Genomic DNA, 55,567 nt, shown 5'->3' on the forward strand with positions numbered 1-55,567 from the left:
CACGCGGCAGAGGTCGCAGATGAGATGCGCGAAGGGCCGTCAATAGGCGTGCGCGGAGCATTCGAAGGCATCGATATGCAAGCCCTCAATGTCTATAAGGAGGGCGTCGTCCAGAAGATGTACAAAGGGCTGACCGGCCTAGTCTCTAGCCGCGGCGTTGACACCATTGCAGGGTGGGGACGCCTAGTCGACAAGCACACTGTCGAGGTCAACGGCACTCATTACCGAGGGAAGAACATTGTCCTGGCCTCCGGCTCATACTCGAAAACACTCGGTCTGGACATCACCGGGCGGGTTATTACATCGGATCAGGCGCTCAGCATGAATGAAGTGCCCGGTTCCGTCATCATTCTCGGCGGCGGTGTGATCGGCGTCGAGTTCGCCTCGATCTGGGCATCGTACGGCGCTGAGGTGACGATTATCGAGGCGCTTCCGCACCTCGCTCCGAATGAAGACGAAGCCGTTTCAAAGATGCTGGAACGTTCCTTCCGCAAGCGGGGCATCAAATTCGTCACCAAAACCATGTTCGACCGTGTGGAGCAGACGGAGGCGGGAGTAACCGTCTTTACACAGAACGGCAAGGGCTACGTCGCCGACTACCTGCTCGTTGCCACCGGTCGGGGTCCTGCCACCGCCAATCTCGGATACGAAGAACAAGGTATTGCCATGGATCGCGGCTTCGTCCTCACCGACGAACGGCTACGTACCAACGTGCCCGGAATCTACGCCGTCGGCGACATCGTGCCCGGGCTGCAGCTCGCGCACCGCGGCTTCTTGCAGGGGATCTTCGTCGCCGAAGAAATCGCCGGGCTTAATCCACGGCCCATTAGCGAGAACTACATCCCGCGGGTGACCTTCTGCAACCCCGAGATCGCATCGGTGGGTTTGAATCAGGCCAAGGCTGAAGAAGTCTACGGCAAGGACAATGTCGAAACCGTCGAGTTCAACCTCGCGGGCAACGGCAAGTCGCAGATGCTCGGCACGCAGGGCTTCGTCAAACTCGTGCGTGAGAAGAACGGACCGATCCTCGGTTTCCACGCCATTGGTGCCCGTATGGGCGAACAAATCGGCGAGGGCGAGCTCATGGTGGCATGGGAAGCCAGCCCCGAAGACTTCGATGGCCTGATCCATGCACATCCCTCCCAGAACGAATCCATCGGCGAGGCCGTATTGGCTCTAGCCGGAAAACCGCTCCACACCCACAACTGAGAAGAGGAATGATGTCCGAACCAATTAGAATGCCCGCACTCGGCGAGTCCGTCACGAGCGGAACCGTCACAACGTGGCTGAAGAACGTGGGAGATGCCGTTTCTCTCGACGAACCGGTCCTGGAAGTGTCGACTGATAAGGTTGATTCCGAGGTTCCGGCGCCCGTCGAAGGCATCCTGGAGCAAATCCTCGTCCAAGAGGATGAGGAAGTGGAAGTCGGGACCGTTCTCGGCTATATCGGCGACGGATCCGGTGCCGCGTCGGCCGAGGGTGCGCCGGAGGCCGCAACGCCGACGCAGGTGCCTGCGGCGCCCGCACCTGCGGTCCCCGCGCCCGTGGCAGAAGCTCCCGTGGCAGAAGCTCCCTCGGCACCGGTAGCAGGTGCGGCCACCGGATCAGCAGTCACAATGCCGGCACTTGGAGAATCGGTAACGGAGGGCACCGTCACCACTTGGCTCAAGCAGGTCGGCGACGCGGTTGAGGTGGATGAGCCACTTCTTGAGGTGTCGACGGATAAGGTCGATAGCGAGGTTCCCTCGCCCGCTTCCGGCGTTCTCCAGCAGATTCTCGTGCAGGAAGACGAATCAGTCGCCGTCGGAACCGTGCTGGCATACGTCGGAGAAGGCGTGATTACTTCCGCCGTCGAAACCACCGCCGCACCGGCCCCCGCTCCGCAGACCCCGCCCGTGGCGTCCGCTCCCGCAGCCGCCGCTCCCGCCCCGGCTCCTGTTCCCGTAGCGGAACCAGTTGCTCAACGCGAAGCCGCCGCTCCCGTGGCAGTGGATTCCGAGCCTTCAGGGTATGTGACACCCATTGTCCGTAAACTCGCCCGGGAATTAGGCGTTGATCTATCCGCCGTGACCGGCACCGGTGTCGGAGGCAGAATCCGCCGCCAGGATGTCGAAGACGCCGCAAAGGCCGCGCAGGAAGCAGCTGCGGCAGCGGCCGCCGCTGCCGCTCCGGCTCCTGCGGCTAGTGCAGTTCCTTCCTCCGCCACACCCGCGCAGGAGGACGCGGTCGGCCTGCGTGGAACCACGCAAAAGATGCCTCACCTGCGCCAGGTCATCGCCAAGCGCATGGTGGAGTCACTGCAAGTGTCCGCTCAACTGACCACCGTCGTTGAGGCCGATGTGACGCGGATTGTCGCCTTGCGCGGAGCGAAAAAGGACGAGTTTTTGGCTAAAGAGGGCACGAAGTTGACCTTCCTCCCCTTCTTTGTCAAGGCTGCCACTGACACGTTGAAGTCGCATCCAAAGCTCAACGCCACCATCGATGGTAAGCAGGTCACCTACTTCGATCACGAGCATATCGGGATTGCTGTGGACGCTCCCAAGGGGCTGACCGTTCCGGTGATCAAGAACGCCGGCGATCTCAATATCGCTGGCATCGCAAAGGCGATCAACGATCTCGCGGCACGCACCCGCAATAGCACCATCAAGCCGGACGAGCTCTCCGGGTCGACCTTCACCATCACGAACACTGGTTCTACCGGCGCACTGTTCGATACACCGATTATCAACCAGCCGGAAGTCGCGATCTTGGGCATCGGCGGGATTGTGAAGCGCCCTGCCGCCGTGCGTGACGCCGATGGAAATGAAGTGATCGGACTGCGTTCAATGGTGTATCTGGCTCTGAGCTACGATCACCGGCTCGTTGACGGCGCGGATGCCGGGCGGTACCTCAAGGATCTCAAGGCACGCCTAGAAGCCGGTGACTTCGAAGCTGACTTGGGAATCTGACAGGCCGACTCGGGATCTGTGATCGATTGATCGGGGTACCTGAGACTGTTTCGCGGCTCGGCGTATGAGTCGGTCGACGCGTGTGGGGCGCATCCTGAGGGTGCGCCCCGCTTTCAATCTGGTAGCACCGCCAGGCCCGCCGGTGCACCCTACTCTTCATCCGATGGCACCGCCGCAAGGAGGCACGACAGTGCTTGCGGGTAGCTCGGCCCGCCTGCAGCCCAGCTTGCCTAACCGCCCGCAGACCTGGCAGCTCCACGACCTTGTCAGCCCTGCATATCCCTGTCAGGCCCGCAGCTAGCCGCGCCGGTAGCCCGTCTACACGTCAAATGCCCGTCCAGTGATACCCACCCGCAAGCACAGCAGCCCGCAGTGCACGAGATGATTTCGTGACCAGCCCGCTCACTGCCAGTTTGCAACCGTGACCGGCACGCCACCGTTCCGCGCGCCGATGACTCAGCCCCGAGAGGGATCACCATCGCGTGGCTGATCGGGTCATTGCTGACTCAGGTTGTTCATACACTCCGCAGTGCTCTCGATTCTCCAGGGTGCGGGAGCGAGCTCCCAACGAGTACAGCGCTGTGCCAGCGGTCCTATCACCTCCCCTGTGCTAAGCCTGAGTTCTTGCTGAACGGTGTATACCTCCCACGTGTGCGGAGCTACCACGTTCACCCCCAACACTTCGGTGTTCAGCACTGCCACACTTCCCCGCATTTCCCTCAGTAAAGCCGTATCGGCGGCGCGCGCGGGACTTCCATCCGATGTCAGCTCCGCCAAAGCAGCGGCGTCATCAGCCATCAGTGCCTGATCGCGTCGGCTCTGCAGGTCCTGCACAACTGCGGTGGCCTCACGCGCATTGGGTACCGCGGAGTTCTCCAGTACAGACAACGATTCGTTTGCCGACGTCGACGACGGCGTCGGTGGTGGCGGTGGCGACGATCCCCATAGCACCTGCGCCAGGACGATGCCGACAAACAGACCCGCGATTCCTGCATACCACTGCCTCATGGCAACAGTTCACCACCCGCTTTCACCGTCTGCAGCGGTTATCCACAGGGCCGCGGCCGACCTAACCCTGCGTACCTCTGTGCAACCGTCACCAGTGGCATCCGACCATAATCGGATCGGCTTGCGGCAAGAATCTGCCGCACAAGGATCATCCGCCGCCCCAGACGACATCGGGTGGCACAGAGTCAAGCAATAGTCCACCGCGCATGTATCATCGCCGCGCCTTGAACTCGGCGGCGCATAATCCTGGTTGCGGCACAGTCCCAGGCGTAGGGTGGCACGAGGTAGTAGGCCAAGATGGGCGCCCATCGCCTCTACTCGGCTCGGCGCAGGGCTCGGGTCACCGACGTTGCCGCCCGGCTGGAGCTTTGTCCGGATGCCACTCCTGTTTCTATCCCGGGATAATGTCAACTAGAATTTCTTGCGTTCGCAGGTGAAAGGACAGACATGGCGAAGGACTCAGGCCGCACGAAGCCGAAGAAGAAGCACTGGTGGAACTACCTTGGTGACGCCTACCGGATTACGAAGCGTTCCTACTCATGGACACCGTGGGCGCTACTCGCCGGATTCGCCATCGGTCTGGCGGTAGGTATTGTCCCGAGCATTCTGACCGGCCGTTGGCTGAGCTGGATGCTGATCGGGATCATGCTCGCACTACTCCTACCGATGATCACCCTCACCCGGCTGGTGCGCCGCGCCAGCTACGCCCAGATTGACGGCATGCCGGGTGCCGCTTCCGCCGTGCTGGACAACATCAAGCGTGGCTGGGATATTTCCACAGAACCGGTTCGAGTCAACGCCCGCACGCAGGATATGGTCTTCCGGGCCATCGGCCGCCCCGGCATCGTGCTGATTGCGGAAGGGCCCAAAGGGCGAGTCGGAAAGCTCATCGACGAGGAACGGCGTGCCATCCACCGCGTCGCACCGAATGCTCCCATTCACACCATTTTCATCGGGCATGACGACGGTCAGACAGAACTGATCAGTCTTGAAAAGTCCATGCGACGCCTTCCGAAGACGATTTCAAACGCGGAAGTCGCCGCCCTTGCTCGCCGCCTGGAAGCGATCAAGACGAATACGCTGCCAATTCCGAAGGGAATCGATCCCATGAAGGCACGCCCCGACCGCCGCGCCTTGCGCGGCAAGTAGCACTGCCGCAGCCCGGCGCTGATTCATGAGACGTGCACGTCATCGACCGGGCCGGTGAGGTAGAACGGGTGAAGTAACAGGGGCAGCTGTCCAGCATGACCACGGCTGCCCAGCGCGCTGACAGAAAGAAACGGGATGTTCACACGTGCGGAAGAAGCCATCGCCTACACCAAGGAACGGGGCGTAAAGTTCATCGATATCAGGTTCTGTGACCTGCCCGGTATCATGCAGCATTTCACCATTCCGGTCGACACCTTCAAAGACGACGTCTTCACCGACGGCCTGATGTTCGACGGGTCGTCCATTCGTGGATTTCAAGCCATCCACGAATCCGATATGAAGCTTATTCCGGATGTCTCCTCCGCCTTCATTGACCCCTTCCGCACCGAGAAGACTCTGGTGATGAACTTCTCGATCGTTGACCCGTTCACCGATGAGTCCTACCGCCGCGACCCGCGCAACATTGCTCGGCATGCCGAGGAATACCTCAAGTCGACCGGTATCGCCGACACCGTGTTCTTCGGCGCGGAGGCCGAGTTTTACCTCTTTGACGATATCCGTTTTGAGTCGACTGTGCACTCATCCTCGTACCGCTTGGATTCGGAAGCGGGTTGGTGGAACACAAACCGCGAGGAAGAGGGAGGCAATCTCGGTTACAAGACGCGCCTGAAGGGCGGGTACTTCCCCGTCTCCCCGAATGACCATTTCTGCGACTTGCGCGACGCTATCAGCATCAACTTAGCGAAGGTCGGATTGCAGGTCGAGCGCGCCCACCATGAGGTCGGAACCGGCGGTCAGCAGGAGATCAATTACACCTTCGATACTCTGCTTGCTGCCGCCGACGACGTCATGAAATTCAAGTACGTTGTGAAGAATACGGCGTGGCAGGCAGGCAAAACGGCGACCTTCATGCCGAAACCGCTATTCGGCGATAACGGCTCCGGAATGCACTGTCATCAGTCCCTCTGGAAGGACGGCAAGCCCCTATTCGCCGACGAGCGTGGCTACGGTGGACTCTCAGACTTGGCCCGCTGGTATATCGGCGGCCTGCTCGAACACGCACCATCGCTCCTGGCAATCACCAACCCATCAGTGAACTCATTCCACCGGCTCGTCCCCGGCTTCGAAGCACCAGTGAACCTCGTCTACTCCGCACGTAATCGCTCCGCCTGCATTCGTATCCCCGTCACGGGCACGTCGCCCAAGAGCAAGCGCATCGAGTACCGTGTTCCGGACCCTGCTGCTAATCCATACCTTGCTTTTGCAGCGCAACTCATGGCAGGCCTCGATGGCATCCGTCATCGGACCGAACCGGCCGATCCCATCGACAAAGACCTTTACGAGCTTCCACCCGAGGAGCATGCCCAGATCGCCCAACTCCCCGAGTCTTTCGAGGATGCCTTGCGCGCTCTTGATGCAGACCACGACTATCTCTTGGAAGGCGACGTGTTCACCGAGGATCTCATCCAAACCTGGATTGATTACAAGATGGCCAATGAGATCGCTCCACTGCGCCAACGCCCGCACCCGTACGAGTTCGCACTGTACTACGACATCTGAGTACCTTAGCCGCAGCGAGCAGCACCTTCGCGATACGTCCCAACGGCGCGAAGGTGCAAGCGCAACAGTCGCGGCTGCAATGCTCATAATGCGCACAGATATTCCGGACTACGGGAAAGCGCGGTAGATTGTTGCGGTCCAAGCATGGATGAGAATGACCGACTGGTGGCCACCTGCTCAGGAGAGGACGGCACATGCTCAGAAGGCGAATCGCCGCTACCGCACTTATCGGTGCCTGCGCGCTGGCGCTGACCGCCTGCCGGTCCGCCGACGAGGTCATCTCCGAGTACAACGCCAAACAGGGCCTGTCCGGGTATTCGGACAGTTACGACGTCTCCTCCGTGGGCACAGATCCCGACGTCGTTGCACTGGTACCGGAATCGGTTGCTGCGGATGGCAAGCTCACCATTGGTTCTAATCTGTACTGGGCACCGGCGGAATTCCAGATCAACGGGCAGCCCACCGGCTACGAGATCGACATGATGAAGGCCGTCGCCGCTCGGATGGGCCTTGAGCTCGACGTGAAGAATGCTGAATTCGACTCGATCATGCCGGGGATTCCAACGAAGTACGAGGTGGGCGCATCCTCTTTTACCATCACCGCAGAACGCGAAGTGAACTTCAATATGATCCAGTTCTATACGGTTGGAGTCTCCTGGGCGGTGCAGACCGGAAATCCCACCGACTTTGACTCCGCCGATATCTGTGGGCGCACAATCGGTGTGCAGACGGGTACAACGGAAGACGAAGAAGTAGCGGCGCTTGCGGAGAAGTGCGTGGTGAAGCCCAATATCCAGCGTTACGACAGCCAGGACGCCGTCACGCAGGCACTGGTCGGTGGCAAGATCGAGGCGATGTCCGCAGACTCGTCTGTGGTGGATTACGCCTTACAACGCACCAACGGTGCTCTCGAATTGCAGGGAGACATCACCGGGACGGCACCACAGGGCGTCGTCGTCGCGAAGGACGATCCTGAGATGACAGCGGCCGTGCAGGCCGCACTCCAGTCGCTTATGGATGACGGAACGCTTGACGAGATCTTTGCCACCTGGGGTATTACCGAGAACGTGGCGACCGAAGCGATAGTGAATCCGGTGAAATGATGGCCGATGTGAACAAGGCATACGAGGTGGAGCACGAGCCCGCGCACTCCGGTGCTGTCGGCGAGCAGCCGACGGCGACGACGAACCTCCAGCTCATCCGTGCGATTCCCGTTCCCCACTACGGCCGTTGGATCGCCGTCGGCATGCTTGCGATCCTCGCCGCCATGGCTATTCACGGGCTGGTGACGAACAAGAACTTCAACTGGGACCTGGTTCTTCCCATGCTATTCACCCGCGAAATAGCCAATGCGATCAAGTGGACGCTTCTTCTGACCGTGGCCGCAATGGCTATCGGAATCGTCCTCGCCATCATCCTCGCCATTATGCGGCGTTCGGACAACCCCGTGATGCGAGCGGTGGCGACGTTCTACATCTGGTTCTTCCGCGGAACTCCGATTTACACCCAACTGATATTCTGGGGCCTGATCGGCGTGCTCTATCCACGTCTCTCGCTCGGCATCCCCTTCGGACCCGAGTTCTTCAGCTTCCGCACCTACGATGTTTTCACCGCCGCCGTCGCCGCGATTCTTGGGCTCGGGCTGAACGAGGCCGCATATCTCTCGGAGATCATGCGCTCCGGGCTCGCATCCGTGGACAAAGGGCAAGAAGAGGCAGCTCAAGCGCTCGGGATGAAGCCAAGCACTATTCTCTACCGCATTGTGCTGCCCCAGGCGATGCGCGTTATTGTGCCACCCACGGGTAATGAGACCATCTCCATGCTGAAAACGACATCGCTGGTAACCGCGGTCCCCTTCACCTTGGAGTTGACAAAGGTCGCCACGGACTACGGCTCGCAGACGCTGCTTCCGATTCCCTTCCTGGTGGTTGCCGGCCTGTGGTATCTCGTTATCACCTCGATTCTCATGTTCTTCCAGTCGAAAATTGAGGCCTACTACGGACGTGGGAACAGCGACACGAGCATTCGCGTCTCGCGACGCCACAAGAACCGGCAACGCAGCGCACGGCAAGCCGCCATAAACGCCGCCCAGACAACACCGGCGCAGAACTCCGCCGAATGGACCCCGTAGAGCAGGAGCTGATATGGCGATGGTTGAGGTGCGCGATGTGCACAAGTTCTACGGAGACCTGCACGTTCTACGCGGCGTTACGTTAAGCGTGCATCGAGGTGAGGTCTGCACGATTCTCGGCCCCTCCGGTTCGGGTAAGTCAACGCTGCTGCGCTGCGTGAATGTTCTGGAGGAAATCCAGGCAGGCTCGATCACCGTGGACGGCACGCTCATGGGCTACCGGCAGGACGCGCGCGGACGACTTCACGAACTGCGACCGAAGGAGCTCGCCCGCCAACGTGCCCATATCGGCATGGTTTTTCAACGCTTCAACCTCTTCCCGCATATGACCGCCATACAGAACGTCATGGCTGCACCAATGCGTGTCAACGGCCTGCCACGCGACCTCGCCTTTGACAAGGCCCTCGCACTGCTCGACCTGGTTGGCCTCGCGCAGCGGGCCGATCACTACCCGGCACAACTCTCCGGCGGACAGCAGCAACGCGTCGCCATTGCACGCGCCATGGCAATGGAACCCGACCTCATGCTATTCGACGAACCCACCTCGGCACTCGACCCGGAATTGGTCGGCGAAGTGCTCGCCGTTATGCAGGACCTGGCCACGTCCGGGATGACGATGATGGTGGTCACGCACGAGATGGGTTTTGCCCGCGAAGTCTCCGACACCATGGTTTTCATGGATGAGGGAACCATTGTGGAATCCGGTCGGCCCGACGCCGTCTTCGACGCCCCTCATCATCCGCGCACACGCGAATTCCTCGCCAAGGTGCTCGATCACTAGGGCCCGATCAATCACACCGTCTCGCCCATCCACGACAGCGCTCGGTACCCGGCGTCAAGGCTGCCCTCCGCCACACACATGCCGGTATTGTCAAGGTGCCCGTCAATGTAGTGCTTCCAGGTCAGGCCCGCCACCCGCATACCGCACCACCAGGAGAGCATGGAACCGTGTGAGAAAATGGCCACGCTGTCCGCCTTCGTGGCCTCGATTTCCCGCACGACGGCATCGAAGCGCATCAGGGCCTGCCGTCCAGTAATTGATCCTCCCATCGGTTCATCCATTGAATGAGTGAACCAGCGCTCAATGGTGGAGAGGTAGCCGCGGTACGCCGTTTCGTCGCTGCCGCCCTCCCAGCTCCCGGCTTCGATCTCGCGCAAACCATCGCGTTCTACCGGTACGAGGCCACGGCTGCGCGCCAAGGGCGCAGCGGTCTGATGCGTCCGAATCAGGCTCGAGACCCAGATCGCATCAACGGATTCCCCTGACAGACGCTCAACGATCCCAACGGCCTGCTCTCGGCCGCGTTCCGTCAAATGTGCACCCGGGTAGTCCGTATCAATCGTGTGGCTGGCATTCATCTCCGTCTGCCCATGCCGGATCAGGTAAAGGCGCATTGTTCTCCTTTGATCGCACCATCTGCCGCTTAGTCTGCCATAAAACTCAGACGGAGGGCATACTCGGATTGCCGTAAAAGACTCGCTCCACCACCGCTCGGCATCGCCTTGCCAGGCGCAAATAGCTCTCCTCCACCTCATGACGTGAGGCTGCGTCCCATCCGAGCAGGGCCGTGACTACCGCCAACTCATCGGAATCGTGCGGCAGAGCACTTATCTTCGTCGTGAAGGCCCTACCCGTCCCCAGAAAATTTACGTCGCGCAGCTGGGAGGCGAAGCTCCACGCCTCGCGCAGCATTTCCTCGTCCGCGTCAGAGAGTATGCCCACCCGTGCCGCGCCGGCGAGCGCTCCCAAGGTCGAGGTGCACCGAAGTGCCTCGTGCTCGCCCGCGTATCGGAGTTGCAACAACTGCGCGGTCCATTCAACATCCGACAATCCACCGCGTCCCAGTTTGAGGTGATGCTGCGGATCGACACCGCGTGGAATGCGTTCCATCTCCACACGCGCCTTCATCAGTCGGATCTCGCGTATCTGGGCTTGGCTGATACCACCCACAGGGTAACGATACGCATTGATCAGGCCCAAGAAGCGCTCCCCCAGTTCATGATCGCCAGCGCCGTAGCGGGCCCGCAAAAGAGCTTGAATCTCCCAAGTCTGGGCCCATCGTTGGTAATACTCCGCGTAGGCTTCCCAGCTGCGCGACAACGCGCCGTTGCGTCCTTCCGGGCGAAGATCGGTATCAACTGCAAGCGGGGGCTCGCTCCCGGTCTCCGCGAGTAGACGACGTGTCTGCACGGCGACCTCCACGGCAAGGCGTTGCGCACGCTGCGGGTCTACGTTCGCAAACGGCTCATGCACGAAAAGAACATCGGCATCGGAGATGTAGCCCATCTCCTCGCCGCCCATACGGCCCATGGCGACAACCAGGTAGCGCGAAAGCGCCTCCGGTTCGTTCAAGCGTTCCTGCGCGGCCTGAATTCCGGCACGAAGTCCTGCCTCCAACGCGATGTCGGCCGCATGGGAGATCGCTTCTCGACATCCGGGCGGATCGATGACCCGCAGGGTCTGCGCCAGACCGACACGCAGTAATTCACGACGCCGCAGATACCTCCCGGCTTGCGCAATGGCCGTGGGATCACTGCGCCGTGAAAGCATGGAGGCAAGCTCGGCATTGAGCTCATCACGACTGCGCGGATGAAGGTCCGCCACATGTTCCAACCAGCCAATGGACTCCGCGAGGTTGGGGATCTGCGTGGCAACATAGCGCGATGATGACAGCACGTAGCACAGGCGTTGCGCCGCTGCGCCTCCATCGCGCAAGGTGCGCATATACCACGAAGTACGTCCCATTTTCTCCGACAACAACCGGAATGCCAGCAGTCCCGCGTCGGGTTCTGGCCCCTCGGTGAACCAGCCGAGCATCACGGGTAGTAGTTGGCGTTGAATCGCCGCATACCGTGACACCCCGGAAGTCAGGGCATCAATATGTCGCAGTGCACCATGCGGATCCCGATACCCGATAGCGGCAAGACGCGCCTCGGCTGCCTCGGTGTGCAGAGAAATATCGTCAGGTGAAAGTTTGGCAGCCTCCGGCAGGAGCGGCCGGTAGTAGATTTCTTGATGGAGAGATCGCACTTCTCTTCGGGTGTGTTGCCATGCCGTCTCCAGGTCCTCGCCTGTTGCAATGCCCCCGCAACGCATCGCTCGGGCAACCCTGCGCAGATCCGCCACACCGGCCGGAAGCAGATGAGACCGGCGCAGATGCTGCAGTTGGATCCGGTGCTCCAGAACGCGCAGCAGGCGGTAGTCGGCGTCAAGTTTGGCGGCATCACTGCGAGAGACGTAGCCTCCATCACGCAGCGCCGTCAAGGCGGCGAGGGTGGAACGTACTCGCAGCGTCTCGTCCGTACGCCCATGCACGAGTTGGAGCAGCTGAACGGTGAATTCGACATCGCGCAGTCCGCCCTTCCCCAGTTTGAGTTGGCGACCCTCCTCCCGCGCCGGTACGTGTTCTTCTACCCGTTTGCGCATGGCGCGCGAATCCTCAACGAAGTTCTCTCGTCCGGCAGCGCTCCATACCAGGTGCCAGATGCTTTCGATGTAGGCCGCCCCCAATTCGTGGTCACCGGCTATTGGTCGCGCTTTCAGCAACGCCTGAAACTCCCACCCTTTAGCCCAGCGCCGGTAATAGGCCGCGTGGGAATCGAGGGTGCGTACAAGTGGCCCGTCCTTGCCCTCCGGCCGTAAAGCGGCATCAAGCATCCACAGCGCAGGTTCGCCGGCGGGAGCAGCTACCGCTCTACCGACGAAAGAGGCAAGCCTTGTGCCGACTGCAATGACCTCTTCCTCGCTTGTTGTCTCGTCGAGCGCACGAACCACGTACACGACATCGACATCCGATATGTAGTTCAGTTCCCGGGCACCCGTTTTACCCAGCGCAATAATGGCCAGCCCAACATGTTCGGCTCCGGGAGTCTCGGCCCGGGCCAGTGCAAGGGCCGCCTCCAGCGTGCCACCGACGATATCGGCGATCGACTCCCCCACCGGTACGACGGCTGCGAGTGGGTCGGCGCACGTCAGATCGGCGGCGGCAACGGCAACGATTCGCGAGAAATAATGGGCACGGAGAGCGCTAATGCCGGCGGCGCCTCGCATCCGAGCGCAAGGAAATTCGTCCTGTTCATCAGCATCAACCGCGCGTAGGGCCCGCGCACGCTCGACGGCGAGTCCGGGAGAAGGAATCGCTTGTCCACCGATGTCGTCCTCCATTCCGGCGGCACGCGCGGTGCCGTCGTCGGTGTCCAGCGATGCCAGAACAGCGGGATGCGCAATCAGAAAGTCTCCCAAGGCGCTGGACATCCCCAACACGGCAAGGAGTCGCTTCCTCCGTGCTGGGTCGCTCACGATCTCCCGCAGCAACACGCGGCCACCGGAATCGGCCGGAGCCGCGGAGCCGTCCTTGTCGCAGGCCTCCGCCAAACGGATGAGCGCCAGCAGGCAGGCATCCGGGTCAGCGACGGCTGCGAAGTCACCAAGAATCTGCCCTAAGCCGTCACCAGAGGAATCCTGTACGGAGGCGAGCAATCCTGCTGACGCGGGATCATCCAACAGCCGAGCGGCCCGGGCGGGATCTGTAAAACCCGCTCGGCGCAGGCGCGTCGCAAGACTTTCCTGGCGCATCGGAGCTCATCTCTTACCGGACGCCGTCAGTACGTCGCAAGGAAACGACGGCGTTCAATCGGTGTGACTTGGTGGCGGTACTCGCGCCACTCGTGCTGCTTATCGCGAATGAAGTAGTCGAAGGCGTCCTCTCCGAGTGTCTCCGCAACCAGTTCTGACGATCGCAGCAAAGACACCGCGTTGTTCAATGATTCCGGCAATGACTCAATGCCGGAGGCCTGGCGCTCCATGTCGCTCATTAGAAACACATCGGAGTCCTCGGGCTCGGGGAGCTCGTAGTCACCCTCGATACCGGCCAGTCCCGCACGAAGCAGCACCGCGAAGGCCAGGTATGGGTTCGCGGCCGAATCAACTGCCCGGTATTCCAAACGCGCGGCCGTCTGTTTCTCCGGCTTGTATGCCGGCAGACGAATCAATGCCGACTGGTTATTCGGCCCCCAACACACGTAGGAGGGCGCCTCACCGCCACCCCACAGCCTTTTGTAGGAGTTCACGTGCTGATTCGTGACCGCTGTTATTTCCCGCGCATGCCGCAGCAGGCCGGCAAGGAACTGCTGCCCCGTCATCGAGAGGCCATAGCGCCCACCCGGATCATAAAAGACGTTACGCTCCCCCTCGAACAGGGACAGATGCGTGTGCATGCCGTTGCCTGGCTGATCGATAAGCGGTTTGGGCATGAAGGAGGCCTGAACGTGCTGGGCGAGGGCAACCTCTTCGATCACCACTTTGAAGGTCATGAGGTTATCCGCCATCGTCAGGGCGTCGGAGTAACGCAGATCGATTTCGTTCTGCCCTGGACCGTTCTCGTGATGGGAGAACTCGACCGAGATGCCCATCTCCTCCAGGTTCAAAATGGCGTCGCGCCTGAAGTCGTGCGCGGTCGAACGCGAGACATGGTCGAAATAGGAGGCCGAGTCGATGGGGACCGGTTCTTTGTACGGGTCAGTCTCCGGACGGAAAAGGTAGAACTCGACCTCGGGGTGCACGTAGAAGGTGAATCCCATGTCGGCAGCCTTTGCAAGTGCGCGCTTCAAGATGGATCGCGGGTCGGAGCGGGCAGGCTCGTCGTCACGTGTCATAATGTCGCAGAACATGCGCGCAACCGGATGGTCGTTATGCCAGGGCAACAGCTGGAAAGTGGAGGCATCCGGGCGCGCGAGCATATCAGATTCGTACACGCGGGTCAGGCCTTGAATCGACGACCCGTCAAAACCGATCCCCTCCTCGAAGGCCTCCTCAAGTTCGGCGGGAGCAACCGCGACCGACTTCAGTTTGCCGACGACATCCGTGAACCACAGCCGCACGAAGCGTACGCCGCGTTCTTCGATGGCACGCAGCACGTATTCCTGTTGACGGTCCATAACTCTCCTTGTATCCAACTGTCCCCATTGTGCCACTGCGGGCGACGACGACGGCGGTTATGCCACGCGCCGCGTCAAAACTGGAGGTACGAGCCGCCGATTCCGCTCAGCTTAAGCGGCTCCTAGCGGCTAAGGCCCGTCGGCCAACAGCTCCACTCCGATACTCCACCTAGGCATATCTGACGCGCGAACCTGTCCAAGCGGTTGTGAGGCACGCTCCGGCGCTGCAAACGGCCAGGGTTAGATCCAGCTGGAGGGAACCCTCCCCCAGCCCTCTGTCATGTCGCCAAGCGGAGAATCGGCGTCGCTGGCAGCAGTGTCCGCATGCGTGCGGGCATTGATCAACTCGATGAAGTCTGCCACTTCCTGCCATGTCTGAAACGCGCCACTGGAACGCTGCGCCCACGGCAGGAGGGTCTCAATGCTGGTCGCCGTCGGCACACCGGCCGCACGGCCGAGCCGTTCCAGGCTCTGCGCCCACTCACGCACACAACTGAGCACAAGTGCCCAGGCAGCCAGTTTTGCCAACCGCTCGACACTGGCGCCACACTCCGGGGGAGCCTCAACGAGGAACCGGCGAAATCCGGCCGTTTGGTCGCGCGCCACAACGCCGTAAGCGGTGCGTACCCCGTAGCCGCGCACCGTGAACAAACCCATAATCGTCACCAATGCGCTCACCACGAGCCAGTACGGCCGCAACGCACCCAATGCTGCCAGGACGAAGGTGAATATGAGCGCGAGCCCACCGCTGACCAGTTCGATCGCACCGACGGTTCCCAAATGCTCATGACGGCTGGCGAACCAGGCCCGCCGATCAGTGACCTCGCGGCGCACCCGTGCGGCGATCTGCGTTCCGGCCGAGACCCGTAAGCCCGAGACCCGCGTGGTGGGTTCTCCCAACAGCGGAATGCCTGCTGTTTCCAACTCGTTGCGGAAAAGCCGTGCGTTGAAAGGGTGTGTGCGGGCGTATTCCGGAGATTCGGCAGCGCCGGGGGTCGACAACAGTTCAAGAAAAGCACGTTCCTCAGGAGAGCAGGAAGAATCAGGCGGGCGTCGGTAGACAATCATAATGGCGGGATGACCGGCTGTTAGATGCTGGTACTCCACCAGTTCGATGAAGCCTCGCACTGCTAAGTCGATGAGGATGGAGGCGCTCAGGTTAACCGTGCTGGCATCGCGAACAGCGTATGCACCCTCCGCAATGGTCATCTCCGGCCGTTCGGCTCGCAGCGGCGGCTCCGTCCTGCGAGCACGTTGCAGGGAGTGAGCCCTACCCGCAGCCGGAAACACTCCGCGCGGCAAGTCGGCGAACTCCCGGTCAGGACGCAACGCGGCCAGCAAGATACCGAGCGCAAAGACCACCAGGAAAGCACCCACCCAGAACTCTGCTGTTGTGACCCCGAGGTAGGAAAGGACGGCATTCATCAGCATTCCTTCCGTTCACTCGCCCCATACGTGCCAGGTGCCCGTGCCAACAACACTGGCACCACGTGTTTCCCCATGCTACTGCCCGTCGCCTCCATTCATGTATCCGGCGCGCGCTGTGATCTTCACCGAGTGTCCGCTCTGTCCCTCACCGACTGCCCGAATATCGCCTTGCTGTGGCTTCCCACTATGCCTCCCGGCTACTATGAGGAGAACCCCTCAGGCCAAGGAGAGTCGATGAGTACCTCGAATGCTGCGCCCATCAGACGTGTGCGCGTTCATCACTTGCGCGAAATGAAAGAGCGCCGTGAACCTATCACCATGTTGACCTGCTATGACGCAATCACTGCGCGGATTTTTGACGCCCAGGGCGTAGACGCGCTGCTTGTCGGTGACTCGTACGGCAACACCATGCTCGGCTACCCGTCCACCATTCCTGTGTCCTTGGAGGAGATGATGACTGCAACCGCGGCTGTCGGCCGCGGTACACAACGTGCCTTCGTCATCGCGGATATGCCTTTCGGTTCGTATGAGGAGTCGCCTGCCCAAGCGGTGCGCTCGGCGGTTCGCCTCATGAAGGCCGGCGCCGAGGCCGTAAAACTCGAAGGAGGTACCCGGCAGGCCGACACGATTGCCCGCATCACCGGAGCCGGTATCCCCGTCGTCGGTCATATCGGCTTTACCCCGCAGTCAGAATCCAGCCTGGGAGGACCACGGGTGCAGGGGCGTACCGAGAATACGGAGACGCAACTGATCGACGACGCTGTGGCGGTCCAGGATGCCGGCGCCGTCGTCGTCGTCCTGGAAATGGTACCCGCGCGGCTCGCCGCAAAGATCACAAAGATACTGACGATTCCCACCATCGGGATCGGCGCAGGCGCCGGATGCGACGGACAGGTGTTGGTGTGGACGGACATGGCCGGCATGGCATCATGGACGCCGCGGTTTTCAAAGACTTTCGGCAACGTGGGTGAGGCCTTGCGCGAAGCTGCGACCAACTACTGTCGCGCGGTCAAAGAACGCCAGTTCCCGGAGGAACAACACAGTTTCTGAACGCGGTCACGGTCTTCAGAAACGGTCCCGCGCGTGGTCACAGTAGTGCGCTCACTGCAGTCATGGCTCCGTGGCAGCCAACGCACCGCGCCGCGTGCCGCAGCGGGCAGATTGCCTCGCGGATACCAATGCCTCGACGCTGCCATCCGATTTCTCCGATGGGTACCCTCGGGTGGCGCTCGCTGCGTATGGAGGCCATCGGTGCCCCACCAGCACCTTCGGCGGCGAGTGACGCCCGATGACGAGTGAAAGGCATAGACTTAGCCTCATGTTGGCAGATCGAGCCCCTTTGGGCACTCTTGTTCCCGGAAAACTCTCCCCTTCTCGTCATGTCCCCGCCACCATTTCACGTCCGGAATACATGTTCCATGACGGTCCGGAAGTGGTAACAGCGTCGGATATCAAGGATGCAGAGATGATCGAGCGTATTCGGGAAGCGGGCCGCATTGCCGCCGATGCGCTCTACGAGGCCGGCCGCGCAATTGCACCGGGCGTAACGACGGATGAATTGGACCGTATAGCCCACGAATACATGTGCGATCACGGCGCCTACCCTTCCTGCCTGGGCTACATGGGATTCCAGAAATCGATCTGCACCTCCATCAACGAGGTGATATGCCACGGCATCCCCGATTCCACGGTGCTATCCGAAGGTGACATCATCAACCTTGATGTCACCGCATACAAGGACGGTGTGCATGGCGACACCAACGCAATGTTCTTGGTGGGTGACGTCGATGAGGAGTCGCGGCTGCTGTGCGAGCGCACGGCCACCTCCATGCTACGCGGTATCAAAGCTGTTAAGCCCGGCCGCCAGATTAACGTCATCGGGCGGGTTATCGAATCGTACGCCAAACGTTTCCAGTACGGCGTCGTCGAGGATTTCACCGGGCATGGAGTGGGTGAGGCATTCCATTCCGGCCTCATCGTGCCGCACTATGACGCCGCCCCGGCTTATGACACCGTCATGGAGCCCGGCATGGTTTTCACGATTGAACCAATGCTGACGCTTGGGGATATTGTGTGGGAGCAGTGGGACGACGGATGGACCGTCGTTACGAAAGACAGGGGTCGTACCGCCCAATGGGAGCACACGATTGTTGTGACCGACGACGGCGCGGAGATTCTGACGCTTCCGAGTACCCCGGATCTCGCCCCGCACCTGTGACATCAGGGTGCGTCGCGTGCCCGCGCCGCACTCGAGACGATGGCGGTAAAGCACCCGGATCACAATCGGCGCAAAACGCGAGCGCATAAGGCGTCTCCTTCCATGCCCCATTTGCGGTAGTCTGCCAGTAGGACCGAAAGGAAACGTCATGGCAGCATACCCGAGCAACATTGCTCTTGGAATTGACATCGGTGGGTCAGGCATCAAGGGCGCGCCTGTTGATCTGGAGACCGGCACTTTCTTCGCGCCGCGCCACCGCATCCCCACTCCGCAGCCGGCAACGCCCGAGGCCGTCGCGGCTACCGTTGCCGAGTTGGTGCAGCATTTCGATCCCGACGGTGAACTGCCTATCGGTATTGATCTGCCCGCACCGATCCTGGATGGAGTGATCCCCTCCATGGCAAACCTGGATAAGTCGTGGGCAGGTGTGAACGGGGACGAGCTCTTCGCAAACGTACTTGGCCGTCCGGTTACCCTAGTGAACGACGCCGACGCAGCGGGCTACGCAGAAGTGCGCTACGGAGCCGCTGTGGGACGTTCCGGACTGACCATCGTTCTTACGCTGGGTACCGGCATCGGTTCCGCGCTGGTGGTCAATGACGTGCTGGTTCCCAACACGGAGCTGGGTCATGTGGAACTCGACGGTTACGACGCCGAGACACGCGCTTCATCGGCGGTGTACGAGCGGGAGAAGCTGAGCTACAAGCAATGGGCGAAACGCCTGCAACGCTACCTCAGTTACCTGGAGGGGCTCTTCTTCCCATCGGTGTTCATTATTGGCGGCGGTATCAGCCGGAAGTCTGAGAAGTTCCTGCCGCTGATCGACACCCGTGCGCCCCTGATTCCCGCCCGATTACTGAATACTGCGGGTATTGTCGGCTCGGCGCTTCTGGCCGCAGAAGCCGTGGGCCGAGCTCCGGGGACGATCACCCCACTGCCGCCTTTGCCGGAGAAAGCGGATGAGGGCAGGAAAGCGGATGCGCCTCGTCGCACGAAGGCGAAGAAGGTCGGCTCACGCAAGAAGAACACATCCAAGGCGGGCAAGTTCACCTCCGAGTCCAACAAGGGCAATAGATCCAAGCAAAGTTCCACGTCCAAGAAGGACAAGGTCAAAAAAGCAAAGAAGAAGCAGAAGAAGGCGTGAAAGCAGTGATAGCGCAGCGCCGGTCAGTGATACCGCAGCGCCGGTGGCACCGCGTTCATTGCGACATCTACAGCCGCGCACCGCTCTGGTCTGCGCCACCATGCGAGCGAATGAGTCAGCCGATACGCCGGGTTCTGTTCCGCCCGAAAACCGGGCGGCGGCGGCCATCCATCTAGGTCGCGTGTTACCACGAGACTCGAGCAGTCCACCCGCGCGCTAAGCGGGACGCCTCAAACGCGCGCTGTCTGACCTTGCTCCCGGTGGGGCTTGCCGTGCCGTCGCGGTCACCCGCAACGCGGTGGTCTCTTACACCACCGTTTCACCCTTACCTCGGCCGCAGCCGCGGCGGTCTATTCTCTGTGGCGCTATCCCGCGGGTCGCCCCGGGTGGGCGTTACCCACCACCGTTCCCTATGGAGCCCGGACGTTCCTCGGGGCCCGCAGATTCCCGCAGGCCACGCGGCCGCCTGGCCGACTCATTCGCCCTGTCATCGTAGTCCACCAGAAGCCCGTCGGGAAACTGTGCGGTGAGGTCCTCCGGCCGATCAATACACACGGCGTTGACCGCAGGGCACCTGTTTCACACCATCCGGTTTGCCTGGCCTGCTTACGGGCACCTATCAACTCGCGTTACGCCGCCTCGTATACCTGACTCCGCGCGTCGGCTTGACGCGCTCTAGTTCGGCAAACGGACGATAATGCAGTCGTAGTCCTCCGACAGATAGATCTCATCTTCCGGTGCCGACTTGATCTGCGCTACTTCTACCGGTGACAGCGTAATACCCGCTCCGGTCTGCCCGTTGGGTCGCATCCCGAGCACCGCGTAGCCGCCAGTGGCCCGTGCCCGTTCGTACACGGTTTTCAGATCCTCGGCCAGCGGCGTAAACAGGCGTTCACGCTCGGCCTTCAGTTTCTCCTGCTGAGCGGTAATTCCCTCAACAACATCCTCCAATTCGGCGCGCCGGGCAAGAATCTCATCCTTGAGCCGCGAAATCTCACCCCGCAGCGTCGAAACGTTCTCCTCGCTTTCCTCGAGGAAGGCAAGCGCCTCAAATTCCGTATCGGAGGCGCGCGCAAGAATCTCTCGCAGGCCTGCGATCTCTGCCTGCAGTGCTACCAGGTCACGTGAAGTCAACCCTTCGCCTGAGTTCAGTTGCCCTTCCTTCGTCTCGATGTCTTGCTGCAGTGCGGCACTCTTCGCCTCGGCCGCGGTCAACTCTTGCTGCGCCTGTGCCACTCGTTCCTCTGCGGCCTGCAGCTCGCGCCCTTTGGCCGCCGCGCCGTTCATCATGCCGACCAACTCCTGGCGTAAGGGATGTTTCTTGTTGTCCCGTTCGAGGCGGGCGATCTGGGAATCCAGTTCGGCAACCTCCAGGAGCTGCCTCTGATCGGATGCGGGTGCCTGTGCCATGTTCACGACCTTAGCGAAAGGGACCAGGGATCGGTAGGAATCTCAGAAATATACATGTCGTTAATATCCAGACCCGGCAGGTGCGCGGCAAGCCTCGTTGCCATAATCGGCAGCAATGGCCACTCACTTGCCCAATGCGTAGCGCAGACAAGCGAACAGCCGCCATTCCACAGGTGATCCGTTGCCGGGTGATGGCGCAGATCGGCCGTCACGTACACATCCGCTCCGGCCGCATTGGCATTATCAAGGAGTGAATCACCCGATCCGGAGCAAATGGCCACTCGTCGTATCGGGCCTTGCAAGTCACCGCCCACGAGCACACCCGCCGGCACCCGCGGAAGTACCTCTTCAACATGCCGCGCGAATTCCTCCAACGTCAATGCCTGCTCAAGTGTGCCGACCCCGCCTATGCCGGTCTCTTCATCAAGCGGCGCCTCGATGCTCACGCCTAACAGCTCGGCGAGCGCCGCCGTCGATGCGGCGACATCGGCATTCGTATGCGCCGAGAAGAGGGCCACTCCACCGCGGATCAGCGAGGTGACCCACCGTCCCTTACCCGTCGTAGCGGCCACTGAGTGAGTACCGCGCAGATATAGCGGATGATGAGTAATGAGCATATCGACGCCGCGTTCCAGGGCCTCATCCACAGTTGCCTGTGCCGGATCGACGGCGAAGCCTATACTCCTCACACTGGCGGCCGGGTCACCCACCGATAGGCCGACGCGGTCCCATGCCTCACAGGTATCGGGAGGAAATAACGCATCCATCACCGCTACTACATCGCCTACGGTTATGGGCGCAGAGCCGGACTCAGTCATGCAATAAGCCTACCGGCTCAAAGACGTTTAGACAGCACTGCCCCGCATTGCGACCCATCACCGCAGGCGGCGCTGACAGTGCCGAGCACGGCCATACCCCTCGTCGGCCCGACGCCGCCCGACGCTACCCGGCGCCAACCCGCCAAGAATGTCGCATCACCGGGCTAGCACTGCCGATTGTTCGAGTAGGTATCTTGCCCGCACCTGCGCAATCACATACAACTCGGCCGCACGAGAAATCCATACCGCTTTGCTTGCGGCTCGGCTCACCGCCCAGTAACATGAGTGTTGTCACACATACCGGGTAACAAAGGAGGCACGGTGTCTGTTCGTCTCGCGTTGCTGTCGTTGCTTATCGAAGAGCCACGCGGCGTGTACCAGTTGCGCCAGCTCTTTGAGGAGCGCACCACGTGGAATATCAATATTGGCCAGGTCTACCAGACCATGCAGCGTCTGGAGCGTGACGGCCTCGTCGAGTATGCCGACAGCGAAGGCCGTGCCGAATTGTTCCGGATCAGCGATACAGGGTATGAGGAACTCCAGCATTGGTGGGATACACCGACAACCGTTGATCGCTCGGAACGCGACGATCTAGTTATGAAGGTAGCTCTAGCTGTAACCATTCCCGGGATTAACGTGCAACGGCTCATTCAACAGCAACGCAATGCCACGTTGTCAGAGCTACGAGATGTCACCCGGCTTAAGCGCACCGATGACGACCCCACCTGGCAGCTCGTCTTAGACCGCCGCATTTTCGATCTCGAGGCCGAGGCGCGTTGGCTCGACCACATCGAGGGCGCTGCCGTGGCTGCAGCCGCTCGCCGAGCGCCGCTCGCCGCCGCTTCCTACGCCGAGGCCGATAATCCAACCCCCGCGGGTCGAAATCGCTGAACATGACCGGTCGCGGCTCTTCCGCTCCGGTGTTGCGCCTCGAGCATGTCACACGTACCTTCGGCAGTGGGGTCACCACTGTCGTGGCTATTGACGATATCAATCTGACCGTTTCACGCGGGGAACTCGTAGCTGTTATGGGCCCCTCCGGTTCGGGCAAGTCCACCCTATTGAACATTTGCGGTGCCCTCGACGTTCCCGATGTGGGGACCGTTACGATTGATGGGACGAACCTCTCCGGGCTCTCACCTGCCGGTCGGGCACGGCTGCGACGTCGTCGGCTCGGATACGTGTTTCAGGACTTCAATCTCATCCCATCTCTTACCGCAGTAGAAAACGTTACGCTTCCCTTGGAACTGGATCACGCGCCACGTGCGCAAGCACGCGAGGAAGCATGCAACGCACTTGACGACCTCGGGGTGCTGGACCTGGCTGATCGCTTCCCTGATGACATGTCCGGAGGTCAAAGGCAACGGGTTGCGATCGCGCGCGCAGTCGTGGGGACCCGTTCGTTATTGCTGGCAGACGAGCCTACCGGCGCATTGGACTCCAGCACCGGAGACGCCGTCATGTCAGTTCTGCGCGAAAGGGTTGACGACGGTGCAGCCGGAGTTCTCGTCACTCATGAGGCGCGCCTGGCGGCGTGGGCTGATCGGACAATCTTCCTGCGCGACGGGCACATCACCGATGCCACGCGGTACGAGAGCTTTGAGAGCCTACTGGATCCATCATGAACCGCGCCGTCTGGCGCCTGGCCCGGCGCGAACTCACCCGTCACCGCATACGTAGTCTGTTCGCGCTGCTGCTGGTGGCGCTGCCGGTGGCCGCAATCAGTGCACTCGGTGTTGTAAGCACTAGTGTCAACAACCTCCAGTCCCAACTCGAGGAAAACGTACAGGCCACTATCCTTTATTTCGGGGTACCCGTCCACCAGGACCCCCCTGGTTACGCCATCAACACGAGGGGCGGGCAACTACCCAGCTCCGTCGATGTACCGACGGCGGTCACACCTCTTATCCCCGACGACGACATCGTGACGCTCGATGCCGACCTCACCGTCAAAATACGTTCTTCCACACAAGAGGTTTTCGCCACTCTGCGCCAAGTGGACACCCGTGATCTCACAGCCAGCACGCCCATTACAACCGGTGGACGACCGGGGAAGGGGGAAATCGCCCTGACGCAGGAGTACGCCCGCGAACTGGGCGTGCACATCGGTGACAGCGTGCAGCTCTACTACGACAGTCACTGGACTCGTGTTACCGTCGTCGGAATCGGTAGCAATCTTTTGGCCCCCGATCAGCTGGTGACAAACGACGACACCCTAACGGTCGGTACGGCGAGGTGGATTATCACGGGTCCAACGCCCATTGACTGGGACACCGTCAAAGCGCTCAACGAACGTGGTTTTGTCGTTGAGTCCGCCTGGGTACTAGCCCATCCGCCGCCGCTCTCCAAGCAGTATCCCGATATTCTCGCTGATTCACAGGCAGGAGCCGGGGCTGGTTTCTCGATCAGCGACTGGCTGTGGACCGGTGGACTCGTAGCTGCCGGACTTGTCGAGATGGCACTGCTTATCACGCCTATCTTCACAGTGTCCGTCAAGCGGCAGACAAGATCGATTGCGCTGACGGCAGCAATTGGTGCCACCACTAGGCAACAACGATTACTTGTGCTCCTCCAGGGAGCCATTCTCGGGTTCCTCGGCAGCGCCCTCGGTATCGGGATCGGGAGCACTGCCGCCATCGGCTATCTGCACCACCGCGAATTTCTACCAACCATCCCGTGGTTATGGCTAGTAGGAACGGCGTTGCTGGGACTATTTCTTGGAATTGTGTCCGCCTGGTTCCCCGCCCGTTCCGCTGGACAGATCAATGTCATTCGCGCTCTATCTGGTCGACGTGCCATCGCCACACAACACGGACGGCGACACCAGTTCCGAAGATTTGTGTTCCCCGCTTTGATTGTCATCGGCGGACTCATTCAGCTCTTGGCAGTGCGCGAAACACGTTATCTGACCTTCGTTGGCGGCACCGGTCTGTTCTTTCTTGGTCTCATAGGCTGCGCACCGCAATTCATTGCGCTAGCTGCCTACGCAACCTCACGAATCTCACTACCCCTGCGCCTGGCAAGTCGCGAGGTGCGCCGTTCTTCTCACCGTACCGTGCCGGCGACCGCCGCTATACTCGGTGCAACACTAGTGACGAGTATGACTTTGGTTACGGTAACTTCGAACACCATGCAAAACTATGCCCGTCAGGCACGTGTCGGCCCGCAGGCCTCCATTCTCGTCGGCCCGCGCAATCTCGACTTGGCCACCGACGCCGACTACCGGCAGCTGACAGCCGCACGCGAACGCGTTGAGAAGATCGTCGGCCCTTCGGCCACCGCACCTCTATATGCGGTGTGGGACTCCACCCATATGACATATCTGTTAGCCGATATTCCGCCGGAACAGGAATGCCCGCTGTACACCATCCCCAATGCCGATGAGACCCCCGCAATCGAAAAGCAGTACACGGATGATCCAAGGTGCGAGAGCTTCTTCAACAATTCCTGGTGGGAGAGGCCCGAGTTGCCCAGCCCTGATGACGGCATCCTTGCTCTCGTAGACGATGGAAACTACCTGGAGACAAGTGGCCTGCTTACTGACACGCAACTCGCGCAAGCCCGGAGGACTCTCGCGGAAGGCGGCGTGGTGCTCTACGAGTCCAATGCCATCGTCGAGGGCAGGGCCACCATGCAATTGTGGGGTTGGGACGGTAGCAACAACGAGCAAATCCTATTGGAGCAGATGCAACTACCCGCGGTCCACGCGCTTCCCTATACCTTCCCCTACATGGTGCTCAGTCCGGCAGCAATCGAACAATTCGGACTGACACCGGTTCAAGTCGGCACACTCATCGTGCCCAAGAATCCGCCGGATGCCTTCGAAGCTGATGAGGTTCGTAGCACAATTCGCGCGGAGTACAGCCTTTTGAGGGCAATCGTATCCCAACAGCGTCCCGTCGAAGTACTAACTCCTTTCCTACTCAGTGCCCTCATCCTCTTCATTCTGATAGGCGCAGTGCTCCTGGTGCTCGCTCTCGCCAGCCAGGAAACTCGTGACGACCTCGGCACCATGGATGCCGTTGGTGCTCCCCCCGCACTGCGCCGCCGCTACGCGGCCGCCCAGTCCACCTTGATCGCCTTGGCATGCAGTCCGATCGGAATTCTGGGCGGAATCTACGCGGGCGCCCTGAGTGTGCACATAACCGCGTCGGAGTTACACATCCCCTGGCCACTCATCCCGCTGATCGTGCTGATGCCCCTGCTCGCGGCTTTCACCGGTGCCTGCGCCGCGCCGCGGCGTCCACGCCTGACCCGGCGCAGGGACTAGATATCGTCGCACACACAGATGCGGATAGGCGAGCCACCGACGGAGGCACGACTCTCCTGGAGAGTCACGGCCGCACAGAACGTGCCCGCATAGAACCTGGGCGTTCACGAAATACTGAATACTGACGACGCAAGGGCACCGGGCGGTGTCCCAACCGAAGCGAATGAGCTACCAGCGTCCACTGCGGTGGGCCCGGCCGGATTCGAACCGACGACACCTGCGGTGTAAACGCAGTGCTCTAACCAGCTGAGCTACAGGCCCATGTCCACCCAGACCCCTATCGTGCGGTCACGGGTGGGCACTCGTCATACACTACCGCAAACTGATGGCAATCCGCACGACGCGCGGTCGGCGTATCCGCAGGCGCACGCCGTGCAACCCGCCCGGCTAGCGACGCGGCCCCTGCGCCGTCAGACGCACACCGGTCCACGTGTCGCTGACCGCCACCGTTGTGGTAGCCAGCATCCCCGCAGTTTCCGCCGCCTCCTCGATGACGTCCGCCTGCACGTGACCAAGCTGCCGCGGACCGGGCACAAGAAGCCAGCACAGCGCCGCCTCTGAATCGAGGTTTGCCTTGATATCGAGGATGAGATCAGCGAGGTCATCGGCATCGCCGTCGTCGTCACGCCACCAGGCCAGTGCCCCATCCGCAATGTCTGGGTAGTCTTCATCCACTAACTCACCACCTATGGCCTCTTCAACCATTGCGCGCACGGTGGCGTCAACGTCATCGTCGTATCCGAATTCTTGGACAACACTTCCCTCGGTGAAACCCAACGATCTCATGGGAACTAGCCCACCGCATTCCCCGCGATTTCGCAAGTGGAGACACCTTCCGCGTGCCGCAATTCAGCTATGAGAAGGCACGACGTGAGCATAATGGCATACGGATCACACGCCAGAAGCGCTTAGGCAGGATAGACTTAGTCCACACCCGGGACTTTCGTCCATCATGACCGGTGGCACAGAACACACCCGGGGCCAACGCCGCTGTCAACCAAGGGAGATTCCATGAGCCAGCAGACTCCACCCCTCATTAACGGTCAGCTCAGCCAGGTGCCCGATATCGACCCAGAAGAAACCAGTGAGTGGGTCGATTCAATCGATAACCTCATCGAGTCAGGAGGCGCCTTACGCGCCCGTTACATCCTGACCAGCCTGGAGCAGCGAGCACGCCAGAAGGGTGTGAACATCCCGCCAAATCTCGTCACTCCGTATATCAACACCATCCCGGTGGAAGACGAACCGTTCTATCCCGGTGACGAGACACTCGAGCGGCAGTTTCGACGCTGGGTGCGGTGGAACGCCGCAGTGATGGTGACCAGGGCGCAGCGCCCGGGCGTGGCAGTCGGCGGTCACATTTCGTCCTTCGCGGCGCAGGCAACGCTGTACGAAGTCGGTTTCAATAACTTCTTCCGCGGCAAAGATCACCTGGGCGGTGGCGACCAGGTGTACTTCCAGGGTCATTCCTCTCCCGGCAACTACGCGCGCGCCTTCCTGGAAGGTCGGCTACGTGAGGAAGATCTCGACTCGTTCCGGCAGCAGGTGTCACGGCCTTCCGGTGGGCGTGGCCTGCCCTCCTATCCGCATCCGCACCAGATGGCGGACTTCTGGGAGTTCCCGACCGTTTCCTTGGGTATTGGTCCGCTCAATGCCATCTACCAGGCATGGTTCAACCGCTACCTCGATGAGCGCGGGATTAAGGACACCAAGAACCAGCACGTGTGGGCCTTCATGGGCGACGGCGAAATGGACGAGGCAGAATCGCGTGGACTACTGCAAACCGCCTCTTCACAGGGCCTCGACAATCTCACCTTCGTGATCAACTGCAACCTCCAGCGCCTGGACGGCCCGGTGCGCGGTAACGGCAAGATCATTCAGGAACTCGAAGCCTTCTTCAAGGGAGCCGGCTGGAACGTCATCAAGGTGATCTGGGGTCGCGAGTGGGATCGGCTCCTACAAGCCGATAAGGATGGCGCACTTGTCAATCTGATGAACGAGACGCTCGACGGCGATTATCAGAGTTTCAAAGCGCATGACGGTGCCTATGTACGCAACGAATTCTTTGGGCGTGATCCCCGCACCAAGGCGATGGTGGCCGACTGGAGCGACGAGCAGATCTGGTCGCTTAAGCGCGGCGGCCACGACTACCGCAAGGTCTATGCGGCTTACAAAGCGGCTTTGGAGCATACCGGACGCCCCACCGTGATTCTCGCGCACACGATCAAGGGCTACGCGCTGGGAACCAACTTCGCCGGCCGAAATTCAACGCACCAGATGAAAAAACTGAATTCAGCGGACCTCAAACTGCTACGCGACACGCTACATCTCGACATCGACGACGCCCAGTTGGAGGATCCTTACACGGCTCCCTATTACAAGCCGGAGCCAGATCATCCCGCAATGCAATACATGCTGGACAAGCGCGCCGCACTTGGAGGCTTCTTGCCGGAACGACGCGTCTTTTCTCAAGGCGTCACCATGCCCAAGAAGAAGCACTTCGATACCTTGAAACCCGGCTCTGGAAAACAGAAAGTAGCCACCACGATGGCGCTGGTTCGCTTGGTGAAGGACCTCATCAAAGATAAAGACTTCGGCTACCGCATAGTGCCAATTATCCCGGATGAAGCCCGCACCTTCGGATTGGAGGCACTGTTCCCCTCAGCGAAGATCTTCAACACGCTTGGCCAGCAGTACACTGCGGTGGATCAAGACATGCTGCTGTCCTACAAGGAGTCTGAGAAGGGCCAGTTGCTGCACACCGGTATCTCGGAAGCCGGCTCGACTGCGGCCTTCACGGCTGTCGGCACCTCGTATGCCACCCATGGCACGCCAATGGTCCCCTTCTATATCTACTACTCCATGTTTGGTTTCCAGCGCACCGGAGACCTCTTCTGGGCGGCTGCCGACCAGATGGCGCGCGGCTTCGTCGTCGGTGCTACCGCTGGACGTACGACGCTCACGGGCGAAGGACTGCAGCATCTTGACGGTCATTCCCCGATCCTCGCTTCCACCAACCCGAGTGCAGTGATCTATGACCCGGCCTATGCCTACGAGATCGCCCATATCTTCCGTGACGGCTTGGTGCGGATGTACGGCGACGGCTCTGACGGACGCGATCCGAATGTCTTTTACTATCTGACCGTGTACAACGAACCCATTCACCAGCCCGCAGAACCGGAGAATGTGGATGCCGAAGGTATTCTTAAGGGCATCTATCTCCTCGACGGCGTCGAGGGCGATGGGCCGCGCGTGCAACTGCTTGCCTCCGGCGTAGGGGTGCCGTGGGCGCGCGAGGCGCGGCGCTTACTGGCAGAGGACTGGGGCGTGCGAGCGGCCGTTTGGTCGGTGACATCCTGGTATGAGTTGCGCAAGGATGGGCTCGCCGCCGATCAGCACAACTTCCTGCACCCGGAGGAGCCGATACGCACTGCATATGTGACGGAGAAGCTACAGGGCGCCGAGGGGCCCTTTGTCGCCACCTCCGACTATGATCATCAGGTACAGGACGCAATCCGCCCCTGGATCCCCGGCGCATACTACACACTGGGCGCAAATGGGTTCGGGTTCTCAGATACCCGCTCAGCCGCACGGCGCAATTTCAAGATCGATGCCGCATCCATGGTGGTGCGCGCTCTGCAGGGCCTCGCAGACCAAGGGGCAATTGATCGCAGCGTGGTCAAGCAGGCAATTGACCGCTACGATCTGTTCAACCCCAATGCAGCGGAGCCTGTCCGCGATCTTTAGAGAAACCCGTAGGAAGCTCCCGTGACATTGATCCGAATGGCCGGGAACTTCCTACGGCGCCGCCGTGGCATCGTAGCGGCTATCGTCTTGCTCCAGCTCGCGCAGGTGCTTTTCAACCTATCGCTCCCTTGCTCGGCGCGGACATTATTGACCACGGAATCCTGCACGGTGACACCGCATTCATCTGGCATACGGGTGGCATCATGCTCGGTGCGACCCTGGTTCAGATGGGGTGTTCCGTTCTGGCGATCTATCTTGGTTCGCGTACCGCAATGGCACTGGGACGCGAGTTGCGGGCGGAGACTTTCCGGCACGTCCAACGCTTCACCACCGCTAACCGGCATCACTTCGATGCACCCACGCTGATCACCCGGACCACGAATGACGTCACACAGGTCCAGATGGTGGTGCTACTGACGTTCACCGTGATTGTCAACGCTCCCATCATGGGAATAGGCGGAGTGGTTATGGCGATCAGGCAGGACACTCAGCTGTCCTTACTGCTCCTACTGGTTGTTCCACTCCTCTTCACACTCATCCTGCTCGTCATGTCCGCACTGAGTCCCCGGCATGTGATCCAGCAGCAGCGCATTGATCGCATCTCGACGCTTCTGCGCGAGCAGCTCACCGGAGTGCGCGTAATCCGGGCTTTTCGCCGACAAGGCGCCGAGGCGCGCACATTTGACGACGCCAATACGCAGCTGCGTTCATCTCCCACCTCATGATGATTCTCGGCGCCGTCACGATGACGGGAATGATGTCCATGCTCTATACGCGCCGGCAGGTCTCCGCCAAACGGATCCGGGAAATCCTTGATACCCGGCCGTCAATTGCCGCACCGGAGCATCCACTGCACATTCCTTCCGGCCCGCTGACCTTTGCCCGTGATCCTGTGACGCTACGGTATCCGGGAGCGGAGGAACCCGTGCTGCGGGACGTCAGCTTGACACTGGCTCCGGGCACTACGACCGCGATCATTGGCTCCACCGGCTCGGGAAAGTCTTCGATTGTACGACTATTGCCTCGGCTCGTGGATGCTGGCGACGGCGCCATCACCGCCGGAGGCATCCCGCTGACAGCACCGGATCCTGCGGAGCTGCGACGGCGCGTAGCCGTCGTACCGCAACCTTCTTGCTCTCCGGGACTGTTGCATCCAATGTCACGGGGCGTATTCGCCCCGGAGGTGAGGAGGAACAACGCGTAATCGCGGCACTGAAGGCAGCCCAGACATGGGCCTTCGTCTCCGAAGCCGACATTCACGCCTCGATCAAGGCCGGCGGCCGTAACCTCTCCGGCGGGCAACGGCAGCGATTGACCATTGCCCGTGCATTGTACCGGTGCCTGCCCGATCCCAGTGGTAAACGCCAAGCGGATTCGCTCCGCATGAGGGAACCCGGAAGCGGCGCAGCAGAGCCGTACAGCACCTCACGCGACCTGCGCACCGCCCTGAAACGTCTAGCGGACATGCTGCAGCCGGCGCGTCTACAAATCATCGCCATTCTCCTCATTAGCCTGGCTGCCACCGTCGGTACCGTAGCAGCACCGAAGCTACTTGGAGACGCAACCAACCTGGTGGTTGATGGTGTTGCGGCACACGGAGTCGACTTCGCCGCTTTGCTGCACCTGCTCGCCGTCGTAGCCGCGTACTACATCGCCGCCGGTGTTCTGCAGTTTATCGGCGGCTTCATCACTCGAATAGTTGTGCAAAACCTCGGCTATCGGCTACGAGGCGCTACGCGAGACAAAATCGACCGCCTGCCCCGGTCATTTCTCGGTAGGCAGCAGCGTGGCGATTTGCTCTCCCGAGTCACCAACGACATCGGCAACATCACGCAAACCTTGCTGCAGACGCTTAACCAGCTAGTCTCCTCGATCTACCTCCTTATTGGCACTCGCCATGATTTTTTCGACCTCATGGTCGCTTGCGTTGCTCTCGGTGGCCGTTCTGCCCATCGGCGTGGTCGGAACTCTGGCGATTCTGCGTCGCTCGCGGACACAGTTTCGGCGGCAATGGAAGACCACAAGAGACGTTTCCGCTATCATCGAGGAGTCGTTCACAGGCCTTGACGTCGTCACCGCTTACGGCCTTGGAAGAGGGGTTCGAGGACGTCTTCGACGAAGCCAATGAGCGGCTTTTTCAGGCGGGATTCCGCGGGCAGGCACTTTCGCAGCTGTCGCAACCAGTGATGAACTTCGTCGCGAATCTCTCTTTTGTCATTGTGCTTGTTGCGGGTGCCTTCCAAGTCTGGGCAGGACGCTTGTCGATCGGTGGGATTCAGGCATTCATCCAGTACTCCCGACAACTGACGAACCCCATCCAGGCACTTTCATCCATGGCGAATCTCATTCAGTCCGGTACCGCCTCCGGTGAGCGTGCCTTCGATTTTCTTGATACCGCGGAGATGATGCCGGATGCGACCACCCCATACGAGGAGCTTGTGGCGCCGGAGAAGCGCCAGGGACACGTCGAATTCCGACACATACACTTCGGGTACACCGAGCGGGCAGTGATTGACGATCTCTCCCTGACCATTCAACACGGGCAAACCGTGGCCATCGTCGGACCAACCGGCGCAGGCAAGACCACGCTGGTGAATCTACTGATGCGCTTCTATGAACTCGACGGGGGCGAGAGCCTCCTTGACGGAATGCCCATCTCCAGCTCGAGCACGAAGGTTTGACACGGCTCGAGGCGAGATCCTCCTTGACGGAATGCCCATCTCCAGCATGACGAAGGATTCGTTGCGCGAACCCATGGGGATGGTTCTCCAGGACACGTGGCTGTTTGAAGGAACAATTGCCGAGAACCTTGCCTTCGGGCGCGAGGGCGCAGAACGCAGCGAGATCATTGCAGCGGCGGAAGCGACCGGCGGCGACCAGATGATCCGCATGCTGCCACTGGGCTACGATACCCCGGTCTCCGACGACGGCGGGTCGATCTCGGCCAGAGAGAAACAACTGCTCACATATAGCCCGAGCCTACCTGCGCGACCCCGACATCCTCATTCTCGATGAGGCGACGTCGTCGGTTGATACCCGCACCGAAATGCTTGTGCAGCGCGCCATGGCGCGCTGCGGCGCGGGCGCACGTCGTTTGTGATCGCTCACCGTCTCTCAACGATCCGCAGTGTGGACCTCATCGTCGTTATGGAACACGGCGATGCCGTAGAAACCGGGCGGCACGAGGATCTCATTGCTCGCGGCGGAGCATACGCGCGGCTGTATCAGGCGCAGTCTCTGGGAGCACAGCGTCACGAATGATGACCTCCAGTTCCTCAACCGTGGCCGCTGTTCTCCATGCCTGAACGTATTCTTCCTCGCGTGCTGCACCCCAGCGGACCAGAATCGTCCGCATGCCGTTGGCCGCTGCGCCGTCAGTGTCATAGCACCGATCACCGACCATCAGGGCGTCAGCAGTTGCAATCCCCACGGCGCGCAGCGCCGCGAGAGCATCGGCTATGATCTCGCTTTTGCCCGCTCTTCCCTCCAGTGCATCGGAACCGCAGATCACCGTGAAATTGCCTGCGACACCGAGGTACTCCAATAGGTCACGCGCAGATTCTTCACGTTTAGAGGTGGCCACGGCCAGGGGGATACCGGCGGAGGCGAGATTCTTCAAGAGACCGCTAATACCGGGAAACAACAAGGTTTCGTACATGTGCTGTGCATACCGCGAACGGTATGCGCGCACGTAGTAAGCAATGTCGTCTACCCCGAGTTCTTGAAAGGAGCTTCGTAGGGGCGGCCCAATAAAGTGGCGGTAGAACGATGGGTCGTGATCAACACCTGCTTCTTCCCGCATCGTCTCCGCGAAGCACCGGGTAACAATCGGCTCCGAATCAGTCAATGTGCCGTCAAGGTCAAAGAGTACCGGTCTCATAGTGATATGCCCGTCACGTCGCCGGCGCCCTGTCGAGCGATCTCGCCAGTTACAAGATCAAGTACCGTTGTCGCACCGCCTTCACCACACGGACCATCAACGACAATATCAAGCGCATGACCAATGGACTCGTTGACCTGCCATCCCTCGCTCAGCGGCTCCTCTTCACCGGGAAGAATGAGGGAGGAAGACAGCAGGGGTTCGCCCATCGCGCCGACCAATGCCTGCGTGATCTTGTGATCGGGAATTCTCACTCCCACCGTCCGCTTCTTCGGGTTCAGCGTCATACGGGGAACTTCCTTTGTCCCCTTGAGAATAAAGGTGTAGGGGCCGGGGGTCAGCGATTTGATGAGCCGGAAGTATGGGTTGTCCACAATGACGAGTTGACCGAGTTGCGCGAAATCATGGCAGAGCAGTGTGAAGTGGTGCTTCTCCCCCACTTGGCGGATGTCACGAATACGGTCTAGCCCCTCCTTATTTCCCAGGGCACAGACAATGGCGTAGCCGGAATCCGTTGGTAGTGCGGCGACTTCGCCTCTGCGTAGCCGTTCCACCACCCGGTCTATCAGGCGTGGTTGCGGGTCAATCGGGTGTATCTCAACAAGACGTGCCATATCCTGAGCCTAGCGAATTATGCGAGGTGATGTTATGAACAACCAGTTAATTGCCGTGGCGCGTGAGGTGCTGGCCCGCGAAGGCGTGCCGGAGGCGGAACATGTGGACATCAACTTTTCTTTGCGGGCAGTGGACCGTGTCACGCGATGGGCGGTGGCGGTTGCCATTGAGTCTGCCGGAGGCGGACAGCTTACAGATGAGCAGATTTGCGCCGCCCAGACGATTCGCGACCTTCTTCCCTAGTCCACCCATCCACTGAACGACCTCCTACACCATCTGCGATATCACGGCGGATGAGGAGCGGTCGGGTCACGCTCGCCGGGTACCCGATCGCCCACCGTCAACCGACTCGATGCAACCAACGCACCGGCGCACCTGCACCGGCATAACGGAACGGCTCCAACTCGTCGTCCCACGCCTGGCCCAGCGCCACATCCAGTAGTCGCCGAAGCTCGGCGGAGTCCTCTCCAGCTTGGTCGAGTGCGGCACGAATCCGATTCTCCGGGACGACGACGTTCCCCGTCATGTCGGTCTGTGCGAAAAAGATCCCCAAACCAGGAGTGCATGACCATCTGCCTCCCTCGGAGACCGCAGTGGGGTCCTCTGTGATTTCGAAACGCAGATGTTCCCATCCGCCGAGCGCAGAGGCGAGCATCGCACCGGTACCCGCCTCACCGGTCCACGACGTTTCAGCGCGGTTCATCGACGGTAAGGCAGGTTGCCGAGTCCACTCGAAGTGCGGTTCGTAGCCGAGTACACTAGCAACCGCCCACTCAACATGAGGTTGAACGGCCGGTGTAACCGAGTGGATGAATATGACGCCTCGGGTGGCGTGTTTTGCCTTCATAGCATCCTCCTGCGCTTCGGTGGCTTTCCCCTTGTCACCCGCACATCAGGATGCGCCTTAAGTTTGCCACATCCGTTCTCTAAACACCAGCGTTCACGCCAATCTCTCCCGATGAGGCGCACCTTTCGGCCCGAGGGGAGCTAAGCGGAGCAGTGTTTATGCACCTACAGATCACGAATGGCGCGCATCGCCTTCTTACGAACCGAGCGTTCCAACCGATCAATGTACAGATGCCCGTCCAAGTGGTCGCATTCATGCTGAATGCACCTGCCCATCAGGCCTTCGCCCTCGACAATCTTCTTCTTGCCGTCCAGGTCGATCCCCTCCGCCCGTGCGTAGTAATGGCGTTTGGTTGGGAACCATAAGTCGGGCACTGACAAGCAGCCCTCATCGCCGTCTTGGAAACGATCCTCGGAGAGCTCTACAATCACCGGGTTTAGAATGTAGTCGATCTCGCCGTCAATGTGCCAAGAGAAGGCCCGCATTGAAACACCGATCTGGTTCGCAGCCAATCCGGCGCGGCCGTCGTCGTCCACATTCTCCAGCAAATCCTCAACCAATGCCCGCACTCCCGGTGTGATCTCATGAATTGGCGCACAGGGCGTGCGAAGGACGGGGTCGCCGACGATTCGGATCTCACGGTAGGTCATGGCCTGATCCTCTCACATCATGCACCGGCTTCGTGCTCGGACTATACCGGCGCGACGGCAAAAAACAAGGCCCGATTCCACGGAACCGGGCCTGCCGTGGCTCCCGCGGCTGGACTCGAACCAGCAACCGTTCGATTAACAGTCGAGTGCTCTGCCATTGAGCTACGCGGGATCGCGACCAGAAAAACTATACCAGATGCAGGCGGTATGGCGAACACATGGAGTGCGGTTCCCGTCACGTCCGGGCATCATATGACCATGACCAACGAACTCCCGCTGTCACCGTGACGGCTCCCGGCGCATCCCTGGATCACCCCAGCGCGTCATCAAGATCTATGCCCGTCACGTCGCGCAGTGAAGCTTCGAGCCGCGCTATCTCCGGGCGATCCGATGCAAGGCTCTGTCCGGCGATGATGACCTGTGTGAACAGACCGTCACCATCACGGCGCACCAGACCGCGAGCCCGGGTTCCCGATGGAAGAATCACATGCTCCTGGTACACGATTGACCCCTCAAGGCGCTCCCGCACAATCAGCGCAATTGCGTCGCGCGCCCCCTCCGACCACACCAGCACCAGAGGTGTGCGCGACGAATCAACGAAAGATAGCCGTAAAATCCGCGTGGCACCGTCCCAGGCCGCTCCCTCAAACTCGTGCCACGCATACTCGAACACTGCTTGCCCGTCGCCGGTGGCAAGCTTGTCCTCGTACACTGCCAGCCAGCGCGGAGGGTCTCCTTCCAGCTCGGCCGCAGCTAGTGGTCGCCCCCGTACACCGGCCACGGCATCGGGTTGTTTACGCCGCCCAAACATCCACATGCCCCCTATCGAACTGGCATCGGGCCAGCATCGAATTCACCCCTTGGGCAACTCGCTTGAATCGGTCAGCACGACTGTACCGACATAGACCGTTGGGTTAGCCTCCATGGCTCTCGACTCGCGGGCGTGCCGCCCGGCAAGGAACCCGAGCACAAGAAGTACAAGTCCACATACCAGGGCAATAATCATGCGACGTCGTTGAATCGCATGTAACTGCTCCAACTCGGTGGCATCGAGGGTAGCCGTCGTGACTGCCACCTCCGGTGCCTCGTTCTCTGAACTCGCTTCTGCCTCCACGCCCAAGGCTGAGTCCTCCTTCGACACCCCGTCGCGTTCCGAGTTTCCCATCGCATAGCCTCCTTCTGTCCTGCGATCAGCCTAGCGGCCTGCGGCGCCCTCTCGCCAGGTTACTTTCTCTTCGCGCTGCACCTTCCGCTGCAAGCTCATGCTCCGGTCTGCTTGATTCCGACTCACTGCCTTAACCTCGGACTGATGGCGTACATCTCGCGCTTCCCCCTTTCCTTTGCGGTAATTACCTGGTAATATGGCCACATGGAATTCGTTCAGCTGACGCCGTTGCAATATCAGAGATTCGTACGGCAAGCAGACCGTGTTTTCCTTCCTCAGCTTCCCGAGTACGGCGCTGTGCGCGCAAACCTCGGCATGGGGGTTGACTACGTGGGCGTGGTGTCACACGCCGATGTCCAGACACCCGCACGCCGCGGACAGACGCCGAGAGCCCGCCCGGATGCTGCGATCCTCGCAGCCGGACTCGTCGTACTCCAGCCATGGAAGAAGATCTATCGGCGCGCATTGCTCTCCTACGGCCCCACTCTCGACTGGTCAGACAGCACCATCGTCGATTGCTTCTTCACCGGCTTACGGGCGCATCTACGCCGCGACCGTCGTATACTCGCCGTGCGATTCAATCCGCTGCTGCCCCGCGTCTTCTACCACGACATTGAGATCGTGGCCGGCAATCCCACCGCCGCTCGTGCCGAGCGCCAACTGCGCGCACTGGGAGCTCGCCGAATCGAGAAGGAGTTCTACCAACAGTCGGATGTTCAGATTCGGTATATCTATACCAAGGACATCTCCGGTATGAGTTTCGAAGAGGCGACCGCGACACTCGCGAAGGGTCTCCGGCGCCGTTTTCACAATGAGGGGCGCTATGGCGTCGAGGTACGCTTTCTCGGCCCTGACGACTTCGCCGTATTTGATTCGCTGCATGACGCGACCGTGGAACGCACCTCAATGGCTAGTCTGTCTAGCGCATCGCAGGATTTCTACCGCGCACTCATGCGCGAACTCGGGCCGGAACGTGCCCTCCTGGCAGTCGCCTATTTCTCCCCTACTCGTTACCTCCAGCAGATCGCTGCCGAGCGCGAGCAAGCGAAGGCACGCTTGGCTGTACTGTCCCAGAGGCGCCGGACCAAGGCGTGCGAGCGGGAAACAGCGGAACTGACCGAACGGCTAGAGGCCCTGAATTGGCGCGAGGAGAATACGCGGGAAGCGCTCTCAACCTACGGTGACGAGATTCCTTTCAACGCCGCACTCGGATTTCACAGCGGCAACGAGCTGCTCCTACTGTTGGGCGGTATGGACAAACGCTTCTCGGCCTACGCACGCGACTATCCGGTGGAGCGTGCCCTGTTCAAATGGGCTTGCGATCATGGTGTCTCCATCTACAACACTTTTGGTATCTCCGGCATTTTCGACGAGACGGCACCGGATGCCACGGTGTTGACGTTCAAACGGTGGCTGAACGGTAATGTGGAGGAGTTCATCGGCACATTCGTCTTGCCAATCCGTCCACAGCTTGCCAAACGATTGGGAGCGTTGTCCTAGACCGGCACTGGCTCAAGGTGCCTCATCCACCGGGGCACAACCTAGAAGCCGGAGTCTGTGGGGCGTGGGTACCATCGGCGCATACGCCGCCACTGATTGAATCCGTTCCCTAGACGGTAAATGGTACGGCGCACCGAGCGGTCGGCACTGTACGCGAGTGGGTTGATGGGACGACGCCGCAGACGTGTTCGCCGCACCCTCCTGAGCAATTCCGCGTCACGAACATAGCGTCTATTAGCGAGAAAAGCCGGGACGATACAGAAGATTCCTTCGCGCGTGTTCGTTTGATACGAGGTCTCGAGCCCCCGTAAGTCGCTCAACATCGCAGATGCCAAGTCAACCCCTCCGACTTTCAGATAGTAGTGGCCTCGTCCGATACGCGGATTGAGGTCGAGCCAGCGCGCGGAGCCGTTGCGGGGGTCGACTTTGACATCGAGTGAAAAGAAACCGCGCAGACCAACCGCCTGCACAATACGCTTCGCATCGGCAATGAGGTCATCGCGGCGCTCCAAAAGTATGATTCCGGCGTTTCCGAGGTATTCCGGTTGATGGAGACCGAGAAGAACCCGTCCCGATCCACACGCCGTTATCCGCCCTGTTCGATCTACATAGCCGTTGACAACCCACTGCGTGGTGTCATCCCCGGGTATGAGTTCCTGGACGATCAGGCGCGTACGTATATTGTTGTCATGCCACCGCGTGAACAGCGCCATCGCATCTTCACGCGTACGCGCCACGCTGACCTTCCGTAACCCCTGATTCCAGTTCTCGGCAAGCTCGCTCCCACTCTCGGGTTTGACGACGACGGGGAAAGTCACCTCTGTCAGCCGCTCGGACCACCCTTGCGGATCGCTGAGATCCACCGCAGTGCGCATGGGCACAGAGAGCCGCAATCCGCCGAGCAGGTCCGCCATGGCTTGCTTCGAATTCGCCGTACGCACGGCAGCAGCGGTGGCATACGGCAGAAAATAGCGTTCCTTCAACTCATCACGATGATTGGCCACGAACTCGACATGCTCGTCGGCGTTCACGAGCAGGATCAACTGTTGTGTGGGATGATCGGCGGCTACCTCCTGTAACACGCGCAAGAACTGTGCGTCGTCGTCGAATGTGCCGTGCGGCACCAGAAGAACATCAAGGATACGCGAGTCGTTGATCGGCCCGCGCGGCGCATCGGAAATAACCAGCGAACGTAAACCGGCCGCCTCGTGAAAGATACGCGCAAAACTGTAGGTCGCGATGTCGTAGCCGATGACTACCGGCAGAAGCTGAGAAGCAGATTCTTCCGTACCGATCAATTCCGTACTCCAATCTTCCGCAAGAGTGCGCGGGCGGGGCCCACCAGTGATGCAAGTTCCTCCATGCGCAGGAGTCGCATAAGCCCGAAATACACTGCCACCATGATGGGGGCGACCACCACGATGCGAGCCCCAGCGCCCAGTACTCCGAGCGGAGCGAACACCGGTCCAAACGCGCGCAGTACAAGGTATCCGGCGGTCATTGTGATGACGGTGATAACGAGCAACTTGCCGTAACTGGACCAGACGCGCTGATCATCCATCCCACCCATACGCCCTGAAAGCACATGCATCATGGCAACAAAGGCCATCGTATTAGTGGCGGCCATCACCAGCCCGATCCCGACAACGGTCCACTGTGGCGGCAGCAGCCCGCACAGCCCGAAACCAATCATTCCGAGCACTTGGAAGGGAAGGTTGATCCAGAAGGCACCGCGAGTGTCCTCGAACGCGTAGTAGACACGATCAAGCACCGTTACAGCACCGATTGACACCAGCCCCAAGCACATTGAGACAACGACGCGGGCAAGGGTCACCGCTTCCTGTGGCGTTACGGTGAACGCCAGCAGCCGCGCCAAGGGCACCGCGAGAACGATCATGCCTGCAGCAGAGAGGAAGGTCAGCGTGCCGACCATTCGTAGTGTCTTCGAGGTGTCGGCGCGCATGGTATCCATGTCGCCGGAGACCGCTGATCGTGCCAGGCGGGTGAACATGGCGGTTGCAATCGACACGACAATGAGGGATGTGGGAATCGAATAGATTGTGTACGCCGTCGTGTAGGCGTAGTTTCCGGCAACAGTGAGCAAGTCCATACCGGAACTTGCAGCCCGTTCGGATGCGCCTGCGGCGACATTGGAGACGATAATCGTGGGAACCATGCCGGTTATCATCATGAGAAGCATCCACCACGACGCACGGCCCGCCGTGCCAAGCCCGGAACCTCGCCAGGCGAAATCGGGGCGATAACGGATACCGATACGGTGCATCGGCCAAAGCAGGATCAGGGCCTGAGCCGCGATACCGACTGTGGAGAAACCACCCAGCATTGCGACACGTTCGGCACTCCATCGGGTAACGTCCTGGGCATCCGCCGGTGTAGCACCTCCGAAAACGGCCAGAATCACCGCGAATCCCGCGATTGCCACCACATTGTTAAGCACCGGCGCCCACATGTAGGGGCCGAAGTTCTCACGAGCGTTGAGAATCTGGCCGATCACCGTGTACATGCCGTAAAAGAAGATCTGCGGCAGGCACCAGTACGCGAAGGCCACCGTTAGCCGATACCAGTCATGCGACATTGTCGCAGCAAAGAGCTTCACCACTAGCGGTGCGGCGAGAGTAAGAAGGAGGGTGACGCCGCCGAGGAAGACGATGGCGATTGTCAACAGTTTATTGAGGAAGGCCGCTCCCCCATCGCGCGACTCCTTGGTGGCGCGAACAATGGCCGGAACCAATACCGCGTTAACCAAACCGCCGACAACCACCATGTAGATCAGGTTGGGGAGCTTATTGGCAACGTCGAAGGCGTTCGCCGCCGGAGACGTCATGGTCAGGACTGCACCGAGCATCAGCGGTGAACGCACCAGCCCGAGAACACGCGACACGAGCGTGCCGAGGAACATGACGAGAGAGGACCGCGCCGCGCTGCTTCGCCGAGGCTGTGCCTGTGCGGTTGCCGAGGCGGCTGCACGCGGAGCAACGCTGTGCTTAGGCGACCGGTTTGCGGCCTCGGTCCGGGTAGACGCAAACACCGCAAGGCCTTGCTCGCGGAAGTGACGACCCCGCAAAGGAGCGGGAGGCCCAAACAGCATGTCCCCATGGTAGCCCGCCTTTTGCCTGTAAACGCGAGAGGCCCGCCTTGCTCACTGTGCGGTATTTCCCACCACACGCGGGCGGGCAGCGGATCTCATGGCCACTTCGCAGCGGTGTCATTGGCCGCTTTTGGTGTCATGGTGACGTTTTCCAGCGGTGCCCCCGGCAGGACTTGAACCCGCGACCGATGGATTATGAGTCCACGGGTGCGGTATACTGACACCAACAAAAACCGCGAGATTCCGCCATTCTAGGATGTCCAGTCTTGACTGGTCTAGACTGTGCGTAGCTAACCATTTAGCTAACCAACGAGGGGACGTGAGGCAACTGTGGCGACGAAGCGTAGGGACGCGGGCTCCGGATCGATCTACCAGCGGGCCGACGGTAAGTGGTGCGCTGCCCTCACCCTCCCGTCCGATCCGCTCACGGGGAAGCAGCGCCGGAAGGTACGCACCGCAAAGACGAAGGGTGCCGCGCAGCGGAAGTTGGCGGAGATGCGCCGCGAGCTCGACGCCGCCGGAGACCTGGCCACCCAAACACCCACCGTCGCCGCCTACCTCACCGACTGGCTCACCCTACGCCGCACCACCCTCAAACCCGCCACATGGGAAGGCTACCGCTCCAAAATCGAACACCACGTCCTCCCCATCATCGGCCGCCGCCACCTCGACAAGCTCACCCCACTCGACATCGAACGCGTCACCGCCGGAATAATCGACAGTGGCGGAGCCGCCGCGAGCGCTCTCCAAACGCATCGGATCCTCGGCCGTGCCCTCGCCGACGCCGAGCGGAAAGGTCTCATCCGCCGGAACCCCGCCCGTGCAGCGGACGCTCCCCGCGCGAAAACCGGCCGGCGGGATGCCATGCCGGCAGAACACCTCGTGCAACTCATCACCGCCAACGCCGACCAGCCCTACCTGGCCCGCGTCATCCTCGCCCTGCTCACATCCGCCCGACAGGGCGAGATCCTCGGCCTCGAGCTGGACCGTCTCGACCTCACCCCGGGAGCCGCCTGGGTATCCCTGACCCGTGAGCTCGCAGTAATACGCTACGCGCACGGCTGCGCGGGCACGTGCGGGCGTAAACGCGCCGCAGACTGCCCCACCCGCCGATTCCACATCCCCGACTACCTCGAGGCCGAGCAGGTGCACGGAAGCCTCTGGCTCCTCCCGCCGAAGTCCGTCCGCTCGACTCGTCCTATCGCTCTCGGTGCGCTCGCGGTGCAGGTCATGACCAGGTATTTCGACGTGCTGGAGACTCCACACCGGTTTGTGTTCGAAGCATCCCCTGGAGTGCCGGTACATCCGCGCCGTGATTACGGCATGTGGTGTGAGATGCTGGATAGGGCCGGGCTGCCGCACTATCCACTGTATGCGCTGCGGCACTCCACCGCGACGCTCATGAGGGCCGCCGGCATCGCCGACCGGACACGACAGGAGATCATGGGCCATTCTTCAGAGGATATGACCGCGCATTACACGCACCGCGAGGTCGAGGACCAGTTAGACGCTGTCGCCGCCTACGACCAGTACATGACAGCACTACTCCCCGGTTTACAGCAGTGAACCGGGAACGACACTAGCGCTCGCGGGGGTGAGTCATGCTGGAAAAAATACCCGCGTTTATACCACCCAGGCATGATGCTGGAATATATACCAGTTTTTATACCACTGCCCACGCCACGTCACGGTTCCTCACGCTTCCTCTTCGTTGGCCGGAGCCTGGTTTGTCGCGGCCCTGTGCGATTAGCGCTGCCCATTGACAACACGTTGTTGCAAGGCAGCAACGATTAGTGCACACGCCTCAGCATCTGAGTCTGCTCGGTGATGGTCTAATCGATACCCTGGCGCGCATGCCTGAACGACTGTCGGCAATTTGTAATCATCGAGTCCGGGCACGATACTCTGCGCTGTCCGGTAGGAGCAGAAGAACCGTTGCGGTAACGAGCTAGTACCGAAGAAACTATCGAGATCACGCCAGACACGAGCGTCAAATGATGCATTATGCGCATACACCGGAAACTCGCCGACAAACTGAGAAACACCAGTCTCTACAGCAGGCCACATTGGAGCGTGTTTGACATCGCGAGCGCTAATCCCGTGAAGGTAGGTAAATTCGAATGAGTCGTATCCAGGTGGTGGCTTGAGTAATGTCGAGTACCTGTCCACGATATCGCCGCCTATCACCTTCACGAGCGCAATTTGGCAGGCGGAGACGCCTCCATCCCTATTTGCTGTCTCGAAATCGACCGCGACAAAACCGTTTACCAGCAGTTCTGACTCGGTTGGAATGAGACGTGACGTGGATCTGCTACGAGGATAGGTAACTGTTGGGTTAGCCGCAGAACGGCCAGAGGAGATACCTGTTGAGGGCCTTCCTGCTTCTTTTTGTTGCTTTGTTAGTTCGACGAGACGCTTCCACTCAGCATTGAACTCGCTCCAATCTCGCCCTTCAGCCTTAGCCCAGAGCTCTTGCGCTTTAGCGAGTCGCTTTCTTAAGTCGAGTCGAAAATCTTCACGCGGTGCAGGGAAATCACGACTTAGCCAGTCTTCAAGCGTCCTCACTTCCTCCGCGTATGCCTTCATCTTGCGCTGAATAATTGCGACTTCAATGACGTAATGCTCCATCACATTGATTGGGTTTCGCTCCGCAGCCGCAGTCATTGCGTCCATGCAACCCATTGCTAGCCTGAGAGCGTCATCGAGCTGGCCTTCGCGCTTGAGTCGCGCTATTTCAGGCCCCCAGTCGCAGATGTCGCGCCCTTTGTATCTTGGCATAAACCACTCGTTAGTATCAGGACCGTTCGCCTGGCCAGCATTCGAGGCGCTGACAAAATATGTGACTCTCTGTCTCGCGGGTTGCGTTGACGCGTTATCCGCAAAACGCTTGAACCAACTCAATAGTCCCATGATGAAAAGCTATCCCTCCTAAGGTCAAGCAGATCTCGACGACCCACTAGCAGGTGAATACTTCGCCGTATTCGATCTCAGCTAAGACATCAGCACCCGCCGTAAACGCCCTTGCTCGTAGGCTCCAGTATGACACACCTTACTCTCAGAGTGTTATCCGGTGAGACTAGGAGGCACGACACTCATGCGACAGCCGGGGTGAAGTCACGCGCGACGACGCGCTGCCACGCAATAATGAGAGACCTCGTGACCCCAAGCTCACGGGCCAGCACGTCGGGAGACGGCCCATACAAGCGCTCTGTGGCCGCGTACTCCACTGGTGAGATTAAGAGCTTCGCTGCCCATTCATCAGCCCGCGCCTCCCCCGCGAGAGTCTGCGCACACCCGTGCCTCCCCTGCGAGAGTATGTTCGAATATGTCCACTAGCGAGCCTGCTCCCGCGCCCGACTAATCACGTCACGCACGTCAAGACGCGCTAGATCGCATAGCCGAACAAATTCCTCAAGCGTGATCGTCCGTTCCCCGTTGAAGATAGCCGCTAGTCGTGTGCGTCCAATGTCAGCCTTCGTGGCAATTTCGCGCCACGAATAGCCGAGCGTCGCGAGCTGCTCGGCCACAAGTTGCACGGCAATATGTTCAGTCTCACCAACTTCTAGCGCTGATCGTCCCATGCCACTAATCATCACCGGTCAAATACCGAATGCTCCCCGGGCGACGCTTTCAAACGACGCAGGATTTCTTCGGAAAGCTCTAGGTCTGTCGCATCCGCGAGTGTTGCCGATATTCCATGGCGCGAGACCTGCTCGCGAGTAATAAAACCAAGGATGACAAGCGCCTCAATAACGTCTGCGCCGTAGGCCGTTGCAATTGCGATGACAGTATCTGGTGAGAGTGTTCCAGCATGGCGTTGACGGTTAAGCGTGCCCTGCGTGATACGGGCCTTCTTTGCGACCGTGTTCTCTGAGTCGTCTCCGACAGTCGCCTTGTACCAGTCGAGTATATCCATGCGCCCATCTTAACAGACGCTACTCGTAGCGCATAGCTTTCTATGTGCAATAGGTTGACTTGCACGCCACACCAGTGTATCGTCGAGTTATGCGATACGAGTAATCAATTACTCGTCGCGAGTAGGAGGCGTTATGGATACACATTCACCCGAGCTGCGGCTATCGCAGACATTTCTAGATCGTGTAACTCAAATCGGATTGACCGATGCGGCTGTCGCTGCGGCTATCGGTGTCACTCGACAGTTCTACAGCCAGGTTAAGACCGGAAAGGCGATGCCGACGGCTCGATTCATGGCTGGCGCTGTCGCTGCGGGCCTAGCATCGTCTCTCGATCAGGTCGCGACCCTCGTCGAGGATGACACAGCGGGGGTGGCGTGATGGGTGGCGAGTGCTGGGAGTGGGAGGCTGCTCTCCTCACGACTGTCGACAAGGCAAACAACCCGGACCGGGTGGACCCGGTACTGGTCTGGCGGGACGCACTCTACGCGGCCTACCGGCGTAGCTACCTGTCCTACCGGCAGGCCTGCCGTGCGCTCGCGTCATACAACCGGCAACTAGGACCCGCAACACCATACGTGGAGGCGGCCTGATGGGTGAATCCCGGCCGGTATGGGTCTCACGAGAGCAAATCCCAGAAGTCTTCGGTATCGCCGCACGGACCGTTGACCGGGCACTCGCGGACGGCGCGCGCATTGTTCGCCGGTTCGTGGGCCGGAAACCGGTCTACCAGGTCGATTCAATCGACGCCTGGCTAGCGGGCTTGGACGAAGACCGCCCTGGGCAAGCAACCACATGACACACCCCTGGAAAGGAGCACGGGAGAAATGGGCCAGCATCGTAAGGGATGGCGTGAAGCAGTCGAGCTCGTCGACCTACTCGACGGTACGAACCCAATGAGCACAGACACTCTGATCAGCCTGCTTCACACCATCGCCACCCAGCATGGCCTACAAGTCCAGATCGTTCATACGACCCCAGTCGGTCAACGCGTAGACGGCCTTCGCAAGTTCCGCCACCTCCGGGTCTTCGGCCCGGTCTTTGAGTACACGAGCCTTGTCCGTCCCAGTCTGAATGTTCGTGAGCGCTTCGGCCAACTGTTCACGTCGCGTGAGCACAGCTAATTCACCCCCCTCTCCATCGAGGACCACAGAAAAGGAATGCCGCGCCCCATGGTGGGCACGGGACGCGGCCAAACAAATCAAATAGTTTCGGAAGGAATCATATCATGCAGTCATTCTTCGTCACGTTCGGCATGAAGTACTCGAACACGCCACACCCGGCGTCTAAGCGGATCGATCACTTGTCCCTGGTCATGATCATGGCCAACACGCTCGAAGAAGCCCGAGCCACCGCCGTCCACCACCTCGCAGGATACTGGTCAAGGATCCTCACCCGCGCCGAAGCAGTCGCCTACCACGCCAGCGATCCCCGCACCGGAGTGGTCGCCCTGGCCTGTGGTGAGTCCATCGTCTACGACGCTGACGCACCCCACATCATGTCCATGCTCAACACCGCCTTCAGCACCGAAGCCCACACAACGGAGCGGGTCGCATGAAACGCATCCTCCACTACCTCGACCGCGAAGCAATCCGCGTCCTACGCATCTTCGCCTACACGGCGATCTACGCGCTCACAGTCCTCGCCTCCGCGCTCGCGGTCAACGGCAGCATGATCCACAGTGCTAGCGACGTCGTCCTGGGTACGGCTGGTGTGATCGCCTGCCTCTTCGCCGCCTCAGCCCTGACACCCACTACCAGGACCGGTGACGACGATGAGTGACATTTTCACGGACGCGTTATGCCGCACGGATCCGGATGGTTGGTTCCCCGAGCCGAGCCATAAAGACCAGACAGCCACGGCCTGCGCACGGTGCACGGCTTGTCCGGCGCTCGCGGCGTGCCGGGAGTACGCGGACAGTCTGCTCGCGAAGAACATACGCCTGTCAGGCGTATGGGCGGCACGGTTCTACGGCGGACGCAGAACGAGCACACCCCGCACGGCCGAGCCGTGCTTGTCCTGCGGGCGACTAACCCGACCACTCCACACCAGCAAGCAGGCCATGCCAGACACGATGGGCTACGGCGCTGCCGGGCCCTTGTGTATCACCTGCTACCGACGCAACCTCAAACAATCGAAGAAAGGAAACGCCTCATGCCTATCTACTATGTGACGTTCGGTGTGAAGTATGCCGACGAACCGCATCCTATTAACCCGCTCATCACGGATAAGGCGGTCGCCAAGATCAAAGCGCCCAGCGAGGAGATGGCCCGCCGGTTTGCTTTCCGTCACTTCGACCAGTACTGGTCGCGAGTCATCCCCCAAGACGAAGGAGAACAATACACAGCCGCGTGGGACTGTCACATTGTCGCCTACATTATCGGCCACTCAATCGTGTGGGCTGTGAACACGGACACGATGCTCGAGCCCATCTCCACAACGCAGACCGTACGAAGGGAGGGAGCAGCGTCATGACCGTGTTCCCGAATCTTGATGGGCCGGTGGCCCGGACGTCTGATCCTGTCACGTCGTGGGAGGCCGCGCAGGCGATCAGTGATGGGCAGATGCGGGCCTCCGAGCAGGCCGTTCTTTCCGCGCTGCGTACGGGTGGGGCGATGACGGATCCGCAGATCGCTGATTATGTCATCTCGCATGGGGGCCGCTGGTCCGGGCAGCGTCTACGGAGCGCCCGCGCCGACCTTGTACGCGCAGGCTTGGTTGAGGCGGCTGGTACGACCCGACCGGATGGGTCCCCGCGCCGGTACACGGTCTGGGCTGCCACCCCCACCCAGCGCACGCTGACCGGTGAGGAGGAGCAGCATGCTGTGGCCTAGACGCAAGCACGAGCCCCCGGAGCGGGAGACGGTGCCAGCATCCGCAAGGGTGTGCCCCCGCCCGCCGGGCCATGTTGAGGTTGAGCTGACCGCGTCTGGTGGCCGCCGGGTATCACTGCTACTGGACCTGATCAACGCCGAACGGTTCGCCCGTAATCTGACCCACGCGTGCGGCAACGTCCTAGAGCACTCCTTCATGCAGCCCACCGATGATGGTGACGCCTCATGACCCGCCTCGTGATGGTTTTCCCCGTTATTGATGGGTCCCGTGCCCTCGCGGACCTACGCGCCGAAGCTCTGGCGCGGACCCAGGCGGAGGCCCGCCGACGCGGCTGGCAGGTCACCGGTGCCGGTGCCACCCGGTGGGAACCGGGCACCCGGTCCATTCGTGCTGTCCTCCCCGTCCACACGACAGACCGGCCCACTGGGGCGTTCCTGGAAGGAGGTGTGGCCGCATGAGGACGCAGACAATTAGTTTCACGCTCGGCCCTACGCTGTGGATGAGCGCAAACCATTCCGGCCGGGTCAATACACACTGGGCCGTCACGAGGCGCAAGACGATGAATCTCCGCCGCCTGGCAGCCATGCAGGCCCGCGCCCAGCGCCTCCGCCCTCCCCGTGGCCGCGTGCGAGTCACTGCCTGGGTTCAATACCCCACCCGTGGCCGGGCCGACCCAAACAACGCGGCACCGACCACGAAGGCGCTGATTGACGGGCTGACCGACGCGGGAATCTGGCCCGACGACGACCACACCCACGTGATCGGCCCGGACCACCGCCGCGCCAACGGCACCTGCCCACGCGGCCTCCACATCATCACACTAACCATCGAAGAAGAAGCCAAGGAAGGGGCGGAATCATGAGCTTGCGCGCCATCCTCTGGGCGATCTACGAGGCGCCCGTCGATAACCCCACCTCCCGGCTCGTCCTCGTCGGACTAGCCGACCACGCCGCCGACGACGGCACCGGAGCATGGCCCTCCCACGCCGTCCTCGCCGCCGCAGCACACTGCTCCCCCCGCACCATCCGCCGACACCTCCAAACCCTCGAGGACTCCGGCGTGATCCACCGCGGGGACCAGAGAATCGTCAACCACATCCGCGCCGACCGCCGACCCACCGTCTGGAACCTCAACCTCGACCACGCCGACCGCACGGCCGCCACACACGCCACACACGCCACACCCACACAACACCCCGAGCCAGAACCCGAACCCGCCCCGGCCCAGCCTGTGGATGCGGGATCGGTTGAGACATTTTCCGTCCAGAACGGGGGGACAAATTGTCCCCCCGTGAAAACGGGTGAAAACACGCTAAACGGCGAAATCCCGCCAAAAACCAACGGGGGGTCACATATGTCCGGGCGGACAAACGGGGGGACACACGTGTCCTACAAACCTATAGAACCTATAGATACATATAACGCGCCCGCGCGCGACACCACACCCACCCCCACTCCCACGGCGAAGGTCGCGCCGCCGCCGACGGACGCGACACCACTGCCCGACACCTGGACACCAAACCCCGACCACCTCAACCTCGCCTGCCAACAAGACCTATCCATCACCACCGAAGCGACCCGCTTCCGCCTCCACGCCCACGAACACCACCGCAAAGCCTGCGACTGGGACGCCGCCTTCACCCGCTGGCTCCTCGACACCACACCCAGACCACCCACCCGCCACCCAGACGGCCGAGACACCAACCAGACCCGCCACGGTCAACATCACAGCACAGCCGCAGCAGTCCGCGAACACAACCGCATCCGCGACCGCGAGCGCCGCCGCGTCGAGACCGCCGCGCTCGCAGCGGCCCGCGCCGATCCCACCCAACAAGCGCAAGCAGACCAGGCCAAACAGCGAATCCGTGACCTAGTGAGGAGAGCATCGTGAGTGGAGAGCCCATCGTTACCCTGATCGGTCATGTCGGAGCAGATCCCGAGATCCGATACGTCGCGTCCGGCACGCCAGTATGTAACTTCAGCCTGGCCGTGACGCCGCGCACCCTCAACCGGCAGACGAACCAGTGGGAGAACGGTGCCACCGCTTGGTACCGGTGCACGATCTGGCGTGAGCACGGCGAGCATGTCGCCGAAACCATTCAGAAGGGCATGCGCGTCATCGTGACCGGTCGGCTGACCGTCCGCACCTACGAGCACGACGGGGCCGAGCGGACCGCGCTTGAGGTCGCCGTCGACGAGATCGGCCCCACCCTGCGCTACGCGACCGCCCACGTCACCAAAACCACCAACACCAACAGCCAGGCTCACAGCCAGGTCCAGGGGCAGGCGGGTGACGACTACGACCCCTGGGCCGCACAGGCCAACAGTCCCGCCGGTTCCGCGTTCGACAGCCTTCCGCCCTTCTAAGGAGAGAAGATCATGACCTACTACACGCAGCCCACGCCGACCGCCTACGAGAGCATCGCCAAACAGGCGGCCGATATGCTCTACCAGCTACACGCCAACGGCCTCCTACGCGCCCACTGCCAGCGCACCGACGCCACCGGCGCGGACCTCCTTCGCCGTCAGCTCGACGCCACCGCCGAGCAGATACACGAGGACCTGGCCGACGAGTACAGATGGGACCACAACGTAGAGCCGACGGGGTATCCCGTCGCGTCGTGGCGGCATACCAGCATCCCCACCCGGCACTGCGTCGAGCTGATCGCCGCCCTGCAATGGGCAGTCCAAACGCAGTTCGACCACCAGTCCGCGGCGGGACAGGAGATCAGCTAACCGTCTGGCTCTCAGAGCCAGCCACTGCCGCCACTACAACGACAAGGACATAAATCATGCCACGATTCCGCAAAAAGCCAGTTGTGATCGACGCTTTTCACTTCACCGGCAACCACTACACATTCGACCTGTTAGACGAGCTGGGCTGCCCGCCGCTCATCGGCGACGCGTCCCGGCCCAACACCCTTAAAACGGCGGACGGGCGAACCGACACAGGATGGTACATCAACCCCGCCGACGGCATGCTCATGATCCGCACCCTCGAAGGGGACATGCGCGCATCCATCGGCCACTACATCATCAAAGGCGTTAAAGGTGAGTTCTACCCCTGCGACCCTGATATTTTCGCCGCCACCTACGAAACAACACATGGCAGCGAGGACGACCAAGCTAGCCCCAACCTTGCAGCGCTGCTGCGCGACGCCACCCAACATGTAAGCACGGCGACAGCGCAAACCTCGGCACTGACAGGGGCCATACTCGGAATATCTGAGCAGATCGAGGGACTGCGCGGCCAAACACTCCCCAAGCACATTCGGACTGTCCTCAACGAGCTACGACATGAGGCGCACTATCTCAGAGACGATGGGCCGGGCTCCTACAAGGACGGTTACAAGGCCGCGCTAGACGACGTCGAACGCTACCTCAAGGAGTCATTAGCACCATGACCTACACGCCGAAACGCGTGCAGCGCCGCCGCACGAGGGGATGGAAGATGCCTCTCTGTGGTTGCGGTTGCGGGAAGCCCGCCTGGTACGTCGGACGCCCCACCCGTTGGGGCAACCCCGCCATAATCGGCCAGCGCATGCCCTACCAACTCCACTCAGGCGGCGGCAAAGCACGCCCCTACATCTGGGACGCCGCCCAAGCCGTCGAGTGGTACACCGACTGGATTACCGGCGTCGTGCGGCTCGCGAACGGCAAAAACGCACGCCAAGCACCAACCGTCGAGGACATCCGCGCCACGCTGGGCGGGCACGACCTGGCCTGCTACTGCCCGCCCGACCAGCCATGCCACGCAGACGTACTACTAGCCCTAGCCAACCCGGAGGACGGCCAGCAGTGAGAATCACTATCACCATAGACACCGACCAGCCCTACGACGACGCCAGCGGGCCGTACGAGCAGGAGACCCCGAGCACGCCCCGCACCGTCGGATTTCAACCCAACCAAGACGAGGAAGCATGACCACGGAAAAACCAGAAACCCACGCCGAGGCCGCTGCCCGGCTGCTGGCAGCATCCCGCACCACCTCGGCAACAGACTCGTGGCGATGCCTCGCCGCCGCCGGCATCCACGCCACCCTCGAAATAGCAGACATAGGCCGCGCCATCGCACAAGCCCTCATCCTCCTCAACCAACCCACAAACAGCCCACGCTACGAAGCACGCCTCGCCGGACTCGCAGCCACCATCGGCTACCCCGACCCGGCAGACCCCTCCGGCAACCTCGCCCGCCTCCTCGACCAACAAAACAACGAAGCACGCGCACAACGCCACGAACACGGAGACAACGCATGACCACCCTCGCCGTCGCATACCACCGCATCGCAGGCCTAGAACCCAACCGACACCAGATCCACGCCGACATCACCCAAGGACTCAGCCCCGAATACTCGGAAGGCTACGACACCGCCATCCACGACGCCCTCCACACGATACGCCAGCTCGCAGCGGACACCCGTCCACCCCGCGACACCACCACACCACCCGAATCACCCGCCGCACACCTCACCACACGTAACCCCACAGACACCCCCATCAACCCCGACGACGAATACGACGTCATCGCCCGCACACTCTCCTACCACCACCTCACAACCAACGGAGCCCTCATCACCTGCACCTGCGGCCACCACACCCCACAAACCACCAACACCCCACAACGCCTACAAAACGCCATCACCAACCACACCGACCACACCACCCGACACATCCTCCAAGCACTCGCGACGTTGTACTCCGCACCTGCCAGGAAGGACCAATGAGAGATAATCTTGCCGCTCGGCTTCAAGACGTGATCCGCCTCGCAGCGTCCATGCCGGATCCGCATGCGACATGGTCGCCAGTGCACGCCGCCGATCCGTCCCGGCCCGTCACCGGATCCCCATCGAAACCGGACACGTTGCCCTTCGGCCTATCCGCCACGCTCGACTACTGGGACACCCCACCCGCCGACCCGACAGGCATCCGCAGCCGTACCGGTCTCGACCAATGGGCCCAGGCGTGGGCAACCGCGTGGTGGACATGGCGCGACACCCCCAGCGAACCCCAACCCACCAGCCAACCCCTTCTCTGGCTCCACGCCAACCTCCCCTGGGCGGAAATCTCCTACCCCGCCATGGACCAATTCGCCGCCGAGCTCAACACCGTCCACTACATACTCCAACAAGCCTGCGGCCTCACCCCCATCCCCACCGACCGGCACTGCCCCACCTGCGGACAGACCCTCGTCCACCCCGTCACCGCCCGCGGCGTCGCCGACGTCTACCACTGCGAAGACTGCGACAATGACTGGACCGCGCAAGGTATCGCCGAGTACCAACGCCTCCGCATCCTCGCCACCGCACCCTACGTCACCCGCGACCAAGCCGCACACCTCCTGCGGGTCCCACGTGGCCGGATTCGCGTCTGGATCGCCCGGGGACAACTTCACCAACGCCCCGATAGGACGATCCCCCTTGCAGACGCCTACCGTCTCGCTAGCGCCGACACGCCGAAGAGGCCGACACTTGACCCGGGGGGCCAATCGTGAAACGCTTTCCAGTGAAGAACTATGCCCCGGGGACGATGAAACGCCCCGCCCCACCAACAACACCCCCTCCCCCACAAGTGACCACCCCCGTCACGAAAACCGGGCCCCACACCGTTAAACGACCCACCACCCCGGACAAGCACACCCCGACCAGTCGCCCCTCTAACGGCAAACCATACGGTCGGCCTGGCCGCTCATCCACACACTCCAGGACATATCACGATGACGACGTCACGCACCGGCACGGCTTCCCATCGAAAATGGCGAGAGCACGCGCTCACAGAAGCGAAGAACAACGGACAAACACACTGTCCACTGTGCGGAACACAGTTGACCTACACGACAAGCAGGCAACCGAACTCGGCCGAACCCGACCACATCACCCCGTACGCGCACGGCGGCACCAATACCCCAGACAATGCCCGCATCATCTGCCGTCAATGCAACCAACGACGCGGAGCACACACCACCCGCCACACCCCGGACAAACACCAACCCGCCACAACCACCACACTCATCACCTGGTAGCCCGGCCCGACGCCCGACCAAGCCAGCCGCGTCTCCCACAACCCACCCCGGCCGAAAACGAGACGTACATCACGAAAACAGGGGGGATAGGCCCCTCCCCGCCCCCTTCCGCACACCCCGGTGACATAGTGGGATATCTCCCCGGCCGTTTTTCCACACACCCTATATAGACCCTGCAGTGAGGTGACGAATCATGCCTGCCCGTCGTCTCCAACCGGTTCCACCAGCAGGTCAGGACACTAAACCGCCCCGGAAGACTACAACGCGCCGGTCGGTCGCCAAGGCAGCGGATGAGGGCACCCAGTTGGAGCTCCTGCTCGTGCTGCGCAACCGTCTCGCGAAAGCAATTGACGATAAGGCCACTCCGCCTCGTGATTTGTCCTCGCTGTCGCGCCGACTGATGGAGGTGTCCCGGGAGATTCAGGCGTTGGAGCGACAGGAGGCAGAGGATGCCGAGCAGACGGACGGCGGGGACGACGACTTCGACCCCTCGACTGTCTGACGTCGCGAAACGACTCTGTGTCCCGGCGGGCATCGTCGCAACCGGATGGGGTGCGGTTCAGCGGCGGTGTGCCCGGTTGGGCATCCATTTTGACACGTGGCAGACCGGGCTTGGATCGCTGATTTTGGCGAAGCGGGACGACGGCCAGTATGCGGCTGGTGTGGGTGGCGCTGTCATGTCGATTCCCCGGCAGACTGGTAAAACCTATCTGGTTGGATGGATGGTTTTCGCTCTGTGCCTGCTTCGCCCTGGGCTGACGGTGATTTGGACGGCCCACCGGGTGCGCACCAGTCAGGAAACGTTAGGGAAGATGGCGGCCATGGCCGACCGGCAAACCGTTGCCCCGTCAATCGCGACGGTGCGCACGGCGAACGGCAAGGAAGCGATCATTTTCCGGAATGGTGCCCGGATCCTTTTCGGTGCCCGAGAGTCCGGGTTCGGTCGCGGATTCGACAAAGTTGACCTGCTCGTGCTGGACGAAGCCCAGATCCTCACGGAGGCAGCCCTATCGGACATGGTCCCGGCAACGAACGCTGCCGAGAATGGCCTCGTGATCATGATGGGTACACCGCCCCGTCCGAAAGACCCCGGGGAAGCATTCCTCGCCCGCCGACGCGAAGCGATCAGTGGGGATAAGGACACGTTGTATGTCGAGTTTGGCGCAGACGATGACACGCGCCCGGAAACATGGCCCGCAGGGCATATCGACTGGGGACAGGTCGCGAAAGCGAACCCTTCATTTCCGCACCGTACATCCAAGCAGGC

62 protein-coding genes, 2 tRNA genes, 1 other RNA gene and 1 pseudogene (2 of these 66 cut by a window edge) are annotated in these 55,567 nt (G+C 60.9%); 43 read left to right on the top strand and 23 right to left on the bottom strand.

The annotated features are described in order from the left end of the window. Both lpdA and sucB read left to right on the top strand, forming a co-directional pair. On the top strand, positions 1–1,209 hold the 3' portion of the coding sequence (gene lpdA / locus EKN07_RS08620; protein WP_126146171.1) for a dihydrolipoyl dehydrogenase. It extends 168 nt beyond the left edge of the window; the window shows 1,209 of its 1,377 coding nt (coding positions 169–1,377); its start codon lies off the left edge, out of view; it ends in the stop codon at positions 1,207–1,209. Between the two features lie 11 nt (positions 1,210–1,220). Further along, a complete protein-coding gene (gene sucB / locus EKN07_RS08625; protein ID WP_108715773.1) occupies positions 1,221–2,948 on the top strand; it encodes a 2-oxoglutarate dehydrogenase, E2 component, dihydrolipoamide succinyltransferase in 1,728 nt (575 codons plus the stop codon). Between the two features lie 495 nt (positions 2,949–3,443). Here the strand turns inward: sucB and EKN07_RS08630 are convergent, their stop codons facing one another. Further along, positions 3,444–3,956: a hypothetical protein gene (locus EKN07_RS08630; protein ID WP_126146172.1), complete on the bottom strand. Its 513-nt coding sequence runs from the start codon at positions 3,954–3,956 to the stop codon at positions 3,444–3,446. A gap of 447 nt (positions 3,957–4,403) precedes the next feature. On the opposite strand from EKN07_RS08630, the gene EKN07_RS08635 reads away from it, so the two are divergent. The 5 genes from EKN07_RS08635 to EKN07_RS08655 all read left to right on the top strand — a co-directional run bounded on the left by EKN07_RS08635 (position 4,404) and on the right by EKN07_RS08655 (position 9,577). Further along, the gene (locus tag EKN07_RS08635; protein ID WP_108715775.1) at positions 4,404–5,105 is read left to right on the top strand and encodes a DUF4191 domain-containing protein; all 702 of its coding nucleotides are present in this window, start codon (positions 4,404–4,406) and stop codon (positions 5,103–5,105) included. Positions 5,106–5,240: 135 nt separating this feature from the next. Then, entirely contained in the window at positions 5,241–6,665 is a 1,425-nt protein-coding gene (glnA, locus tag EKN07_RS08640) for a type I glutamate--ammonia ligase (protein WP_108715776.1), read from the top strand. Between the two features lie 194 nt (positions 6,666–6,859). Next, positions 6,860–7,768, top strand: a complete 909-nt coding sequence (locus EKN07_RS08645) for an ABC transporter substrate-binding protein (protein ID WP_108715777.1) — start codon at positions 6,860–6,862, stop codon at positions 7,766–7,768. Positions 7,769–7,863: 95 nt separating this feature from the next. Continuing rightward, positions 7,864–8,796: an amino acid ABC transporter permease gene (locus EKN07_RS08650; RefSeq protein ID WP_240611474.1), complete on the top strand. Its 933-nt coding sequence runs from the start codon at positions 7,864–7,866 to the stop codon at positions 8,794–8,796. Positions 8,797–8,809: 13 nt separating this feature from the next. Beyond that, complete coding sequence (locus tag EKN07_RS08655) at positions 8,810–9,577, top strand: amino acid ABC transporter ATP-binding protein (RefSeq protein WP_126146173.1); 768 nt, start codon at positions 8,810–8,812, stop codon at positions 9,575–9,577. Positions 9,578–9,588: 11 nt separating this feature from the next. Here the strand turns inward: EKN07_RS08655 and EKN07_RS08660 are convergent, their stop codons facing one another. The 4 genes from EKN07_RS08660 to EKN07_RS08675 form a co-directional block, all read right to left on the bottom strand. Further along, on the bottom strand, positions 9,589–10,191 hold the full coding sequence (locus EKN07_RS08660) for a histidine phosphatase family protein (protein WP_164505486.1): 603 nt from the start codon (positions 10,189–10,191) through the stop codon (positions 9,589–9,591). A gap of 46 nt (positions 10,192–10,237) precedes the next feature. Then, complete coding sequence (locus EKN07_RS08665) at positions 10,238–13,372, bottom strand: bifunctional [glutamine synthetase] adenylyltransferase/[glutamine synthetase]-adenylyl-L-tyrosine phosphorylase (protein ID WP_108715779.1); 3,135 nt, start codon at positions 13,370–13,372, stop codon at positions 10,238–10,240. A gap of 26 nt (positions 13,373–13,398) precedes the next feature. Continuing rightward, positions 13,399–14,733 (bottom strand): type I glutamate--ammonia ligase, encoded by a 1,335-nt coding sequence (gene glnA / locus EKN07_RS08670; RefSeq protein ID WP_108715780.1) that lies wholly within the window; start codon positions 14,731–14,733, stop codon positions 13,399–13,401. 240 nt (positions 14,734–14,973) lie between these two features. Next, positions 14,974–16,158 carry a DUF2207 domain-containing protein gene (locus EKN07_RS08675; RefSeq protein WP_164546640.1) on the bottom strand — a complete coding sequence of 395 codons (1,185 nt, stop codon included), beginning with the start codon at positions 16,156–16,158 and terminating at the stop codon, positions 14,974–14,976. Between the two features lie 237 nt (positions 16,159–16,395). Here EKN07_RS08675 and panB point away from each other — a divergent pair, with 237 nt between their 5' ends. The 3 genes from panB to ppgK all read left to right on the top strand — a co-directional run bounded on the left by panB (position 16,396) and on the right by ppgK (position 19,523). After that, positions 16,396–17,211 (top strand): 3-methyl-2-oxobutanoate hydroxymethyltransferase, encoded by an 816-nt coding sequence (gene panB, locus EKN07_RS08680; RefSeq protein WP_108715782.1) that lies wholly within the window; start codon positions 16,396–16,398, stop codon positions 17,209–17,211. A gap of 268 nt (positions 17,212–17,479) precedes the next feature. After that, positions 17,480–18,379 (top strand): type I methionyl aminopeptidase, encoded by a 900-nt coding sequence (gene map, locus EKN07_RS08685; RefSeq protein WP_241228161.1) that lies wholly within the window; start codon positions 17,480–17,482, stop codon positions 18,377–18,379. 148 nt (positions 18,380–18,527) lie between these two features. Beyond that, entirely contained in the window at positions 18,528–19,523 is a 996-nt protein-coding gene (gene ppgK / locus EKN07_RS08690; protein ID WP_108715784.1) for a polyphosphate--glucose phosphotransferase, read from the top strand. A gap of 107 nt (positions 19,524–19,630) precedes the next feature. Here ppgK and rnpB read toward each other — a convergent pair. The 3 genes from rnpB to EKN07_RS08705 form a co-directional block, all read right to left on the bottom strand. After that, an RNA gene (gene rnpB, locus EKN07_RS08695) (RNase P RNA component class A) lies at positions 19,631–20,001 on the bottom strand. Positions 20,002–20,198: 197 nt separating this feature from the next. Next, positions 20,199–20,933, bottom strand: a complete 735-nt coding sequence (locus EKN07_RS08700) for a hypothetical protein (protein ID WP_108715785.1) — start codon at positions 20,931–20,933, stop codon at positions 20,199–20,201. A 2-nt stretch (positions 20,934–20,935) separates the two neighbouring features. After that, positions 20,936–21,751 (bottom strand): Nif3-like dinuclear metal center hexameric protein, encoded by an 816-nt coding sequence (locus EKN07_RS08705; protein ID WP_126146176.1) that lies wholly within the window; start codon positions 21,749–21,751, stop codon positions 20,936–20,938. Positions 21,752–22,072: 321 nt separating this feature from the next. On the opposite strand from EKN07_RS08705, the gene EKN07_RS08710 reads away from it, so the two are divergent. The 3 genes from EKN07_RS08710 to EKN07_RS08720 are packed head-to-tail and all read left to right on the top strand — an operon-like array spanning position 22,073 to position 26,021. Beyond that, positions 22,073–22,642: a PadR family transcriptional regulator gene (locus EKN07_RS08710; RefSeq protein ID WP_108715787.1), complete on the top strand. Its 570-nt coding sequence runs from the start codon at positions 22,073–22,075 to the stop codon at positions 22,640–22,642. Positions 22,643–22,644: 2 nt separating this feature from the next. Then, the gene (locus EKN07_RS08715) at positions 22,645–23,376 is read left to right on the top strand and encodes an ABC transporter ATP-binding protein (protein WP_108715788.1); all 732 of its coding nucleotides are present in this window, start codon (positions 22,645–22,647) and stop codon (positions 23,374–23,376) included. Next, complete coding sequence (locus EKN07_RS08720; RefSeq protein WP_126146177.1) at positions 23,373–26,021, top strand: FtsX-like permease family protein; 2,649 nt, start codon at positions 23,373–23,375, stop codon at positions 26,019–26,021. The genes EKN07_RS08715 and EKN07_RS08720 overlap by 4 nt, the downstream gene beginning before the upstream one ends. Before the next feature lie 187 nt (positions 26,022–26,208). On the opposite strand, the gene EKN07_RS08725 is transcribed toward EKN07_RS08720, so the two are convergent. Further along, positions 26,209–26,282 (bottom strand) — tRNA-Val (locus EKN07_RS08725). A gap of 126 nt (positions 26,283–26,408) precedes the next feature. Further along, positions 26,409–26,807 (bottom strand): DUF3052 family protein, encoded by a 399-nt coding sequence (locus EKN07_RS08730; protein ID WP_108715791.1) that lies wholly within the window; start codon positions 26,805–26,807, stop codon positions 26,409–26,411. A 225-nt stretch (positions 26,808–27,032) separates the two neighbouring features. Between EKN07_RS08730 and aceE the strand changes: the two genes are divergently transcribed. The 6 genes and pseudogenes from aceE to EKN07_RS13050 all read left to right on the top strand — a co-directional run bounded on the left by aceE (position 27,033) and on the right by EKN07_RS13050 (position 32,783). Next, positions 27,033–29,768: a pyruvate dehydrogenase (acetyl-transferring), homodimeric type gene (gene aceE / locus EKN07_RS08735; RefSeq protein WP_126146178.1), complete on the top strand. Its 2,736-nt coding sequence runs from the start codon at positions 27,033–27,035 to the stop codon at positions 29,766–29,768. A 26-nt stretch (positions 29,769–29,794) separates the two neighbouring features. Further along, on the top strand, positions 29,795–30,493 hold the full coding sequence (locus tag EKN07_RS08740) for an ABC transporter permease (protein ID WP_108715793.1): 699 nt from the start codon (positions 29,795–29,797) through the stop codon (positions 30,491–30,493). Continuing rightward, positions 30,490–30,972, top strand: a complete 483-nt coding sequence (locus tag EKN07_RS08745) for an ABC transporter ATP-binding protein (protein WP_126146179.1) — start codon at positions 30,490–30,492, stop codon at positions 30,970–30,972. Before EKN07_RS08740 ends, EKN07_RS08745 begins: the two co-directional genes overlap by 4 nt. 260 nt (positions 30,973–31,232) lie before the next feature. Further along, a pseudogene (locus EKN07_RS13040) lies at positions 31,233–31,896 on the top strand (ABC transporter transmembrane domain-containing protein). Next, entirely contained in the window at positions 31,832–32,449 is a 618-nt protein-coding gene (locus EKN07_RS13145) for an ABC transporter ATP-binding protein (protein WP_276308070.1), read from the top strand. Before EKN07_RS13040 ends, EKN07_RS13145 begins: the two are co-directional and overlap by 65 nt. Before the next feature lie 31 nt (positions 32,450–32,480). Continuing rightward, positions 32,481–32,783, top strand: coding sequence for a hypothetical protein (locus EKN07_RS13050; protein ID WP_241228162.1), 303 nt, complete (start codon positions 32,481–32,483; stop codon positions 32,781–32,783). A gap of 175 nt (positions 32,784–32,958) precedes the next feature. Here EKN07_RS13050 and EKN07_RS08755 read toward each other — a convergent pair whose 3' ends face one another. Both EKN07_RS08755 and EKN07_RS08760 read right to left on the bottom strand, forming a co-directional pair. After that, a complete protein-coding gene (locus EKN07_RS08755; RefSeq protein WP_108715795.1) occupies positions 32,959–33,648 on the bottom strand; it encodes an HAD hydrolase-like protein in 690 nt (229 codons plus the stop codon). Further along, positions 33,645–34,262 carry an L-threonylcarbamoyladenylate synthase gene (locus EKN07_RS08760; protein ID WP_108715796.1) on the bottom strand — a complete coding sequence of 206 codons (618 nt, stop codon included), beginning with the start codon at positions 34,260–34,262 and terminating at the stop codon, positions 33,645–33,647. The genes EKN07_RS08755 and EKN07_RS08760 overlap by 4 nt, the downstream gene beginning before the upstream one ends. A gap of 34 nt (positions 34,263–34,296) precedes the next feature. Here EKN07_RS08760 and EKN07_RS08765 point away from each other — a divergent pair, with 34 nt between their 5' ends. Then, positions 34,297–34,506, top strand: coding sequence for a hypothetical protein (locus tag EKN07_RS08765; protein ID WP_108715797.1), 210 nt, complete (start codon positions 34,297–34,299; stop codon positions 34,504–34,506). Positions 34,507–34,603: 97 nt separating this feature from the next. On the opposite strand, the gene EKN07_RS08770 is transcribed toward EKN07_RS08765, so the two are convergent. The 5 genes from EKN07_RS08770 to EKN07_RS08790 form a co-directional block, all read right to left on the bottom strand. Beyond that, complete coding sequence (locus EKN07_RS08770) at positions 34,604–35,110, bottom strand: DUF3145 domain-containing protein (RefSeq protein WP_108715798.1); 507 nt, start codon at positions 35,108–35,110, stop codon at positions 34,604–34,606. A gap of 164 nt (positions 35,111–35,274) precedes the next feature. Next, entirely contained in the window at positions 35,275–35,760 is a 486-nt protein-coding gene (locus EKN07_RS08775) for a peptide deformylase (RefSeq protein WP_108715799.1), read from the bottom strand. 97 nt (positions 35,761–35,857) lie between these two features. After that, a tRNA-Asn gene (locus tag EKN07_RS08780) sits at positions 35,858–35,932 on the bottom strand. A gap of 138 nt (positions 35,933–36,070) precedes the next feature. After that, a complete protein-coding gene (locus EKN07_RS08785; RefSeq protein WP_126146180.1) occupies positions 36,071–36,571 on the bottom strand; it encodes a hypothetical protein in 501 nt (166 codons plus the stop codon). A gap of 42 nt (positions 36,572–36,613) precedes the next feature. Further along, positions 36,614–36,925, bottom strand: coding sequence for a hypothetical protein (locus EKN07_RS08790; protein ID WP_108715801.1), 312 nt, complete (start codon positions 36,923–36,925; stop codon positions 36,614–36,616). Positions 36,926–37,129: 204 nt separating this feature from the next. Here EKN07_RS08790 and EKN07_RS08795 point away from each other — a divergent pair, with 204 nt between their 5' ends. Further along, positions 37,130–38,425 carry a peptidoglycan bridge formation glycyltransferase FemA/FemB family protein gene (locus EKN07_RS08795; protein WP_108715802.1) on the top strand — a complete coding sequence of 432 codons (1,296 nt, stop codon included), beginning with the start codon at positions 37,130–37,132 and terminating at the stop codon, positions 38,423–38,425. 41 nt (positions 38,426–38,466) lie between these two features. Here the strand turns inward: EKN07_RS08795 and EKN07_RS08800 are convergent, their stop codons facing one another. Both EKN07_RS08800 and murJ read right to left on the bottom strand, forming a co-directional pair. After that, a complete protein-coding gene (locus EKN07_RS08800) occupies positions 38,467–39,723 on the bottom strand; it encodes an ATP-grasp domain-containing protein (protein ID WP_126146181.1) in 1,257 nt (418 codons plus the stop codon). Next, the gene (gene murJ / locus EKN07_RS08805; RefSeq protein WP_126146182.1) at positions 39,720–41,534 is read right to left on the bottom strand and encodes a murein biosynthesis integral membrane protein MurJ; all 1,815 of its coding nucleotides are present in this window, start codon (positions 41,532–41,534) and stop codon (positions 39,720–39,722) included. Before murJ ends, EKN07_RS08800 begins: the two co-directional genes overlap by 4 nt. A gap of 330 nt (positions 41,535–41,864) precedes the next feature. On the opposite strand from murJ, the gene EKN07_RS08810 reads away from it, so the two are divergent. Further along, on the top strand, positions 41,865–43,100 hold the full coding sequence (locus EKN07_RS08810; protein ID WP_126146183.1) for a site-specific integrase: 1,236 nt from the start codon (positions 41,865–41,867) through the stop codon (positions 43,098–43,100). 180 nt (positions 43,101–43,280) lie between these two features. Here the strand turns inward: EKN07_RS08810 and EKN07_RS08815 are convergent, their stop codons facing one another. From EKN07_RS08815 to EKN07_RS08825, 3 genes are all read right to left on the bottom strand, one after another. Continuing rightward, positions 43,281–44,444, bottom strand: coding sequence for a 3'-5' exonuclease (locus EKN07_RS08815; protein WP_241228164.1), 1,164 nt, complete (start codon positions 44,442–44,444; stop codon positions 43,281–43,283). Between the two features lie 422 nt (positions 44,445–44,866). Continuing rightward, on the bottom strand, positions 44,867–45,115 hold the full coding sequence (locus EKN07_RS08820; RefSeq protein ID WP_164546641.1) for a helix-turn-helix transcriptional regulator: 249 nt from the start codon (positions 45,113–45,115) through the stop codon (positions 44,867–44,869). A gap of 11 nt (positions 45,116–45,126) precedes the next feature. Next, positions 45,127–45,450, bottom strand: coding sequence for a hypothetical protein (locus EKN07_RS08825; RefSeq protein WP_126146185.1), 324 nt, complete (start codon positions 45,448–45,450; stop codon positions 45,127–45,129). A 133-nt stretch (positions 45,451–45,583) separates the two neighbouring features. On the opposite strand from EKN07_RS08825, the gene EKN07_RS08830 reads away from it, so the two are divergent. From EKN07_RS08830 to EKN07_RS08840, 3 genes are read left to right on the top strand one after another with little or no spacing between them, the layout of a single operon-like run. Then, positions 45,584–45,829, top strand: a complete 246-nt coding sequence (locus tag EKN07_RS08830; RefSeq protein ID WP_126146186.1) for a helix-turn-helix transcriptional regulator — start codon at positions 45,584–45,586, stop codon at positions 45,827–45,829. Further along, complete coding sequence (locus tag EKN07_RS08835) at positions 45,829–46,041, top strand: hypothetical protein (protein WP_126146187.1); 213 nt, start codon at positions 45,829–45,831, stop codon at positions 46,039–46,041. Before EKN07_RS08830 ends, EKN07_RS08835 begins: the two co-directional genes overlap by 1 nt. Continuing rightward, a complete protein-coding gene (locus EKN07_RS08840) occupies positions 46,041–46,247 on the top strand; it encodes a hypothetical protein (RefSeq protein ID WP_126146188.1) in 207 nt (68 codons plus the stop codon). The genes EKN07_RS08835 and EKN07_RS08840 overlap by 1 nt, the downstream gene beginning before the upstream one ends. 151 nt (positions 46,248–46,398) lie before the next feature. Here the strand turns inward: EKN07_RS08840 and EKN07_RS12585 are convergent, their stop codons facing one another. Next, positions 46,399–46,566 carry a hypothetical protein gene (locus tag EKN07_RS12585; protein WP_164546642.1) on the bottom strand — a complete coding sequence of 56 codons (168 nt, stop codon included), beginning with the start codon at positions 46,564–46,566 and terminating at the stop codon, positions 46,399–46,401. Between the two features lie 110 nt (positions 46,567–46,676). On the opposite strand from EKN07_RS12585, the gene EKN07_RS08845 reads away from it, so the two are divergent. From EKN07_RS08845 to EKN07_RS08935, 18 genes are all read left to right on the top strand, one after another. Beyond that, on the top strand, positions 46,677–47,006 hold the full coding sequence (locus EKN07_RS08845) for a hypothetical protein (protein WP_126146189.1): 330 nt from the start codon (positions 46,677–46,679) through the stop codon (positions 47,004–47,006). Continuing rightward, entirely contained in the window at positions 47,003–47,230 is a 228-nt protein-coding gene (locus EKN07_RS08850) for a hypothetical protein (RefSeq protein ID WP_126146190.1), read from the top strand. The genes EKN07_RS08845 and EKN07_RS08850 overlap by 4 nt, the downstream gene beginning before the upstream one ends. A 372-nt stretch (positions 47,231–47,602) precedes the next feature. Next, complete coding sequence (locus tag EKN07_RS08860; RefSeq protein ID WP_126146192.1) at positions 47,603–47,923, top strand: hypothetical protein; 321 nt, start codon at positions 47,603–47,605, stop codon at positions 47,921–47,923. Next, positions 47,920–48,282: a hypothetical protein gene (locus EKN07_RS08865; protein WP_126146193.1), complete on the top strand. Its 363-nt coding sequence runs from the start codon at positions 47,920–47,922 to the stop codon at positions 48,280–48,282. The genes EKN07_RS08860 and EKN07_RS08865 overlap by 4 nt, the downstream gene beginning before the upstream one ends. Beyond that, a complete protein-coding gene (locus EKN07_RS08870; RefSeq protein ID WP_126146194.1) occupies positions 48,269–48,511 on the top strand; it encodes a hypothetical protein in 243 nt (80 codons plus the stop codon). Before EKN07_RS08865 ends, EKN07_RS08870 begins: the two co-directional genes overlap by 14 nt. Continuing rightward, complete coding sequence (locus EKN07_RS08875) at positions 48,508–48,741, top strand: hypothetical protein (RefSeq protein WP_126146195.1); 234 nt, start codon at positions 48,508–48,510, stop codon at positions 48,739–48,741. The genes EKN07_RS08870 and EKN07_RS08875 overlap by 4 nt, the downstream gene beginning before the upstream one ends. Beyond that, positions 48,738–49,145 (top strand): hypothetical protein, encoded by a 408-nt coding sequence (locus EKN07_RS08880; protein WP_126146196.1) that lies wholly within the window; start codon positions 48,738–48,740, stop codon positions 49,143–49,145. The genes EKN07_RS08875 and EKN07_RS08880 overlap by 4 nt, the downstream gene beginning before the upstream one ends. Further along, entirely contained in the window at positions 49,142–50,173 is a 1,032-nt protein-coding gene (locus EKN07_RS08885; RefSeq protein WP_126146197.1) for a helix-turn-helix domain-containing protein, read from the top strand. Before EKN07_RS08880 ends, EKN07_RS08885 begins: the two co-directional genes overlap by 4 nt. Continuing rightward, positions 50,170–50,649, top strand: coding sequence for a single-stranded DNA-binding protein (ssb, locus tag EKN07_RS08890; protein ID WP_126146198.1), 480 nt, complete (start codon positions 50,170–50,172; stop codon positions 50,647–50,649). The genes EKN07_RS08885 and ssb overlap by 4 nt, the downstream gene beginning before the upstream one ends. Positions 50,650–50,661: 12 nt before the next feature. Continuing rightward, positions 50,662–51,018 (top strand): hypothetical protein, encoded by a 357-nt coding sequence (locus EKN07_RS08895; protein ID WP_126146199.1) that lies wholly within the window; start codon positions 50,662–50,664, stop codon positions 51,016–51,018. Between the two features lie 56 nt (positions 51,019–51,074). Then, positions 51,075–51,686: a hypothetical protein gene (locus EKN07_RS12870; protein ID WP_206435703.1), complete on the top strand. Its 612-nt coding sequence runs from the start codon at positions 51,075–51,077 to the stop codon at positions 51,684–51,686. Next, positions 51,683–52,084: a DUF4326 domain-containing protein gene (locus EKN07_RS08905; protein WP_126146200.1), complete on the top strand. Its 402-nt coding sequence runs from the start codon at positions 51,683–51,685 to the stop codon at positions 52,082–52,084. The genes EKN07_RS12870 and EKN07_RS08905 overlap by 4 nt, the downstream gene beginning before the upstream one ends. Beyond that, the gene (locus EKN07_RS13150) at positions 52,081–52,206 is read left to right on the top strand and encodes a hypothetical protein (protein WP_277600507.1); all 126 of its coding nucleotides are present in this window, start codon (positions 52,081–52,083) and stop codon (positions 52,204–52,206) included. The genes EKN07_RS08905 and EKN07_RS13150 overlap by 4 nt, the downstream gene beginning before the upstream one ends. Further along, complete coding sequence (locus EKN07_RS08910) at positions 52,203–52,538, top strand: hypothetical protein (RefSeq protein WP_126146201.1); 336 nt, start codon at positions 52,203–52,205, stop codon at positions 52,536–52,538. Before EKN07_RS13150 ends, EKN07_RS08910 begins: the two co-directional genes overlap by 4 nt. Beyond that, the gene (locus EKN07_RS08915) at positions 52,535–53,005 is read left to right on the top strand and encodes a hypothetical protein (RefSeq protein WP_126146202.1); all 471 of its coding nucleotides are present in this window, start codon (positions 52,535–52,537) and stop codon (positions 53,003–53,005) included. Before EKN07_RS08910 ends, EKN07_RS08915 begins: the two co-directional genes overlap by 4 nt. Further along, the gene (locus tag EKN07_RS08920) at positions 53,002–53,772 is read left to right on the top strand and encodes a zf-TFIIB domain-containing protein (RefSeq protein ID WP_126146203.1); all 771 of its coding nucleotides are present in this window, start codon (positions 53,002–53,004) and stop codon (positions 53,770–53,772) included. The genes EKN07_RS08915 and EKN07_RS08920 overlap by 4 nt, the downstream gene beginning before the upstream one ends. A 721-nt stretch (positions 53,773–54,493) precedes the next feature. Then, entirely contained in the window at positions 54,494–54,802 is a 309-nt protein-coding gene (locus EKN07_RS12875; protein ID WP_206435704.1) for a hypothetical protein, read from the top strand. After that, positions 54,750–55,567 carry the 5' portion of a terminase gene (locus EKN07_RS08935; protein WP_241228165.1) on the top strand. 691 nt of this gene lie beyond the right edge of the window, so 818 of the gene's 1,509 nt are visible here — the first part of the coding sequence; the start codon lies at positions 54,750–54,752; the stop codon falls past the right edge of the window. Before EKN07_RS12875 ends, EKN07_RS08935 begins: the two co-directional genes overlap by 53 nt.

Origin of the sequence: Actinobaculum sp. 352, from assembly GCF_003957265.1 — a bacterium.
Classification (GTDB): domain Bacteria; phylum Actinomycetota; class Actinomycetes; order Actinomycetales; family Actinomycetaceae; genus Asp313.

Coding starts and splice junctions, on each gene's coding strand:
- EKN07_RS08755 (WP_108715795.1), bottom strand. CDS start 33,648: ATGAGACCGGTACTCTTTGACCTTGACGGCACATTGACTGATTCGGAG.
- EKN07_RS12875 (WP_206435704.1), top strand. CDS start 54,494: ATGCCTGCCCGTCGTCTCCAACCGGTTCCACCAGCAGGTCAGGACACT.
- EKN07_RS08910 (WP_126146201.1), top strand. CDS start 52,203: ATGACCACGGAAAAACCAGAAACCCACGCCGAGGCCGCTGCCCGGCTG.
- EKN07_RS08715 (WP_108715788.1), top strand. CDS start 22,645: ATGACCGGTCGCGGCTCTTCCGCTCCGGTGTTGCGCCTCGAGCATGTC.
- EKN07_RS08915 (WP_126146202.1), top strand. CDS start 52,535: ATGACCACCCTCGCCGTCGCATACCACCGCATCGCAGGCCTAGAACCC.
- EKN07_RS08865 (WP_126146193.1), top strand. CDS start 47,920: ATGACCGTGTTCCCGAATCTTGATGGGCCGGTGGCCCGGACGTCTGAT.
- EKN07_RS08885 (WP_126146197.1), top strand. CDS start 49,142: ATGAGCTTGCGCGCCATCCTCTGGGCGATCTACGAGGCGCCCGTCGAT.
- ppgK (WP_108715784.1), top strand. CDS start 18,528: ATGGCAGCATACCCGAGCAACATTGCTCTTGGAATTGACATCGGTGGG.
- EKN07_RS08675 (WP_164546640.1), bottom strand. CDS start 16,158: ATGAATGCCGTCCTTTCCTACCTCGGGGTCACAACAGCAGAGTTCTGG.
- EKN07_RS08635 (WP_108715775.1), top strand. CDS start 4,404: ATGGCGAAGGACTCAGGCCGCACGAAGCCGAAGAAGAAGCACTGGTGG.
- EKN07_RS08795 (WP_108715802.1), top strand. CDS start 37,130: ATGGAATTCGTTCAGCTGACGCCGTTGCAATATCAGAGATTCGTACGG.
- EKN07_RS08645 (WP_108715777.1), top strand. CDS start 6,860: ATGCTCAGAAGGCGAATCGCCGCTACCGCACTTATCGGTGCCTGCGCG.
- sucB (WP_108715773.1), top strand. CDS start 1,221: ATGTCCGAACCAATTAGAATGCCCGCACTCGGCGAGTCCGTCACGAGC.
- EKN07_RS08920 (WP_126146203.1), top strand. CDS start 53,002: ATGAGAGATAATCTTGCCGCTCGGCTTCAAGACGTGATCCGCCTCGCA.
- glnA (WP_108715780.1), bottom strand. CDS start 14,733: ATGGACCGTCAACAGGAATACGTGCTGCGTGCCATCGAAGAACGCGGC.
- EKN07_RS08720 (WP_126146177.1), top strand. CDS start 23,373: ATGAACCGCGCCGTCTGGCGCCTGGCCCGGCGCGAACTCACCCGTCAC.
- EKN07_RS08655 (WP_126146173.1), top strand. CDS start 8,810: ATGGCGATGGTTGAGGTGCGCGATGTGCACAAGTTCTACGGAGACCTG.
- panB (WP_108715782.1), top strand. CDS start 16,396: ATGAGTACCTCGAATGCTGCGCCCATCAGACGTGTGCGCGTTCATCAC.
- EKN07_RS08785 (WP_126146180.1), bottom strand. CDS start 36,571: ATGTTTGGGCGGCGTAAACAACCCGATGCCGTGGCCGGTGTACGGGGG.
- EKN07_RS08705 (WP_126146176.1), bottom strand. CDS start 21,751: ATGACTGAGTCCGGCTCTGCGCCCATAACCGTAGGCGATGTAGTAGCG.
- EKN07_RS08860 (WP_126146192.1), top strand. CDS start 47,603: ATGCCTATCTACTATGTGACGTTCGGTGTGAAGTATGCCGACGAACCG.
- EKN07_RS08820 (WP_164546641.1), bottom strand. CDS start 45,115: ATGGGACGATCAGCGCTAGAAGTTGGTGAGACTGAACATATTGCCGTG.
- EKN07_RS08880 (WP_126146196.1), top strand. CDS start 48,738: ATGAGGACGCAGACAATTAGTTTCACGCTCGGCCCTACGCTGTGGATG.
- EKN07_RS08850 (WP_126146190.1), top strand. CDS start 47,003: ATGAAACGCATCCTCCACTACCTCGACCGCGAAGCAATCCGCGTCCTA.
- EKN07_RS08895 (WP_126146199.1), top strand. CDS start 50,662: ATGACCTACTACACGCAGCCCACGCCGACCGCCTACGAGAGCATCGCC.
- map (WP_241228161.1), top strand. CDS start 17,480: ATGTTGGCAGATCGAGCCCCTTTGGGCACTCTTGTTCCCGGAAAACTC.
- EKN07_RS08765 (WP_108715797.1), top strand. CDS start 34,297: ATGAACAACCAGTTAATTGCCGTGGCGCGTGAGGTGCTGGCCCGCGAA.
- EKN07_RS08870 (WP_126146194.1), top strand. CDS start 48,269: ATGCTGTGGCCTAGACGCAAGCACGAGCCCCCGGAGCGGGAGACGGTG.
- EKN07_RS08660 (WP_164505486.1), bottom strand. CDS start 10,191: ATGCGCCTTTACCTGATCCGGCATGGGCAGACGGAGATGAATGCCAGC.
- EKN07_RS08830 (WP_126146186.1), top strand. CDS start 45,584: ATGGATACACATTCACCCGAGCTGCGGCTATCGCAGACATTTCTAGAT.
- EKN07_RS08665 (WP_108715779.1), bottom strand. CDS start 13,372: ATGCGCCAGGAAAGTCTTGCGACGCGCCTGCGCCGAGCGGGTTTTACA.
- EKN07_RS13050 (WP_241228162.1), top strand. CDS start 32,481: ATGCCCATCTCCAGCATGACGAAGGATTCGTTGCGCGAACCCATGGGG.
- EKN07_RS08905 (WP_126146200.1), top strand. CDS start 51,683: ATGACCTACACGCCGAAACGCGTGCAGCGCCGCCGCACGAGGGGATGG.
- EKN07_RS08815 (WP_241228164.1), bottom strand. CDS start 44,444: ATGGGACTATTGAGTTGGTTCAAGCGTTTTGCGGATAACGCGTCAACG.
- EKN07_RS12870 (WP_206435703.1), top strand. CDS start 51,075: ATGCCACGATTCCGCAAAAAGCCAGTTGTGATCGACGCTTTTCACTTC.
- EKN07_RS08790 (WP_108715801.1), bottom strand. CDS start 36,925: ATGGGAAACTCGGAACGCGACGGGGTGTCGAAGGAGGACTCAGCCTTG.
- EKN07_RS08825 (WP_126146185.1), bottom strand. CDS start 45,450: ATGGATATACTCGACTGGTACAAGGCGACTGTCGGAGACGACTCAGAG.
- EKN07_RS08745 (WP_126146179.1), top strand. CDS start 30,490: ATGATGATTCTCGGCGCCGTCACGATGACGGGAATGATGTCCATGCTC.
- EKN07_RS08840 (WP_126146188.1), top strand. CDS start 46,041: ATGGGTGAATCCCGGCCGGTATGGGTCTCACGAGAGCAAATCCCAGAA.
- EKN07_RS08700 (WP_108715785.1), bottom strand. CDS start 20,933: ATGGCACAGGCACCCGCATCCGATCAGAGGCAGCTCCTGGAGGTTGCC.
- EKN07_RS08730 (WP_108715791.1), bottom strand. CDS start 26,807: ATGAGATCGTTGGGTTTCACCGAGGGAAGTGTTGTCCAAGAATTCGGA.
- EKN07_RS08835 (WP_126146187.1), top strand. CDS start 45,829: ATGGGTGGCGAGTGCTGGGAGTGGGAGGCTGCTCTCCTCACGACTGTC.
- EKN07_RS08630 (WP_126146172.1), bottom strand. CDS start 3,956: ATGAGGCAGTGGTATGCAGGAATCGCGGGTCTGTTTGTCGGCATCGTC.
- EKN07_RS08770 (WP_108715798.1), bottom strand. CDS start 35,110: ATGAAGGCAAAACACGCCACCCGAGGCGTCATATTCATCCACTCGGTT.
- EKN07_RS08760 (WP_108715796.1), bottom strand. CDS start 34,262: ATGGCACGTCTTGTTGAGATACACCCGATTGACCCGCAACCACGCCTG.
- EKN07_RS08875 (WP_126146195.1), top strand. CDS start 48,508: ATGACCCGCCTCGTGATGGTTTTCCCCGTTATTGATGGGTCCCGTGCC.
- aceE (WP_126146178.1), top strand. CDS start 27,033: ATGAGCCAGCAGACTCCACCCCTCATTAACGGTCAGCTCAGCCAGGTG.
- glnA (WP_108715776.1), top strand. CDS start 5,241: ATGTTCACACGTGCGGAAGAAGCCATCGCCTACACCAAGGAACGGGGC.
- EKN07_RS08845 (WP_126146189.1), top strand. CDS start 46,677: ATGCAGTCATTCTTCGTCACGTTCGGCATGAAGTACTCGAACACGCCA.
- murJ (WP_126146182.1), bottom strand. CDS start 41,534: ATGCTGTTTGGGCCTCCCGCTCCTTTGCGGGGTCGTCACTTCCGCGAG.
- EKN07_RS08775 (WP_108715799.1), bottom strand. CDS start 35,760: ATGACCTACCGTGAGATCCGAATCGTCGGCGACCCCGTCCTTCGCACG.